The 57323-nt window shown below is 45.1% G+C and carries 55 protein-coding genes (2 of these 55 only partly in view); 31 read left to right on the top strand and 24 right to left on the bottom strand.

Annotated features, from left to right (window positions below):
- Nucleotides 1-155 carry the 5' end (the start) of an LPS-assembly protein LptD gene (lptD, locus tag PATL_RS17515; RefSeq protein WP_232283247.1) on the bottom strand. It extends 2125 nt beyond the left edge of the window, so 155 of the gene's 2280 nt are visible here — the first part of the coding sequence; the start codon lies at nucleotides 153-155; its stop codon lies off the left edge, out of view.
- An 82-nt stretch (nucleotides 156-237) separates the two neighbouring features.
- Between lptD and PATL_RS17510 the strand changes: the two genes are divergently transcribed.
- The 5 genes from PATL_RS17510 (at nucleotide 238) to PATL_RS17490 (ending at nucleotide 6467) form a co-directional block, all read left to right on the top strand.
- A complete protein-coding gene (locus tag PATL_RS17510) occupies nucleotides 238-1275 on the top strand; it encodes an aminoglycoside phosphotransferase family protein (RefSeq protein ID WP_011576152.1) in 1038 nt (345 codons plus the stop codon).
- Between the two features lie 70 nt (nucleotides 1276-1345).
- On the top strand, nucleotides 1346-2098 hold the full coding sequence (gene murU, locus PATL_RS17505; protein ID WP_011576151.1) for an N-acetylmuramate alpha-1-phosphate uridylyltransferase MurU: 753 nt from the start codon (nucleotides 1346-1348) through the stop codon (nucleotides 2096-2098).
- 41 nt (nucleotides 2099-2139) lie between these two features.
- Nucleotides 2140-2994, top strand: a complete 855-nt coding sequence (gene djlA, locus PATL_RS17500; protein ID WP_011576150.1) for a co-chaperone DjlA — start codon at nucleotides 2140-2142, stop codon at nucleotides 2992-2994.
- Between the two features lie 246 nt (nucleotides 2995-3240).
- Entirely contained in the window at nucleotides 3241-5304 is a 2064-nt protein-coding gene (locus tag PATL_RS17495; protein WP_011576149.1) for a TonB-dependent receptor, read from the top strand.
- A gap of 20 nt (nucleotides 5305-5324) precedes the next feature.
- Nucleotides 5325-6467, top strand: a complete 1143-nt coding sequence (locus PATL_RS17490; protein WP_011576148.1) for a PepSY-associated TM helix domain-containing protein — start codon at nucleotides 5325-5327, stop codon at nucleotides 6465-6467.
- A gap of 1 nt (nucleotide 6468) precedes the next feature.
- Here PATL_RS17490 and PATL_RS17485 read toward each other — a convergent pair whose 3' ends face one another.
- Both PATL_RS17485 and PATL_RS17480 read right to left on the bottom strand, forming a co-directional pair.
- Nucleotides 6469-7884 (bottom strand): sensor histidine kinase, encoded by a 1416-nt coding sequence (locus PATL_RS17485; protein WP_011576147.1) that lies wholly within the window; start codon nucleotides 7882-7884, stop codon nucleotides 6469-6471.
- The gene (locus tag PATL_RS17480) at nucleotides 7881-8570 is read right to left on the bottom strand and encodes a response regulator transcription factor (RefSeq protein ID WP_011576146.1); all 690 of its coding nucleotides are present in this window, start codon (nucleotides 8568-8570) and stop codon (nucleotides 7881-7883) included. The genes PATL_RS17485 and PATL_RS17480 overlap by 4 nt, the downstream gene beginning before the upstream one ends.
- A gap of 301 nt (nucleotides 8571-8871) precedes the next feature.
- Here PATL_RS17480 and PATL_RS17475 point away from each other — a divergent pair, with 301 nt between their 5' ends.
- The 3 genes from PATL_RS17475 (at nucleotide 8872) to PATL_RS17465 (ending at nucleotide 13679) form a co-directional block, all read left to right on the top strand.
- The gene (locus tag PATL_RS17475) at nucleotides 8872-11217 is read left to right on the top strand and encodes a TonB-dependent receptor domain-containing protein (RefSeq protein ID WP_011576145.1); all 2346 of its coding nucleotides are present in this window, start codon (nucleotides 8872-8874) and stop codon (nucleotides 11215-11217) included.
- 169 nt (nucleotides 11218-11386) lie between these two features.
- Entirely contained in the window at nucleotides 11387-12586 is a 1200-nt protein-coding gene (locus tag PATL_RS17470) for a hypothetical protein (RefSeq protein ID WP_011576144.1), read from the top strand.
- A 40-nt stretch (nucleotides 12587-12626) separates the two neighbouring features.
- Nucleotides 12627-13679, top strand: coding sequence for an alkaline phosphatase D family protein (locus PATL_RS17465; RefSeq protein WP_232283246.1), 1053 nt, complete (start codon nucleotides 12627-12629; stop codon nucleotides 13677-13679).
- Nucleotides 13680-13787: 108 nt separating this feature from the next.
- On the opposite strand, the gene PATL_RS17460 is transcribed toward PATL_RS17465, so the two are convergent.
- Together PATL_RS17460 and PATL_RS17455 are read right to left on the bottom strand one after the other, a co-directional pair.
- Nucleotides 13788-14174 (bottom strand): DUF2306 domain-containing protein, encoded by a 387-nt coding sequence (locus tag PATL_RS17460; protein WP_011576142.1) that lies wholly within the window; start codon nucleotides 14172-14174, stop codon nucleotides 13788-13790.
- A gap of 155 nt (nucleotides 14175-14329) precedes the next feature.
- Nucleotides 14330-15601, bottom strand: coding sequence for an O-acetylhomoserine aminocarboxypropyltransferase/cysteine synthase family protein (locus PATL_RS17455; RefSeq protein ID WP_011576141.1), 1272 nt, complete (start codon nucleotides 15599-15601; stop codon nucleotides 14330-14332).
- Between the two features lie 258 nt (nucleotides 15602-15859).
- Here PATL_RS17455 and PATL_RS17450 point away from each other — a divergent pair, with 258 nt between their 5' ends.
- The 4 genes from PATL_RS17450 to PATL_RS17435 all read left to right on the top strand — a co-directional run bounded on the left by PATL_RS17450 (nucleotide 15860) and on the right by PATL_RS17435 (nucleotide 18790).
- Nucleotides 15860-16384, top strand: coding sequence for a DUF1439 domain-containing protein (locus PATL_RS17450; RefSeq protein WP_041714019.1), 525 nt, complete (start codon nucleotides 15860-15862; stop codon nucleotides 16382-16384).
- Nucleotides 16385-16580: 196 nt separating this feature from the next.
- Nucleotides 16581-17429 (top strand): MipA/OmpV family protein, encoded by an 849-nt coding sequence (locus tag PATL_RS17445; RefSeq protein WP_011576139.1) that lies wholly within the window; start codon nucleotides 16581-16583, stop codon nucleotides 17427-17429.
- A gap of 451 nt (nucleotides 17430-17880) precedes the next feature.
- Nucleotides 17881-18240 (top strand): hypothetical protein, encoded by a 360-nt coding sequence (locus tag PATL_RS17440; RefSeq protein WP_011576138.1) that lies wholly within the window; start codon nucleotides 17881-17883, stop codon nucleotides 18238-18240.
- A gap of 175 nt (nucleotides 18241-18415) precedes the next feature.
- Nucleotides 18416-18790: a hypothetical protein gene (locus tag PATL_RS17435; RefSeq protein ID WP_011576137.1), complete on the top strand. Its 375-nt coding sequence runs from the start codon at nucleotides 18416-18418 to the stop codon at nucleotides 18788-18790.
- Between the two features lie 12 nt (nucleotides 18791-18802).
- On the opposite strand, the gene PATL_RS17430 is transcribed toward PATL_RS17435, so the two are convergent.
- The gene (locus tag PATL_RS17430) at nucleotides 18803-19300 is read right to left on the bottom strand and encodes a YcxB family protein (RefSeq protein WP_011576136.1); all 498 of its coding nucleotides are present in this window, start codon (nucleotides 19298-19300) and stop codon (nucleotides 18803-18805) included.
- A gap of 125 nt (nucleotides 19301-19425) precedes the next feature.
- On the opposite strand from PATL_RS17430, the gene PATL_RS17425 reads away from it, so the two are divergent.
- Entirely contained in the window at nucleotides 19426-19917 is a 492-nt protein-coding gene (locus PATL_RS17425) for a ribonuclease HI (RefSeq protein WP_011576135.1), read from the top strand.
- A 7-nt stretch (nucleotides 19918-19924) separates the two neighbouring features.
- Here PATL_RS17425 and PATL_RS17420 read toward each other — a convergent pair whose 3' ends face one another.
- Nucleotides 19925-20962 carry a mechanosensitive ion channel family protein gene (locus PATL_RS17420; RefSeq protein ID WP_011576134.1) on the bottom strand — a complete coding sequence of 346 codons (1038 nt, stop codon included), beginning with the start codon at nucleotides 20960-20962 and terminating at the stop codon, nucleotides 19925-19927.
- A gap of 240 nt (nucleotides 20963-21202) precedes the next feature.
- Here PATL_RS17420 and PATL_RS17415 point away from each other — a divergent pair, with 240 nt between their 5' ends.
- The 4 genes from PATL_RS17415 (at nucleotide 21203) to arsB (ending at nucleotide 23964) form a co-directional block, all read left to right on the top strand.
- Entirely contained in the window at nucleotides 21203-21547 is a 345-nt protein-coding gene (locus PATL_RS17415; RefSeq protein WP_011576133.1) for a metalloregulator ArsR/SmtB family transcription factor, read from the top strand.
- 142 nt (nucleotides 21548-21689) lie between these two features.
- Entirely contained in the window at nucleotides 21690-22160 is a 471-nt protein-coding gene (locus tag PATL_RS17410; protein ID WP_041714564.1) for an arsenate reductase ArsC, read from the top strand.
- The gene (arsH, locus tag PATL_RS17405) at nucleotides 22160-22894 is read left to right on the top strand and encodes an arsenical resistance protein ArsH (protein WP_011576131.1); all 735 of its coding nucleotides are present in this window, start codon (nucleotides 22160-22162) and stop codon (nucleotides 22892-22894) included. The genes PATL_RS17410 and arsH overlap by 1 nt, the downstream gene beginning before the upstream one ends.
- A 14-nt stretch (nucleotides 22895-22908) precedes the next feature.
- Nucleotides 22909-23964: an ACR3 family arsenite efflux transporter gene (gene arsB / locus PATL_RS17400; protein WP_011576130.1), complete on the top strand. Its 1056-nt coding sequence runs from the start codon at nucleotides 22909-22911 to the stop codon at nucleotides 23962-23964.
- A gap of 144 nt (nucleotides 23965-24108) precedes the next feature.
- On the opposite strand, the gene PATL_RS17395 is transcribed toward arsB, so the two are convergent.
- On the bottom strand, nucleotides 24109-25005 hold the full coding sequence (locus PATL_RS17395; RefSeq protein ID WP_011576129.1) for a DapH/DapD/GlmU-related protein: 897 nt from the start codon (nucleotides 25003-25005) through the stop codon (nucleotides 24109-24111).
- A gap of 132 nt (nucleotides 25006-25137) precedes the next feature.
- Complete coding sequence (locus PATL_RS17390) at nucleotides 25138-25974, bottom strand: hypothetical protein (RefSeq protein WP_011576128.1); 837 nt, start codon at nucleotides 25972-25974, stop codon at nucleotides 25138-25140.
- Between the two features lie 451 nt (nucleotides 25975-26425).
- Here PATL_RS17390 and PATL_RS17385 point away from each other — a divergent pair, with 451 nt between their 5' ends.
- Entirely contained in the window at nucleotides 26426-27283 is an 858-nt protein-coding gene (locus tag PATL_RS17385) for a PA4780 family RIO1-like protein kinase (protein WP_011576127.1), read from the top strand.
- 105 nt (nucleotides 27284-27388) lie between these two features.
- Here the strand turns inward: PATL_RS17385 and PATL_RS17380 are convergent, their stop codons facing one another.
- The 4 genes from PATL_RS17380 to PATL_RS17365 form a co-directional block, all read right to left on the bottom strand.
- Entirely contained in the window at nucleotides 27389-28666 is a 1278-nt protein-coding gene (locus tag PATL_RS17380) for a retropepsin-like aspartic protease family protein (RefSeq protein ID WP_011576126.1), read from the bottom strand.
- A gap of 13 nt (nucleotides 28667-28679) precedes the next feature.
- Nucleotides 28680-29144 (bottom strand): acyl-CoA thioesterase, encoded by a 465-nt coding sequence (locus PATL_RS17375; protein ID WP_011576125.1) that lies wholly within the window; start codon nucleotides 29142-29144, stop codon nucleotides 28680-28682.
- 6 nt (nucleotides 29145-29150) lie between these two features.
- On the bottom strand, nucleotides 29151-29978 hold the full coding sequence (locus tag PATL_RS17370) for an FFLEELY motif protein (RefSeq protein WP_011576124.1): 828 nt from the start codon (nucleotides 29976-29978) through the stop codon (nucleotides 29151-29153).
- A 69-nt stretch (nucleotides 29979-30047) separates the two neighbouring features.
- The gene (locus tag PATL_RS17365) at nucleotides 30048-30785 is read right to left on the bottom strand and encodes a CBM9 family sugar-binding protein (RefSeq protein WP_011576123.1); all 738 of its coding nucleotides are present in this window, start codon (nucleotides 30783-30785) and stop codon (nucleotides 30048-30050) included.
- A gap of 148 nt (nucleotides 30786-30933) precedes the next feature.
- Here PATL_RS17365 and PATL_RS17360 point away from each other — a divergent pair, with 148 nt between their 5' ends.
- Genes PATL_RS17360 through PATL_RS17350 form a run of 3 tightly spaced genes read left to right on the top strand, consistent with a single transcriptional unit; the run spans nucleotide 30934 to nucleotide 33047 of the window.
- The gene (locus PATL_RS17360) at nucleotides 30934-31566 is read left to right on the top strand and encodes an elongation factor P hydroxylase (protein ID WP_011576122.1); all 633 of its coding nucleotides are present in this window, start codon (nucleotides 30934-30936) and stop codon (nucleotides 31564-31566) included.
- Nucleotides 31566-32702 carry an ATP-NAD kinase family protein gene (locus PATL_RS17355; RefSeq protein ID WP_011576121.1) on the top strand — a complete coding sequence of 379 codons (1137 nt, stop codon included), beginning with the start codon at nucleotides 31566-31568 and terminating at the stop codon, nucleotides 32700-32702. The genes PATL_RS17360 and PATL_RS17355 overlap by 1 nt, the downstream gene beginning before the upstream one ends.
- Nucleotides 32703-32735: 33 nt before the next feature.
- Nucleotides 32736-33047, top strand: coding sequence for a YfcL family protein (locus tag PATL_RS17350; protein WP_011576120.1), 312 nt, complete (start codon nucleotides 32736-32738; stop codon nucleotides 33045-33047).
- Nucleotides 33048-33068: 21 nt separating this feature from the next.
- On the opposite strand, the gene mnmC is transcribed toward PATL_RS17350, so the two are convergent.
- On the bottom strand, nucleotides 33069-35186 hold the full coding sequence (gene mnmC / locus PATL_RS17345; protein ID WP_011576119.1) for a bifunctional tRNA (5-methylaminomethyl-2-thiouridine)(34)-methyltransferase MnmD/FAD-dependent 5-carboxymethylaminomethyl-2-thiouridine(34) oxidoreductase MnmC: 2118 nt from the start codon (nucleotides 35184-35186) through the stop codon (nucleotides 33069-33071).
- A gap of 261 nt (nucleotides 35187-35447) precedes the next feature.
- Between mnmC and fabB the strand changes: the two genes are divergently transcribed.
- The 3 genes from fabB (at nucleotide 35448) to PATL_RS17325 (ending at nucleotide 39139) form a co-directional block, all read left to right on the top strand.
- Entirely contained in the window at nucleotides 35448-36662 is a 1215-nt protein-coding gene (fabB, locus tag PATL_RS17335; RefSeq protein ID WP_011576118.1) for a beta-ketoacyl-ACP synthase I, read from the top strand.
- A 357-nt stretch (nucleotides 36663-37019) separates the two neighbouring features.
- Nucleotides 37020-38216 carry an MFS transporter gene (locus PATL_RS17330; protein WP_011576117.1) on the top strand — a complete coding sequence of 399 codons (1197 nt, stop codon included), beginning with the start codon at nucleotides 37020-37022 and terminating at the stop codon, nucleotides 38214-38216.
- A 74-nt stretch (nucleotides 38217-38290) separates the two neighbouring features.
- On the top strand, nucleotides 38291-39139 hold the full coding sequence (locus tag PATL_RS17325; RefSeq protein WP_011576116.1) for a putative RNA methyltransferase: 849 nt from the start codon (nucleotides 38291-38293) through the stop codon (nucleotides 39137-39139).
- Nucleotides 39140-39191: 52 nt separating this feature from the next.
- On the opposite strand, the gene PATL_RS17320 is transcribed toward PATL_RS17325, so the two are convergent.
- Both PATL_RS17320 and PATL_RS17315 read right to left on the bottom strand, forming a co-directional pair.
- Nucleotides 39192-40721 carry a DUF3413 domain-containing protein gene (locus PATL_RS17320; RefSeq protein WP_011576115.1) on the bottom strand — a complete coding sequence of 510 codons (1530 nt, stop codon included), beginning with the start codon at nucleotides 40719-40721 and terminating at the stop codon, nucleotides 39192-39194.
- Nucleotides 40722-40729: 8 nt separating this feature from the next.
- Entirely contained in the window at nucleotides 40730-40948 is a 219-nt protein-coding gene (locus PATL_RS17315; RefSeq protein WP_006994434.1) for a DUF1414 domain-containing protein, read from the bottom strand.
- Nucleotides 40949-41134: 186 nt separating this feature from the next.
- Between PATL_RS17315 and yejK the strand changes: the two genes are divergently transcribed.
- From yejK to PATL_RS17295, 4 genes are all read left to right on the top strand, one after another.
- Nucleotides 41135-42184 (top strand): nucleoid-associated protein YejK, encoded by a 1050-nt coding sequence (gene yejK / locus PATL_RS17310; RefSeq protein ID WP_011576114.1) that lies wholly within the window; start codon nucleotides 41135-41137, stop codon nucleotides 42182-42184.
- A 148-nt stretch (nucleotides 42185-42332) separates the two neighbouring features.
- Nucleotides 42333-43208 (top strand): 6-carboxytetrahydropterin synthase, encoded by an 876-nt coding sequence (locus PATL_RS17305; RefSeq protein WP_011576113.1) that lies wholly within the window; start codon nucleotides 42333-42335, stop codon nucleotides 43206-43208.
- Complete coding sequence (locus PATL_RS17300) at nucleotides 43201-44010, top strand: M23 family metallopeptidase (RefSeq protein ID WP_011576112.1); 810 nt, start codon at nucleotides 43201-43203, stop codon at nucleotides 44008-44010. The genes PATL_RS17305 and PATL_RS17300 overlap by 8 nt, the downstream gene beginning before the upstream one ends.
- Nucleotides 44011-44186: 176 nt before the next feature.
- Nucleotides 44187-44720: a VC2046/SO_2500 family protein gene (locus tag PATL_RS17295; RefSeq protein ID WP_011576111.1), complete on the top strand. Its 534-nt coding sequence runs from the start codon at nucleotides 44187-44189 to the stop codon at nucleotides 44718-44720.
- 44 nt (nucleotides 44721-44764) lie between these two features.
- On the opposite strand, the gene PATL_RS17290 is transcribed toward PATL_RS17295, so the two are convergent.
- From PATL_RS17290 to PATL_RS17255, 8 genes are all read right to left on the bottom strand, one after another.
- On the bottom strand, nucleotides 44765-45694 hold the full coding sequence (locus PATL_RS17290; protein ID WP_011576110.1) for an exopolyphosphatase: 930 nt from the start codon (nucleotides 45692-45694) through the stop codon (nucleotides 44765-44767).
- 390 nt (nucleotides 45695-46084) lie between these two features.
- Nucleotides 46085-48085: a putative bifunctional diguanylate cyclase/phosphodiesterase gene (locus PATL_RS17285; protein ID WP_011576109.1), complete on the bottom strand. Its 2001-nt coding sequence runs from the start codon at nucleotides 48083-48085 to the stop codon at nucleotides 46085-46087.
- A gap of 8 nt (nucleotides 48086-48093) precedes the next feature.
- Nucleotides 48094-48723 (bottom strand): hypothetical protein, encoded by a 630-nt coding sequence (locus PATL_RS17280; RefSeq protein ID WP_011576108.1) that lies wholly within the window; start codon nucleotides 48721-48723, stop codon nucleotides 48094-48096.
- A complete protein-coding gene (locus PATL_RS17275) occupies nucleotides 48723-49739 on the bottom strand; it encodes a hypothetical protein (protein ID WP_011576107.1) in 1017 nt (338 codons plus the stop codon). The genes PATL_RS17280 and PATL_RS17275 overlap by 1 nt, the downstream gene beginning before the upstream one ends.
- A gap of 373 nt (nucleotides 49740-50112) precedes the next feature.
- Nucleotides 50113-50640 carry a response regulator transcription factor gene (locus tag PATL_RS17270; RefSeq protein WP_011576106.1) on the bottom strand — a complete coding sequence of 176 codons (528 nt, stop codon included), beginning with the start codon at nucleotides 50638-50640 and terminating at the stop codon, nucleotides 50113-50115.
- Nucleotides 50633-51706 carry a sensor histidine kinase gene (locus PATL_RS17265; protein WP_011576105.1) on the bottom strand — a complete coding sequence of 358 codons (1074 nt, stop codon included), beginning with the start codon at nucleotides 51704-51706 and terminating at the stop codon, nucleotides 50633-50635. The genes PATL_RS17270 and PATL_RS17265 overlap by 8 nt, the downstream gene beginning before the upstream one ends.
- A gap of 35 nt (nucleotides 51707-51741) precedes the next feature.
- Complete coding sequence (locus PATL_RS17260) at nucleotides 51742-53895, bottom strand: TonB-dependent receptor (RefSeq protein WP_011576104.1); 2154 nt, start codon at nucleotides 53893-53895, stop codon at nucleotides 51742-51744.
- A gap of 135 nt (nucleotides 53896-54030) precedes the next feature.
- A complete protein-coding gene (locus PATL_RS17255) occupies nucleotides 54031-54723 on the bottom strand; it encodes a Crp/Fnr family transcriptional regulator (RefSeq protein WP_011576103.1) in 693 nt (230 codons plus the stop codon).
- Between the two features lie 96 nt (nucleotides 54724-54819).
- On the opposite strand from PATL_RS17255, the gene PATL_RS17250 reads away from it, so the two are divergent.
- The 3 genes from PATL_RS17250 to PATL_RS17240 all read left to right on the top strand — a co-directional run.
- On the top strand, nucleotides 54820-55572 hold the full coding sequence (locus PATL_RS17250) for a class II aldolase/adducin family protein (protein ID WP_011576102.1): 753 nt from the start codon (nucleotides 54820-54822) through the stop codon (nucleotides 55570-55572).
- Nucleotides 55572-56465, top strand: coding sequence for an alpha/beta fold hydrolase (locus tag PATL_RS17245; protein WP_011576101.1), 894 nt, complete (start codon nucleotides 55572-55574; stop codon nucleotides 56463-56465). The genes PATL_RS17250 and PATL_RS17245 overlap by 1 nt, the downstream gene beginning before the upstream one ends.
- 230 nt (nucleotides 56466-56695) lie before the next feature.
- Nucleotides 56696-57323 carry the 5' portion of a 4-phosphoerythronate dehydrogenase gene (locus PATL_RS17240; protein ID WP_011576100.1) on the top strand. 497 nt of this gene lie beyond the right edge of the window, so the window shows 628 of its 1125 coding nt (coding positions 1-628); it begins with the start codon at nucleotides 56696-56698; its stop codon lies off the right edge, out of view.

Below are 57323 nucleotides of genomic sequence, written 5' to 3'. Positions count from 1 at the left end.
GGTGCTGGGCATGTTTCTTGGGCTACAGCGCTAAGCGAGCACACAGAGAAACAGAGCACGTGAAGAGGTTGCTTAATTTTCATACGGTAGGGTAAAAAGGCAGCCTGATAATGGTTAAAGTCACGGGGGTTAAGCTCCAATTTTAAGGGTTTCACGCAGATTTGCTAGTAAACTTGCAAAAAAAGCGATATTTCGCCATTCTTCGCTGTCAATTTTTACCCCAACAAGAGGTCCTAAGTGAGCCCATTGGCACAAAGACAAGCACAACTGATGGATTGGATTAATCATTCCACACCTTATTTGTGTCAACAATTACACATGGTTTACGGTGATGCCAGCTTTAGGCGTTACTTTCGCTTCACCTTTGATGGTCGCAGCATTATTGCTGTTGATGCCCCACCTAAATTTGAAGATAGTCGTAAATTTGCATTAGTCGCTGAGCTCTTTGCTGCTAACGGATTATGCGTGCCCGATATATTGGCCGCTGATCATGACTTAGGTTTTTATTGTCTCAATGATTTCGGTGATGAGCAATTGGCGCATCAATTAAACGAGCAAAGTTGCCATCAACTATATCCCAAGGCGTTAGCGCTGCTGCCAAAGGTACAGCAATGTACAACGACTACTCAAGCATCTTTGCCAGCCTATGATCACAAACTTTTTTCTCGTGAGTTTGAAATATTCACCCAGTGGTTATTAGATGTGCATTTGAGTTACCAAACCACGACCGAGCAACAGACTATGTTGAACGACACATTCAACGTGTTAGCGGATAGCTTTTTTGAGCAACCCAAGGTCGGCGTACATCGAGATTTCCATTCGCGCAACCTGATGATGCTTGAAAGCGGTGATATCGGCGTGATTGATTTTCAAGATGCAGTGATTGGCCCCATTACTTATGACGCGGTGTCATTATTGCGCGACTGTTATCGGCGCTGGCCGGATGAATGGGTCAGCAATTGGCTAGAGGCATTTCAACAGCAGTTTTACCCGCAATACTCCCTTGCTAAATTTACCCGTTGGTTTGATTTAACCGGTATGCAACGACATGTGAAAGCCAGCGGCATATTCGCACGCCTTCATCACAGAGATGGTAAAAGTGACTATTTAGGCGATATTCCCCGCACCTTGGGTTACTTAGTTGATATTGGCAAAGGTTATCCTGAGCTTTATGGATTTGCTAAGTTTGTTGAAGATGAAGTTTTACCCAGTGTGTTGGCAATAGAAGATGCTGGAAAAGGTAAAGTGGTCTCACTCGCTCGCAGCAAAGGCTAGTAAAGTCGAACGTTAAAAAGCTTGGATATGATAACGCGAGGTTATGACGAACAGTGGTTGTCACTAATAAATGAATAAAAGAATAAATACTGCGATGATTTTGGCGGCTGGGCGGGGTGAGCGCATGCGTCCATTAACAGATACCCTCCCAAAACCCTTGTTAGAAGTGCGCGGTAAGCCTTTGATTGAATACCACCTTGAACACCTAGCCACAGCGGGTATCAAGCGCGTTGTGATCAATCACGCTTGGTTGGGCGATAAAATAGTACAACGGCTCGGTGATGGTTCGCGCTTTAATCTAGAAATAATGTATTCGAAGGAAGAAACGGCACTTGAAACAGCAGGTGGCATAAAGCAAGCATTGCCACTGCTTAGTCAAGATAACCCGTCAGGTGCATTTTTAGTGGTCAATGGTGACGTTTTCACTGACTTTTCTTTTGTGAACATGCTTGATGAATTGTCGGCAAAATCTGCTCTGCTTGCTAATGAGTTCCCCTTGGCCCACTTGATATTAGTGCCAAACCCCCCACACAATCCTGATGGCGATTTTTACCTACGGGGTGGTCGTGTGAGCAAAGTGCTACAGCAAGTCCCCCAGAATGAAACACCAACCTGCGACGGCCAGTGGGGTAAATACACTTTTAGCGGTATCGGAGTATACCGCAAGGCGTTGTTCGACAGCCTCACTCCAACGAGTTTGCGGTTAGCGCCGGTATTGGTCGATGCGATGGCCAATGAGTTAGTCAGTGGGTCCCTATTTGAAGGCCTGTGGATTGATATAGGCACGCCTGAGCGTTTGGCTCAATTAAATACACAAGATTGAACGACTGAGTTCAAGAACTTAATTTTATGACAGGGTAAATGATGATTGGCAAGATTTTAGGTACCATTTTTGGTTTTATGTTTGGGCGGATCCCCGGTGCCATATTGGGTTTTATTGTTGGGCATATGTTCGACAAAGGCTATAGCCAAGACTTCAATCAAATGGGCGGCTTCAGTGGTTTTTTTACCAGCCAAGATGACTTTAAAAAGCAGGCAATCTTTTTTCATGCCCTGTTTTCAGTCATGGGACACATTGCCAAAGCAGACGGTAAAGTCAGCGATGTAGAGATCAAAATGGCCAGCGCCTTGATGGATCAAATGGGGCTGGAGGGAGATACCCGTAAAGAAGCTCAGCAGGCCTTTCGCGAAGGTAAAGAAGCAGACTTCGCCCTAAAAGACATCATTGTTGAATTGAAAGAGTCTTGCCATGGGCGCAGAGACATACTGCAAGTCTTTTTAGAGATTTTGATCCAAGCAGCCTACGTTGACGGTAAGCTCGATAAAGCAGAACAAAAAGTCCTTGAAACTGCAGCTTTGCATCTTGGGTTCAAACAAAACGAGCTATTGTATTTACTCTCTGTTTACGAAGCGGAAATACGTTTTCGTCAGCGTGGTGGTCAGCGAGATGGGCGATCGTCACACAGAGCACATCAGGGCAGCCAGTCGACTTATTCTACTCAGCAATCGTTGAATGATGCTTATCAAATATTGGGCGTGAGTGAGTCGGATGATGATAAAGCAGTTAAAAAAGCCTATCGCAAGCTTATGAGCGAAAACCACCCTGACAAACTGGTTTCCAAAGGCTTGCCGAAGCAGGCCTTAGAACTAGCAAAGAACAAGGCGCAAGATATACAAGCGGCGTATGAAATGATCAAAGAAAAGCGCGGCATGCGCTGATCGCTATAACCTTAAATCTCAACCTTTTGCTCTGAGCCACGATTCTTTTCGATGTTACGGTAGTTGCATTTATTGCAGCTACCGCTGACAAACCTGCCGTTTTCTGTGCACTATCATTGATAGCACTGGTAGGTGTGTATCAAATCACCGTATAAATGTAACAAATGTAAAAGTGCTAGGCTTTTACATGAAACTTAATGAGAATGCTTCTTATTTGAAATTACAATAATCAATAGGGAGCTTTTCTTGAAAAAACGAGTATTCATAGGTGCAATATGCTCATTAGCCAGCGTGGGTGCACTAACCAGCACATTGGCATATGCAGATACTGATACAACAGAAACCGAAAGTACATCGGCCGTAGAGAAAATATCAGTTGTAGGGGCCGCCACCAATCTCAGCATTACCGCCGAAGATATAGAGCAATATCAAGCGAGTGATCTGGCGGATATCTTCCGTTATTCACCTTCTGTCAGTGTGGGTGGCTCAGTGGGCGTAGCGCAAAAGATTTATATTCGCGGCTTAGAAGATGCGTTTTTGAATGTTACGGTCGATGGGGCGCAGCAAACCTCTACCTTGTTTCACCATATTGGTCGGGTGACGATTGACCCAGACCTTTTACAACAAATTGATGTGCAGGCGGGGGCAGGGGAGGCCACCAGTGGTCCTGGTGCTATTGGAGGCTCAATTCGCTTTAAAACCAAAGATGCGCAAGACATGTTAAAGCCAGAAGAGCAATTTGGAGGCCGCGTTAAGGCAAACTACTTTTCAAATGACGGTACTCGCTACAGTGGCAGTCTTTACGGCAAATTAAGCGATTCTTGGGGGGTATTGGGTTATTACAGCACCATTGACCGAGACAACATGGAAGATGGTAACGGCAATGAGATATACGGTACCGCCGCAGATCAAGACATGGCGTTTTTGAAAGTTAGTGGTGATATCGCAGAAAATCAATTCTTGTCGTTAAGCGTTGAACAACGTGATGAAGAAGGCGAGTTTTCAGCGCGGCCTAATTGGGCTGTGCAAGAAGGTGATGCCCTTTATTCAAGTGAAGCTCAGCGTGACACCTACGTGGCTAACTACCGTTTTGCACACAGTGCGTTGGTTCACATCGAAGCAACCGCATACCAAACAGACTCTTCTTTTCGCGGTGGCCGCTTTGATTGGTTAGCAGAAATTGACACCTATGGTTTCGATCTGCGCAATACCAGTGAAACTGGGCAGCATAAATTTGTTTACGGTCTTGATTATCGTCACGATGAAGTGACCAGTGGATCTGCCCAAGGCGCGACTGAAAACGCCGAAGAAGGGAGTGTGCTTGGGATCTACGCTCAAGGTTACACTGATCTCACCCCAGAGTTATTGCTAAGTTACGGTGTTCGTTACGACGACTATGATTTTGAGCAAAACATCTTGATTGATGAATACTATGGTGAACCCGTCACCGACGTTGCATCGACATTGGATGACTCTGAAGTCAGTTTTAATGTGGGGCTCGCCTATGACTTAACCCAAGAGTGGACTGTCGGGTTAGGCTACGCTCAAGCCGCTAGAGGCAAGCAGATAGGTGATGGCTTTACCATCGACGGCTATCTCTATGATGGCTCAGATATACCGGTTGTTGCCAATGACCTAGTACCTGAAACCGTAGAAAATATCGAAGCGTCTGTTGAATACAATACTCATAATCTGAACGCTAAGCTTAGTGTTTATCGCTCTTCTTTGGATGACGTTATTTTTGAAGGATATGAAGGTAATGCTGTGTTTAACAATATCGGCACACTCGATACAAGTGGTGTTGAGTTTGATGTGGCATATCGTGTAAACGGAATCGATTTATTCCTTGGATTCTCCAGTGCAGATACTGAATTAAAGCCAAGAGACGACTTATACAGCGTCAGCTACTCATCAATTGATATTAACGGCTATGAATTTGTCGGCTTAGGAAACAGCCGAGGAAATACTTGGGTGGCGGGAGCGGACTACGACATCAACCCAGATATTAGCATTGGTGTGAGTGTAGCTAAAGTGGACTCTATTGATATTGACACCCTGCATCAAGCTGTAGATTTAGGTTGGACAGATGCCTTATATCGCTTAAATAAACCCAGTTACACTACAGTGGATATTTACGGAAAATGGCATATCACCAATAACTTGATGGTTAATTTAGCGGTCAGCAACTTATTCGATAAGTTATATATCGACCACTCAAGTGTGGGGGACTATAGCGAGGTATTTGCTACGGTTATTGGCCCATATGAAGCAGGTCGTGACGTTCGCTTGTCTGTCTCTTACGATTTTTAATCACCTAGTATTATCAATTTATGAGCAGTAATGTAATCAAGAGGTGGGTCTTTTGGGCCCATCTAGTGACGGGGCTGGTGGCAGGTCTGTTTGTCTTTTGTATGTCGTTTACTGGTGTGTTATTGACCTACGAGCGGCAAATTATTGAATTCAGCGAAATGCAATATGCCGTCGAGCCTGACACATTAGCTAGGCGTATCAGCACCGATGAGGTTGTTGATATCTTGCACCAACTCCATCCCAATGAGCATCATATATTTATCCGCTGGGTGAACAAAGAGGGTGCCGCTATACCTGCCTGGTCCGGTAAGAGCAGTTATTTACTGCACCCTTATACGGGAGAGGTGTTGCGAGACGGTGAGGGCGTGACGGCTGAGTTTTTCCACCAAGTGACCAACTTGCATCGCTATTTACTGCTTGCGGGAGATTCTCGCGCTATCGGCAAAAGCATTACGGCTTACGCGAACCTAGTCTTTTTATTTTTACTGCTCAGCGGTCTGTATTTATGGCTACCGAAACGTTTTAATCGCACCGCTTTAAAACATGCATTTAGGTTACCAAAGCGTTATTCAAATACTCAGCATCGCTATCGACAATGGCACTTGGTTTTTGGAATTTGGTGCTTGCCCGCACTGTTTGTTATTGCGCTAACAGCCACCCTTTTTCATTTCACGTGGGCAAATGAAGCGCTATATGGTGTGTTTGGGGAAAGTGTACCGCAACGAGAAACTCACCAAGCACCCACAAGTTTAGCGGCGGATGTTGTGCCTTACGAGACTTTGTTTCAATTTGCTATTGGCCACGCAAATGACAATGACTACGCTGATTGGCATTCCATGTGGTTGGAAATAGGAGAGGAGGAAAATGAGGCCCGCTTCTATATCGACAAAAGCATTGGTCACAGACAAGAGCTGGCGTATTCATTGTATTTTGATACTTCCAGCGGCGATATCAGTAAGGTATTGCGAAAATCAGATTGGTCCCGCGGAGGTCAAGCGTGGGGCACAGCTCGATTTTTACACACAGGGGAATACTTCGGCGTAATAGGCCAGACTATTGCTGGCTTGGTGTCTTTAATGGCTTGCATTTTGGTGTACACAGGTATTTTACTGGCGTGGCGACGATTGATAACAGCGCCTCGACAAAGAAATACACCTACATAGATCAAGGTGACTCGTCAAAAGAGCTTGAGCAAGGAAGCTCAACGCTGATTTCTAAGCCCAGTGGCGAGCCCTGTTCGTTACCGTCGTTTTTATTGTAATAGTTTGAGGCTTTTATGCTACCGCCTACTGCTGCAATCTGTCTGTGGGCTAACGCCAGTCCTAGGCCGAATCCACTAGGGTTGACAGTTCTATCTGGTGGAGTATCTACCGATCTTGCTTTATCGACCCGGAAAAATGGCTTAAATATATCTGACAACATGCTTTGGGGGACACCTGGGCCTTGATCTCTAACGATCAAGAGGTAGCCGTCGTCACGCTGGCTCAAGGAGACCTTTACCTCGCTGTCTTTTGGCGTGTAACGCAAAGCATTGCGTATGATGTTTTCGATAGCTTGGCCTAAGGCTGTTTGGCTACTGTGGGACATTTTGCTTTGCGCGGGTAAGTCTGTTGTTAACAGGCGATCCGGATACTCAAAGCGAGCATCTTCACAAATCACTTCTAATAACTCGACTAAGTCAAAATCATCCGTGTCGAGTCGTGGCGATTCATTATTCAGCCAAGCTAATGTGAGCGTGTCCTCTACCAAATTGCGCATGGTAGCTGCTTCGTATCTTAAGCGTTCTAAGGCTTGTTTGGGGTTTATATTTTGCTCTACAAAATCCACCGCCATGTCGATTCGGGTCAAAGGAGTGCGTAATTCATGGGATAAGTCAGCGAGCAACTGCCTTTGATTGTAAATAAGCTTACTTATGCGCTGTGCCATATGATCGAATGTGGCAGCAAGGCGTGTTAACTCGTCGTCTCGATGGGATAAATAAGGTGAGACTCTTACATCGAGCTCTCCGCTACTGAACGCCTTAGTGGCATTTTCTAATTTTCGTAGCGGTGACATTACATGTTGATAAAGTACAAAGCTTAAAAGGCTGAGTAATAGTAAGGGTAGAGCAATTTGTAAAATGACTTTTGCGTAAATCAGAAATGCCCCAGGGCGCATGCGTTGTGGGAGTCGAATCAAAAAGTGGCTTGAGGCATCTGAAAAGGGGATCTCCATGGTGGGGTTGTCTTCAAAGTACAGGTGAATTTTCCACTCAACGCTTCGCCCCATTTGGAACCGATCAAGGTACTGGCTTTCTATGGTTGAACCAGCAAAAGGGGTGATATTTGTTCGCACCACAGCAGCCCAGGTATGCTCTTTTTGCTGCAACGCGCGTAGCCAACTTGCTAAGGCCGCTTCACCGTCGCGGCGTAAAATTTCTTCTGCCTCTTTACCATATTCAAGTAGCTGTTGTTGATGCTCAGGCGCGATGAAACTCATGCTGGTTTCAGTGTGGTTTGTTAACCAACTCAATGCCCAAAAAAGTAACACTGTGCCCAACGCAATAAATGCGCAAAGACGCCAGAAAAGGGTGTTTTTCATGTAAATCGATAACCCTTACCGTGCATCGTCAGCAAGCGTTCCGGCGACATGCCCACCTCGACCAACTTTTTACGCACTCGGCTCAAGTGCATATCTAAACTTCTGTCATAACGACTAAAGGGCCTATCTAGCACACTGTGATAGAGAAATGCCTTGCTCATGATTTCATTTCTGTTTTCGATTAACACCCACAGTAATCGGAATTGGATTGGCGTCAGTTCAACGTCACAATCTGCAAAAAAAACCTGCTGTTTTATCCGATTAAGACGAAGTTTATCAATTTTCAATTCTGTCGTTTTCGTGATTGGCTCTACGCTGTGTTGACTGCGGCGCAGCAATGCTTCAATGCGCAGCATCATTTCGGTGAAATTAAACGGCTTGGGTAGGTAATCATCTGCGCCTTTTCGATAGCCTTCGATTCTCTCTTGTTCGGCACCACAGGCCGTGATCATCATAACCGGCGTCTGCTTGCTGCGACGTATTTGATTCAACACATTAAAGCCATTGAGAGAGGGGAGCAAAACGTCGAGCAAAATGAGATCGAAGCTTTCCTGTAATGCACAGAGTAATCCCTTCTGCCCGTCTAAGCATTGGTGGGTATTGAAGCCTTTTTCTTCGAGTAATCTTGCGACTTGACCACTTAAGGTGGCGTCGTCTTCGATAATCAAAATACGCTGAGAGGACATGGCAGTACAGGGTAATGGTTCAGTGCTTAGATGTTATTGATAATGATTCCTGTTTTCAAGTGTAATTCGTTGGCTATTTTTTAGCTTAGAGGGAAGTTTAGCTCTCAGTTGCTGTAAAACAGTCACATCTCGAAGACCGATGAAGCATAGTGTGGCGTTGTTTTTGAAGTTTCTTTTAAGCATTAAGTTAAGTAATTCAGTGGTTTGACCCGTCACAATATCGTCATATTTTTGCACTCAAATTGTAACGAGAAACGGTCACATTGTTGCGGTCTTTATAATCCTAAGAGAATACACACACATGAAAACAACCGCTAAAACACACTTAGCACTTTGCATTGCTATGGCCATAGGTAGCCAATCTTTTATTAGCTCAGCAATTGCTCAAGAAACACCAGACGATGCTGCGATTGAAGAAATCACGGTTGTGGGTAAAAGCGTTTCTTACGCAAACAACCAAACGTCTGATGAGATGGCAAAGCAGCAAAGCTCGTTGACCAGTGCCCTTGCGGTGATTGATAACCTACCGGGCGTGTTGATCAACGAAGGGGATACCTTTGGCTCAGATGATTGGTCTACCACTGTGTCTATTCGCGGTTTTCAATTAAGCCTAGATGAGCAGCAAATCGGTATCACCATTGATGGTATTGCTAACGGTAACTCAAACTATGGCGGCGGTGCTAAGGCTAACCGTTACATCGACACCGAAAACTTGGGCCGAGTTGAGGTATCTCAAGGGACCGGTGATATTGCATCGCGTTCTAACGAGGCCTTAGGCGGTACGCTTAACTTCACCACCATTGACCCTGGCATGGAAGAGTCCATGGTGGTGAGTATTTCTGCTGGTAGTTTTGATGCGCAGAAGTACTTCGTGCGCTACGAAACAGGCGAAATAGCACCTGATACCTACGCATGGTTCAGTGCGTCTAGCAGCGAAAACACTGATTGGGTAACCCAAACCGCTGAGAATAAACGTGACCATTTAGCGGCTAAGTTTATGACGGTAGTGAGCGACGTTGATATCAAAGGGTATTTCTCGTGGGATGATGTGCACGAAGATAACTACCAGCGCGTCAGTCTAGCCCAGTTTGAACAAAACCCTGAGTCAGATGGCTTGTCGGGTGAGTGGGTGGGCATTCCTTATGTGGATCAGGTTTTTCGTCAGGCTTGGTCAAGCTTACGTGAAAACATGTTTGCCTATTTAAGTGCTGATTATAAAGCGGATAACGTTGAGATATCGGGCAATGTTTATTACCACGACAACGAAGGCCGTGGTGATTGGGCTCCTCAGTACATTGTTGATGTAAAAGAGGACGGTGATGGCGTGGCGCATTCAGAGCTTTCATCGGGGAATACCGTTTACGGTGGTAGTGCGATCCGCGAGCTTTTGTTTGTTAACGCCAGCGGATTAGCCGTTAGCCCCATTGCCGGTTGTGAAAGCACGATCACCGCGCCGTATGGCGGTGCAGGCCCAGAATATGACCCAGGTTGTTATGCACAAGGTGCAATCCCCGTTGGTTCATACCGCCACACTCATTACGAGAAAGAGCGTTTCGGTTTTGACGCAGATTTTGCGTGGTACACACAAATAAATGATATGGATAACACCTTACGTGGTGGTATTTGGTACGAAGATTACAACCGTAAAGAATCACGTGATTGGCACAAAATTCTAGATTCTCGCTCAAGCTTTGAATTCGACCACACGCCTTATTGGGTGCAGTACGAACGTGAGTTCCCAGTAGAAACTTTAATGGTTTACGCAGAAGACGAGCTAGACATGGGCTGGGCCAGTATTCGCTTAGGCATGAAACGTTTCTTCGTTGATTTAGAGCGCCAAGATAACTTTGACGCTGCTAACAAAGCAGAGCTCAATTCTGACTCAGACACGCTATTCTCTGGTGGTATTGTGGCGCAAACGCCAATTGATGGCTTAGAAGTCTTCGCCGGTTACGCTGAGAATTTTGCCGCGATTAAAGACACAGTGCTTGAGCGCGACGCTTCAACGTTGACCCAAGTTGAACCTGAAACCGCTGAAAATGTGGATGTGGGTTTACGTTACGTATCACAAAATATCAATGCGAGCTTAACCTACTACAGCATCAAGTTTGATAACCGCTTAACCTTTATCGCCCCTGATTCGCCAGATGGTATTGATTACCTAATCGGTACTAACGGTAGCTACGTTAACGTGGGCGGCATCGAGTCTTCAGGTTTTGAAGCGTCATTATCATTCAATGTGACCGATGAATTGTCAGTGTATAGCTCATATACCTTCAACGATTCAGAGTACACAGATGGTTCAATCGACTTCCCTGAAGGTAACACCGTATTTGGTTCACCTGAGAATATGGCAGTTGTGTCACTTGATTGGACACGGGGAAACTACTTCATAGGTTCGTCAACCAAATGGGTAGATGACCGTTTCATCGATGCTGCTAATACCCAAGTGGCAGAGGCGTATTTAGTCACTGATTTTTATGCCGGAGTCAGCCTTGATGCACCTATTCAAGGTATTGATTCAATCGACTTACGCTTCACCGTAAATAATATGTTTGACGAAAGTTACTTGGGGGGTATTGCAGGTCAATCAGCTTGGATTGGCGCACCGCGCACCGCTGCATTTAACGCACAAGCACGTTTCTAAGTGTACAGCTAGGTTGTACTCGTGCAATCAATAGAAATGGCGAGCTTCGGCTCGCCTTTTTCGTATATTAAGACGAGTCGCGAAACGAGTGTCGAAACAAATATCGAAACGAGCAAGCAATAAAAAATAACGAGCAAACAGAGTCTCAGCATCGCTTTAAGGAACGTTTATGTCATTCAATCAACCTGTTAAATCCATCATGAAAATAGTCATTTTATGTCAGGTCTTGTTTATCTTAACGCTCAGCGCACCTGTTCGGGCTGCGGATAATCTCCTTATCATCAGTATCGACGGTTTACGCTGGCAAGAGGTCTTTCGCGGCTATGACGCTAATCTGTTAGCCCAGCCTGAATTTGAAAAGCACAAAAAATCTATCCGCCACGATCTAGGTGCAAAAACAGCAAACGAGAGGCGTCACAAATTAATGCCGTTTTTGTGGAATATTATGGCAAAGCAAGGAGTAGTGATAGGTAATAGAGATAAGCAATCGGCTATGAAGGTCGGCAACACTTGGTGGTTTTCGTATCCTGGTTACAACGAAATACTGACCGGCAAGGCAGACGAGCGGATTGATTCAAACAACCCCTTAGCAAACCCAAATATGACTATTTTAGAGTGGCTTAATCAGCAAGAAAGCCATCAAAACAATGTGGCTGCATTTGGCAGTTGGGATGTGTTTCCTGCCATTATCAATCAAGAGCGCAGCAAACTGCCGATAAATGCCGGGTTTATGTCAGCCGACTGGAGCGGGCTAAGCGCCAAAGCGAAATGGTTGAATGAGCTGCAAAAAGACATTCCCAGCCCATGGCATAACGTGCGCCTTGATGCATTCACCGTGGGTTTTGCCCAAGAGTATATTCAAGCCAAACAGCCAAGCGTGATTTATGTGGCACTCGGTGAGACAGATGACTTCGCCCACGACGGAGATTACCCAGCATACTTGCGCTCGGCACACCAAAGCGATGTGTTTATTGAACGCTTATGGGGTATGTTGCAAACCATACCTAAATACCAAGGTAACACTAATTTACTGGTAACCGTTGATCACGGTCGTGGGGATAGCATCGAAACGTGGCAACACCACGCAAGTCCAAAAGCAACTCAGGGGTATTTGAGCGGTCTAGCCAAGCATAAAGAAGGCATAGCAGGTTCGAACCAAGTGTGGATGGCTGCTTTAGGGCCTGATATCCAGCCAACGGGAGAGGTGATCAACAGTGAAACCTACGGGCTAAATCAAATCGCTGCGACGGCGTTAATATTGTTAGACCAAAACCCTGATGAATATGCAAAAATCAATGGCGAGCCAATAGGTGAAGCCTTGCCTATTTTGAAACCCAAACAAGCTCACAATGAAACTATTAAAAATTGATTATAAATATATGAAAAGCCGAATTCAGATGATACCTCTCATGTCACTTATTGCGACGCTTGCCCTAGTTAGCCTAAGTGCGTTAGCTGAGCAAAAAACGTCACCACAAATGAACCCCAGTCGCCAGAGCTTTAAAGTGGTCGTTGGCTCGTGCTTGCATCAAGACAAAGTCCAGCCAATTTGGCAGCCTATGCTACAAGAGCATGCCGACCTATTTATGCTCCTCGGTGACAATATTTACGGTGATACTGAAGACATGGCTGAACTAGAAGCAAAGTATAAAAAACAATGGTCAACGCCTGGCATGCAAAAAATGCTAGCGAGCACGCCAACCATTGGTATATGGGATGATCATGATTTTGGTGAAAATGATGCAGGCAAAGCATATCCACAAAAAGAGGCTTCTCGGCAGATTATGCTCGACTATTTTAATGAGCCAAAAGATAGTATTAGGCGCCGCCGAGATGACGGTATTTATACCAGTTACTTTTATGGTGACACTCCCCATCGGGTGCAAGTCATCATGCCAGATTTACGCTGGAATCGAGACGATTTAAAACACGTGACTCGCGTAGAATATATGCTGAAGAAGAAACCGAACAACCAGGGGCCTTATGTGCCGCATACTGATCCTAGCCACAAAATGCTGGGTGATAAGCAGTGGGCATGGTTAGAGGAGGAATTACAAAAACCAGCTGATGTGCGCATTTTAGCTTCAAGTTTGCAGCTTTTACCCGAATTTAGTGGCTGGGAGTCTTGGGCTAACTTTCCCCAAGAGCGCCAGCGCTTACTCAGCATGTTAGATTCTTTGGAGATTAACAATTTAGTGATTGTCAGTGGCGATACGCATTGGAGCGAACTGAGCCAAGTTAGGCGAAAAAGTGGCACATCGTTATGGGAGATGACCTCGTCAGGCTTAACAGAAGAGTGGAAACAAGTTAGCCCGAATAAACACCGTGTGGGTAGCAGTTTTTCAAAAGCAAACTACGGCGTATTGGACATCCAATTTGACGAAAAGGCAGTGCGCGTCACCATGAGTGTAAAAGACGATACTGGCGAAGTGAAAATGCAGCAGGCGCTGTCACTGCATTAACCAAAGTCCATACTCCATATTGTTGGCTCGACGGCTCATTGGAATAGATGAGTCAGTGGTAATTGCAGTGTTGGTCGAGTTCGTCAGCCTAATATGTTGGCTAAATGACTAAGCTATAAACCAGTCATACATCATTCTGCCCGGGGTAAAGGTAAAGCCCCCGGCAATCAAAATTGCCCCCACATAAAGCAGGATCATACTGCGTTTATGCTTCGCAATATTCCCTTTTCGTACAGCGAAATAGGCACTCGGTACGGCGTATAGTACTAGCAGACTAAACAGGTGTACGTATCCAAAGTGGCCAATCAGTACGGGGCCCACCACAGCGGCCATAAAAAGCGTGATAATGGCAGTAATGAGCATCAAGCTCATATATATTTTACCCAACAGGCGATGGGTTGGTGTGCCCTTGCGATTGGCCAATAAATAGGTGCCAATCAAAAAAGCCGGTACTACAGTGGCGAGGTGAAAGTAGGCAAGTTGTACATATGTCATGTTGTTCCTGTTCCTTGGACAATGGGTATGCTTTCTAGGGGACTCAAATTCGAAGCAGAATCATAATGACATCTACTTGAAAACAAAAGCCTAAATACAAAAAAGCCCACTGTTTTGTGATTGAAAACAATGGGCTAGTGCACAAAAAACTGACGTTAAACTGCGTCGAACGCCTGCTTTAAGTCAGCTTGTATATCATCAATGTGCTCAATACCTATGCACAATCGCAGCATTTCTGGGCTCACGCCAGCGCTTTTTAGCTCATCTTCATTTAGCTGGCGATGGGTGGTTGAGGCAGGGTGACAAGCCAGTGTTTTCGTGTCGCCGATGTTCACCAAACGCTTAATCAATTTAAGGGCATCGTAAAACTTAACGCCTGCTTCAAAACCGCCTTTAATACCAAATGTCATTAACGATGAAGGACGACCGTTAAAATACTTTTTGGCCATCGGATAATACTTATCGCCCTCAAGGCCTGCATAACTCACCCATTCTACTTTCGGGTGGGCTTTTAAGTACTCGGCTACGGCTATGGCGTTGTCGCAGTGACGCTCCATCCGCAGGGGCAGTGTTTCCATGCCTTGCATTAACATAAAAGCGTTCATCGGAGAGAGAGCGGCGCCTGTATTGCGAAGGGGCACAGTACGTGCTCGCGCTACAAACGCCGCGGCACCAAACTCCCGGGTATATACTACGCCGTGATAAGCAGGCTCAGGCTCGTTGAGCATAGGGAAGCGCTCTTTGTGCTCAGCCCATGGAAATTTACCTGAATCAACAATGATACCGCCCAACGAATTGCCGTGGCCACCCATGTATTTCGTCAACGAATGCAACACAATATCTGCACCGTATTCAATCGGGTTTAAAAGTGCCGGTGTGGCCACAGTGTTATCCACCATCAAGGGAACGCCGTGCTCATGTGCCATATTGGCAATAGGTTCGATATCGACGATATTGCCCGCTGGGTTACCTATGGTTTCGCAAAATACCGCTTTGGTTTTTTCGTCCATTAATTTCGCTAAATCTTCGGCTTTATCAGTTTCAGCAAAGCGTACTTCAATGCCTTGTTTGGGCAGTAAATGAGCGAAGAGGGTATATGTACCGCCATAAAGCTGCGGGGTGGCTACTATGTTATCGCCCGCTTCCGCTATGGTTAAAATAGCGTAGTTAATGGCTGCACTGCCTGCTGAAACGACCAAGGCTGCAACGCCTCCTTCGAGCGCAGCAACACGTTTTTCAAGCACGTCCCATGTGGGGTTCATAATGCGCGTATAGATATTGCCAGGCACGGCCAAATCGAATAAGTCTGCGCCGTGTTGGGCATCATCAAACTCATAGGCAACGGTTTGATAAATGGGTACCGCACAGGCTTTTGTTGTGGGATCGGTTTCGTACCCTTCGTGGATACAGATAGTTTCCTTTTTCATGCTCAATCTCCTCTTCTAAAGTCGCTTGCTAAATTACGTTATCAATTCATTCACATTACCAAATGTTTCTCCAAAAATGACACCTTTATCAGAATTTTCTGCGCTAAATTAGAACCGCGATAGTGATTGTTGTTCCTAACGTCATCGAATGATGTAAAACTGGGTTATTGTTAGGGATAAGAAGTACCCCACGCGTCTATCCCTGAAGTCCTAACTCAAGAGCAACGCTGAATAACAAGCGTCAACACGAGGTGAAATTTGAAGTTTATTATTAGTTTAATCCTGTTTCTTAGTGTGAGCTGCACTCAAGCGCAGGCTTATACGCATGAGTTTACCGAGGCTGAGCTGCAAGAGATGGTGAGTTCTATCATGCCGATGACCAGAACGAAGTTTTTCGTCACTATGACCTTATCAGAGCCGCGCCTGAACTTGCTAGATGAGACCAATGAAATTGGCCTTGGGGCGAATATTAAAGCCAGTGCCTTAGGCACGTATAGTGGCTCAGGCAGCTCATATATTACCGGTAGCCTAGCGTATAATCAGGAGCAAGGCGCACTGTATTTTACTAACGCCAAATTGGTGGAGCTAAACCTGAACAAAGTGTCAGACAAGCAGCAAAACGACATCAGAAAATTACTGCAATCTGTGGTCGGTACCATATTAGCGTCGCGACCTATTTACGTGTTGGATGATGGCGACTTGAAGCAAAAATTAGCCAAAGCGACGTTAGAGTCACTCGAGGTGAAAGACAAAAAGCTGATCATCACCCTAAGTGCGTTTTAATGCACGGTGAGTGCTTTCTACCGCACGGTGAGCGCTTTCTACCGCACGGTGAGCGCTTTCTACCGCACGGTGAGGCCTCTTACTGCAAAGCGGCAGCGCTGTCATCATTCGAACACATGCATAGTCGGTTAGCTTGTGCGCATAACTTTGGCTGTAAAGCGTACATCGAATGTTAAAATCTACTGGAGAATCACGAATGTCATTCGCATTTTTACCTTTTTATAGCTTATCTAAGCAAAGCTTGTGCTCCGTTAGTGTGCTCGCTTTTGCCTTGGGATTGTGTGCTCCTGTTTCTGCACAAACTCCCCCAAGCGAGCGCACAGGTCTACAACCAGAATCGACTAAGTCCCAATGGGGAATAGGGGGCGGCGCCTTTAGCCAACAGTTAGGCATAAAAGACATCGACAGAAACACCAATGTTATCCCATTTATCAGCTATGAAAATCGCTATATCCGTTGGTTTGGACCGAACCTCGACGTTAAGCTACCTAGCCTGCAAGTAAATAATGATGCGCAACGCATCGCTTTTACCTTATCAGCTGGGTATGACTTTAGCGGATATGATGATGACGATATTGAAGATACGCCAGTCCTGCAGGGCATGGATGAACGTGATGGTGGTTTTGTGATTGGCGCCAGAGCCCAGTGGCAAACCCCAGTTGTTAATGTTAGCGCTAAATGGACGAGTGACGTTTCAGGCGACCGAGATGGTAGTACCTTTAGCTTGGGGCTCGATAAAAGATGGATGCTCGGCCAGCAAGTCATGTTATCACCGAGAATTGTTGCCACCTGGCTAGATGAAAGCTACGTGGATTACCAATACGGCGTGCGTGCCAATGAAGCGACCTCAGAGCGACAAGCGTATAGTGGCGATTCAACGATAAACATTGAACTAGGCCTACGCACAGCATACTTGTTTAGCAGACAGAGTTCGATTTTCATTGATGCCAGTATTATCAGTCTAGGTGATGAAATTAAAGACAGCCCGTTAGTGGACAGTTCCACTGAAAACAGGCTGATGTTCGCTTATTTATATAAGTTCTGAGTAATCAGGTTTGAGCATTTGAATACCGCGAACGCTTAGCTTATTTGATTGTGTAATCGTTCATGATGCAGTAAAGGCTAGCGTTATTTTGAGCGAACCACTTTAGCTTGCTAAGTATTGCTCAGTATTGCCATTGGGCTTTACTGAGCGAGTTGTCAGCCTTAAAAAGTAACTGGGCGCGTGTTTTCGCCAGTGAGGCAAAGCCGGGCATCCGAGAACCTAGCATCTGGGGATTAATAGCCTTTGGCTAAGCGTCGAGATGAAATTTCGACGATGTTTCTCACCTAGTTTTTAGAAAGCATCTATTTGTTGCCCGTAGCAATACACTCATAATTATCACGAAAGTATGTGACTTATCACTATTGGTTAACATTGGCCGTCACGCCCTTTTGTTTGAAAAACAACCTGTCTAGACTGACTTGGTTCATTACTAAACAGGCGACTAACTTCAATGAAAGCAATACTCATAATCCCTATTTCCGCGTTAGTACTGTCTGGTTGTGCTTCAGCAGTTAAGCGCCATGAATTGGCTGCAGAGCATTTAAATAAAGCAGTAGATTGCGAGGAAGCGCACGGGCATATCGCCTCACTTGAATCCCATAAAACAACCGCTAGTGAAAAACTAGTTAATGGGGTGGCGTCTGTGCTGCCAACCTCCATTTTATTAAACGTGATTCTGGGGGAGTTCACTAGCCGAGCGGCCATTGCGACCGGTGCGTTTGATTCAAAAGTCGATACTAAAATTAGTGACATAGAGCGTGACTGTATGCTCAGTGATAAAGGAACAAAAGTGATGTTGGTAAAACAATAATAGGGATTAGCCTGAAAATAATAGGTGCTCAGAGGCATTGATGCTCTTGAACCGATACTTATGAGTTTAAGTCACTCAAGTGTTATGTCTTATCCACAATTGTCTTTATATACTGGTTTTGTTGTTTGGTTTTACAGTAGGATAAAGCGAACAATAAAAATAAAAGGCAGACAGCATGAAAAAATCACTTAGTTGGGCAAATTCTTTAGATTGGTTTTTGGCGCTGTTGGCTTTATTGGCGGGCTTAGCGGTACTGCAAACATTCGTGATTGGTAAGCATTACATCATCCCTAGTGTATTATTGGTGGTCACTTTACTTCTAGGTAACTTGGCTTGGTATGGGTTAACGCAAACAAATTGGGCAAAAAGGGTGAATTTTTGGTGTGGCTTTTTGCTTACTTCACATGGCTTATTCGCTTTGTTTTGGTCTAAGAAATATCGTGAAGTATTGGGCGATCAGTTTGAGTTAGTGTGCGCCACGGTCACTTTAGTATTTCTCCTATTGACTTGGATGTATGCCAAGCGCAACAGCTTGTTTATTAAGGACTAAGCAGCGTTTATTTTACTTTGCGCTGGGGTTAATCATTTCAGCTTTTGCTATCAAAAATGCGTTAGCTTCTTCTGATAAGGCTCTGGCGGAAAGATAGTTTTTGCCACCTTTGTGGTGCAGCAACCAGCCGTTGTCGGTGGCTTCAATTTTTGTGATATCAGCCCACAATAGCGTGCTTTTAATATGTATTGATTCGCTACTGACACCTTCTTCGTTTACCGTTAATGTAAGTTGTGTATTGGCTGCCTTACTGATTAATTGCCTGCCCAGCCACCAGGCTTTTTTATAGCGCACGCTGAAAGCTTCAAGCCCTCCTAAGGCAACAATAAACCAAGCGACGAATGGATCTACCGGCGTTAGCATAAGCAGCATTAGCCCTGCTAGGCCTAATAAAACCGCTATGGTGTACGCTTTTTTTGGGGAGACCGATGGGGCTGATGCATCGTAAGTTTCTATGAAATGGCTTTTATCTAATACGTAGCTTGTTGAGTAACTAAAGGGCGCAGTCATTGGCTTTTATAAATCAATCTAAAAAAGTAGTGTATCGGGATGTGGCTTACCTTGATACTTGTTTTCATTGGCTTTCACACTGAAAGGCGAACGAATATACGTATGTGCTCTATACACGATCCAATATGCAACCCTTGAGTCTATTTACCGACGGCAGTGTGAATACCCAAATTGGGGTGGGTTATGGTGCGTATCTTCTTATCTCGCTTGCTCATTCCCCCCTAAAAGAATTACAAAAGCAGATAAAGGTTCAGCGTTTCGAGCAGACCAGTTCGACTCAGCTAGAGTTACAAACCTTATTATGGGCGCTCGGTGAAATTACTGAACTTGGTTGCACCAACGACATAGAGTTAACTGTGTATACGGATTCACAGAACATCATTTGTTTACCGCAGCGCCGGGCCAGCCTTGAAAGGAACGATTATTATTCGAGTAAAAATAAACGTTTATCTCACTACCTACTTTACCAAGCGCTTTATCGGCTCACGGACAACATTAAATGTGATTTTGTAAAAGTGGCTGGGCATCAGCCTTCTCGTGATAAAGACGAAATCGCTCAGCGCTTTGCCTTAGTCGATAAGGCCGCTAGGCGTTCACTGCGAGAAGCGTTTCGTTAGTAGTAGGTTATTCATCCTCAGGTACGTCTACGACATCTTTGATTTCGGCCAATTTCTGTTTTAGTTGGTCAATGCTCTTTTCTATCGCTTGACGTTGGTCTTTCTCGGCATGGGTAAGTTGCTCTTCTAAACTTTTTATTTTTGCTAATGTCTCAATTTTATCATTGGCTTGTTGCTGAGCTTGCTCGGCTTTATCAAATGCGATGTCTTCTGCGGTGGACTCTGTTTGTACTTGATTAAATGCGGGGGAGTGGGCAATTTTTCGCTCCACATCTGGGCCCGCATGTTGGCTAACAAAATTCGGCGACATAATTTCAATGTCATTATCGTGAAGGCAATCAAGTACGTGGCGGTGTAAGTTTGAGCGAGCCGTCAGTAGGTTTTTCACTTCTACTAACAAGCCACTAACGCGATAACTGACCGAAAAATCGCCCAATTGGGTGATATGCACGAATGGGTCTTCTAGTCCGGCTTGTTTTGCGGCTTGCAATAGTAGCTCATCAATTTTGCTGTGATGCAGATCGTAACCCAATGACAACTCAACACTTATGATGGTGCCTGAGCGGCGGATTACGCTAACCGGTTTATTGATCAGTAAGCTGTTTGGAATCGATACTAACTCTCGGTTTTGCGTTTGAATTTCACAATCAAACAAGCCCAGTTCAGTCACCCGGCCAAAATTACTGTCAAAACGAATAAAGTCTCCAGTGCGAAACGGCTGAGTGAAGCGCAATAACGCTCCTGCCATTAAATTGCTGAACAAGGTGGTAGAGGAGAAGGCGAGTAAACCAGACAGTAATAAACCGATTAAGCTTAAAATCTGTAGCTCTAAACTTTCAGATATGGGCAGCATGATCACCACGGTGACTAGGCCAACCAACATTAGCATTAACATGCCAAGCTGACGGGCAAAAATATTTTCGTCTCCAGTGTGTTTAAGTTTATTGAACAGAAAAATTTGCGCTAGCCAGGTCAGCAAACCAAAGAAAACCAAGGTCAATACAACTGGTAGCCAATCGCTGATGAAGGTGTCACTTAAAGGCATGGGGGGGTCCGAAATAATCTGAGTTATCGAAAGTTCATATCTTGTTATACCTTGATTTTACGACTGATTTCCAGTGGATTCATTTTTACAGTCCTATCAAGTTATCACCAAAGTACGCCGGCGCCCCTAATCACATTCAATAATGTCGTGGCTTTTCTTGGGTTAAATCGAAAAATAGCTAATTGACATTCGAAAAAACACATATATGATTTATCGAATATTAAAAAGCGGAGCGTTTTTATGTCTACCCCTATTTTGTCACCCTTGTCGTTTTACAAATGTTTGTCAGATGACACGCGCCTTAAAGCACTGATGTTGATCTATCTTGAAAAAGAATTGTGCGTGTGCGATCTCATTACGGCGCTAGAGTTGAGCCAGCCTAAAGTGTCACGCCATCTCGCTGATTTGCGTAAATGTCATATTCTGCTTGATGAGCGTCGAGGAAAATGGGTGTACTACTCGGTTAACCCTAAATTGCCAGAATGGGCGATGAAAGTCCTTGAATTGACCGCACACAACACAGAAGCCTATTTGAATGACAACATCACCAATTTGAACATGGCCAAGCAAAGCGAGTGTTGTTAGCTGCGAATAACGAGCGTAGTTCATAAAAAGAATCGAATCTTATTCATAACAAAGAGTTGCGGTGCTTTAAGAAATAGCTCTACTGACAATGGCATTTTGTTTGAATGATGTGTTTTACCCTAAAAGCAAAGCGAGGATCACCTTGAAAGTCTTATTTATATGTACCCACAACCGTTGCCGTAGCATTTTATCAGAAGCGATCACTAACCATGCTAGCCAAGGCAAGATTGAGGCGCAAAGCGCTGGCAGCCAACCGGTAGGTGAGGTACACCCATTATCAATTAAATACTTACAAGAAGCGGGTATCAGTACCGAAGGATTGATTAGTCAATCATGGGACGAGTTTGAAGATTTTGCTCCTGATGTGGTGATCACCGTTTGTGACAACGCAGCGGGCGAGACCTGCCCGCTTTGGTTTGGCAAAAGTGTCAAAGTACACTGGGGCTTAGCTGATCCGTCTAAATTATCCGGTAGCGAAGATGAAATAGCGCAAGCATTTCGCGCCACCATTGATGAAATTACTCAGCGCGTAAATGCCATGCTCAATGTCGATGTTGATACCCAAGACCAAGAAGCGTTACGCGAAGCATTTCAAGCGTTGGGAGCTCAGTAATGACTGATATCAACATAGTAAACTCAGATACCTTACCTGAAAACGTGCAAGCCGAGGCATTCAGTGCTCCAAATTTTGCACAATTTAACACTGAGTCGTCTGCCCACAAGCCACGTATCTTGTTGTTGTATGGCTCATTGCGTGAGCGCTCATTTAGCAGACTCGTAGTAGAAGAAAGCGCCAGAATTTTACAAGCCATGGGGGCTGAAACACGCATATTTAATCCCACCGGCTTGCCATTGCCAGATGGTGATGATGCGACCAATCCTAAGGTGGTTGAGCTGCGCGACTTAATGATGTGGTCAGAAGGGCAAGTGTGGTGCTCACCTGAGCGTCACGGCTCAATGACTGGCATTCTAAAAAGCCAAATTGATTGGGTGCCACTATCGGTAGGAGCCGTTCGCCCAACACAAGGTAAAACCTTGGCCGTTATGCAGGTCAGCGGTGGGTCTCAATCGTTTAATGCAGTGAATCAAATGCGCGTGCTAGGTCGCTGGATGCGCATGTTGACTATCCCGAACCAGTCTTCTGTGGCAAAAGCCTTTATGGAGTTTGACGATGACAACCGCATGAAGCCGTCATCCTATTACAATCGGATTGTGGACGTATTAGAAGAGCTGATGAAGTTCACCTTGTTGACGCGGGATAATAAAGATCACTTGGTTGATCGTTATTCAGAGCGAGTCGAAAATGCAGAGCAATTAAGTCAGCGCGTTAACCAACGTTCTATTTAAGGGAGGCAAAAAAAATGGGTTTATTCGAACGTTATTTATCTGTTTGGGTTGCACTAAGCATTGCCGCCGGGGTTGTTCTGGGAAGTGTATTTCCTGATCTTTTCGCCGTGGTGGCAGGGCTTGAATACGCCCACGTCAATCTAGTCGTGGCGGTGCTGATCTGGTTGATGATTTACCCTATGATGATTCAAATCGACTTCTCGTCGATCAAAGACGTGGGGCGCAAACCGAAAGGGATCGTACTGACATTGGTGATCAACTGGCTCATTAAGCCATTTACTATGGCGGCCCTAGGCTGGTTGTTTTTCAAGGGTGTTTTTGCGGATTGGGTTGACCCGCAAACCGCAAATGAATATATCGCAGGCATGATTTTACTTGGCGTGGCACCGTGTACGGCTATGGTGTTTGTGTGGAGCCAACTGACGAAAGGAGATGCTAACTACACCTTGGTTCAGGTGTCGGTAAACGACATTATCATGATTTTTGCGTTTGCTCCCATCAGCGCATTACTGCTGGGTATGAGCGATATTCAAGTTCCTTGGGAAACCTTGATTATCTCAGTGGTCTTATACGTGTTACTGCCATTGGTGGCCGGTGCGATGACCCGCTCTTGGCTGAATAAAAGTCACAATGATACCGCTGATATTACACAAGGCGCAGCACAAGACGGTGACGTACGCATCGCGAAATTTGTTGGCGCGTTAAAGCCTTGGTCAATTATTGGGTTGTTAGCGACTGTGGTGCTGCTGTTTGGTTTTCAAGCGCAAACCATATTAGACAAACCACAAATGATTGTGCTGATTGCGATTCCGTTATTGCTGCAAACCTACGGTATTTTTGCCATTACTTACTACGCAGCCAAGCGCATGCGCTTGCCCCACAATGTGGCAGCGCCAGCGAGTATGATTGGCTCATCTAACTTCTTTGAATTGGCCGTTGCGGTAGCAATATCTTTATTCGGCCTGCATTCCGGGGCTGCGCTGGCGACCGTGGTGGGGGTGTTGGTAGAAGTTCCTGTGATGCTATCGTTGGTGTATTTTGCGAATCGCACCCGTGAGTGGTTTGCTTGATAGCGTGTTTTGTAAGTGAAATAAACGGTTACGTACAAAAAAGCCAGCTGATATCAGCTGGCTTTTTTTTCTGCCGCCCAGTTAAAGAGCTACCGTTGAAGAGCCATGCAATGAAGTGTGCTCATTACATTAGGCTACAAACGTTTAGTCGTTGCTATGCAAGCTGGCGTTTAGTCCGCCCCACTTAGCGGGATCAGCGACAATGGCTTCCACTGAACCATTTTGGCTATTGCGGCGGAACAATAAGCCGTTCATACCGGATAACTCACGAGCAGCCACTACTTTGCCATCTGGTGTGGTGACTTTCGTGCCAGCTGTGACATACAAGCCCGCTTCGACGATGCAGTCGTCACCTAATGAAATACCGATACCAGCGTTCGCCCCAACCATGCTGTTTTTACCAATTGCATTGATGGTTTTGCCGCCGCCAGATAACGTGCCCATCGTCGATGCTCCGCCGCCGATGTCAGAGCCATCGCCGACCACTACGCCTTGTGAAATACGCCCTTCAACCATAGAGCTGCCCAAGGTACCTGCATTGAAGTTAACGAATCCTTCATGCATGACCGTTGAACCAGAAGCTAAATGTGCACCTAAACGAACGCGATCAGCATCACCAATACGCACACCTTCAGGAATAACGTAGTCGGTCATACGTGGGAATTTATCAATTGAGCTGACAGTTAAATGATGATGTTCACTGGCAATCGCGGCACGTAACTCATCAACTTTAGTGGGTAATACAGGGCCTGCAGACGTCCAAGCGACATTAGTCAGTAAACCAAAAATACCTGTTAAGTTGATGTTATTAGGTGTTACTGCGCCTTCTGACAATAAATGTAAACGCAGGTAAGCGTCTTCGATGTTTTGTGGTGCGCCGTCGATTTCAAGTTCAACTTCAACGAAATCGCTGTTGATCACGCCAACCTTTTGCGCAAGACAGCTACGTGCAATTTGGGTGTTCGCGCGGGGAAACCACACATCTAACGTTTTACCACTGGCGGCATCAATGTAGCGATGACCAATACGTTTTACAGTCATTTATCTTTCCTAGTGTCGATAGTTTAAAAATTGAGGGCGAATTATGGCGTGAAACGACGTAATTGACAGCCCCCTTTTGCTTATAAATTATAATTTACAGAGGATTCTTGCCCTGTTTAGACCCGTCATCGTTTATAAACTGAGTGATAGTGTGTTTTTGATTTTTTCTGTCGCAGCAATTTTTTTCTGCACGGCAAAATCGACTAATTGTAACTCAACGCCTCGGTTGGCCGAGTTGGCTGCATTGGGTGGGAAGAAACACAAGGTGAGTATTTCGTTGTAGCTGTCTGTTTGCCAAAGATAACAACGGTTAAAACCAGTTTGTAACAATGCGCGACCAGCGTCGTCAGCCACAAATTTGGCACTGCGTGATACCCGTAAGTCTTCAAAGAATGCGATGACGTCGTTCTTTACATCTTCTCTTGGGGCAAGGGTCTTAATAAAGTTGCTAAGCGGCACCTCATCTTGCGTCAGGTTGGTTTGCGTGCGCGCATCGGCAAGGCTAATGGGCTCACCATACTTAGTAACCGCTGAGGCCAACACGTCTTTGAGTACGTCTTTAATGCCCACATAAGCACTTTCAACGGTATACACGCTATTGATTTGAGTAATAAAGCCATTGAATTTATTAAAATGTAGCGCTAGGCGCTGTTCTAAGCGGGAGTTTTGATAGGGCTGATAAAAACTCAAACGTACTTTGTCACTGCGGCTGCTGCCGGCGATGTGATGTAATTTAGCGCCTTGGTCATAAAGCGATATTGCACTGGCAAGGGCGTTGTCACCAACATGCATCTGTTTTATGTCAACTGTGCTGCGGCTATCCGCTCCGGATAGACGGTGCGACGCGTCGAAGCGCTTAAGGCCTGTGGTTTGTTCCAATACATGAGGGGAGGAGACTTGTGCCAAACTAAAACAAGTAAATGACACACTACTAATAAATATTAAACGACGTAACCAGGGTAATTTCATTGGGTTCCTAATGGCGTAAACAACTGAGCCGAGTATGCAGCATAGCACTTAGTGCACGCGGGCAACACTCAAAGGGCTCTTGGGCGTAAATGACGCTAAAATGAAAAATGACAACCTTTACACTGATATACGATTGTGCGCGAAAAGCGCTCGCTAAATCAGTTTGTTAGATACAGGTATAACGTTTTTAGGGGGAGAAGATTTAAGCACTTGAATTTGCAACATTAGCAGATTAATCTATCCGTCGTAAGGTGTGTTTTATGTTGTTTTCAGGCTTAAATTACGTTGAAACAATACGGTGAAAAAATGCGATAAAACACAGTGTTGAGCGTCGTCGAACATCCGTTCGCAATCCATATCAAATTTCTTGTCTAAGGTGTTTCATTGAGTAAATGTATGTCAAATTTTTGCTGCTATTCCAAGCAAGCCTTAACTGCTGTATAACGGCGCCATGAAAATACCTAAAAGAATACAACCCCTGGTTGATGACGGCCTCGTTGATGAGGTGCTTTATCAGCTAATGAGCGGCAAAGAAGCTACAGTTTATGCTGTGCGCTGTGGTAACGAAATCCGCTGCGCCAAAGTGTATAAAGAAGCGATGAAGCGCAGTTTTAAAAAAGCGGCGCAATATCAAGAAGGGCGTAAAGTGCGCAACACCCGCCGCGCCCGAGCCATGGAAAAGGGGTCAAAATTCGGTCGTAAGCAGCAAGAAGACGCTTGGCAGAACACTGAGGTAGATGCCTTATTTACGTTAGCTAAAGCCGGGGTTCGTGTGCCTGAGCCTTACGGCTGTTATGACGGTGTATTGCTAATGGAGTTGATCACCGATGACGAAGGCGATGTGGCGCCTCGTTTAAATGATGTGACTATGCCTGCTGAACAAGCCATAGAAGATCACGCCATTGTGATGGTGTATGTGATGCGTATGTTATTAGCCGGTTTGGTGCATGGTGACTTGTCAGAATTTAATGTTTTGGTCGATGCTTACGGCCCCGTGATCATCGATTTGCCCCAAGTGGTTGATGCGGCAGCCAATAACAATGCGTTTAGCATGTTACAGCGCGACGTGCGCAATATGACTGAGTACTACGCACAATATGCCCCAGAGCTTAAAAACAGCCATTACGCCGAAGAAATGTGGGCTTTGTTTGAAGCAGGTGAGCTTGAAGCAGATACCCAGTTAACTGGGCATTTTGATTTCCCAGATGATGAAGCGGATGTCGATACTGTTTTAGAAGAAATTAAAGCCGCGTTTGAAGAAGAACAAGAGCGTAAAGCACGCATCGCAGGCCCTAGTGACGAAGATTAGGGAACCTTACCTATTTCCCGTCAGATAACTGACAACAGCTTTTAACCTCATTAATATAAATAGCACAGCTTACTATCTTCAGCAGCGGCGCTTAAGGAAAGGCGCCTATTGCAGATGCAGCAGGGCATTTTTTTGATCTATTCTAAAATCAAACTCTCGTAAAAAATTCATTCCTAATAAGCCATCGCTGTGACCTAGCTCATCGAGTGGCAATACCATCACGTTGATGTTTTTTACTTTCGCCTTTGCAATTTCCAGGCTAGCGAATTGGTACATAGGGGAGCGTACGGTGCCATTGGCAGTTTGCACGTTAAATTGGCCAACAAATTTAGTGGCGACTGATTTAAATAGTGTTTTGAATTTTTGTCTTGAAATGGTGGTAGTGGATGCGCCCGTATCAATTAAAAAGTGGACTTGATTGCCGCTTAAGCGGCTTTCAACTACGTACTGATCGCCATATTTTTGTAATCCTATTGACGTAACACCTGCGGGGACATTCTTGCGTGGATTGTCGTTAGTTGTTTTGGTGGCTCTATCGCTTTGTGCGTTCACCTCGTCATCGTATTGTTGAATAATTCCGCGTATCTGCATGGCTTGAGGGTCTTCATAGCGAATAGAGGCTAAGGTGTTTTCCATTAACCCCGCTTGCTGCTGGTGTGCGTACGCTGTGGCTAACGCTAATATTAATTCACGGCTGGTGGGGCTTACTTGTAGTAAGGGCTCAGCAAATTGCGCCAATATATCCCATGAGTAGGTCTGTTTTAACTGGTTGATGGTTTCATTGGTTAAGCGCGAAATGGTGTTTTGCACCTGAGTTTGCTGTGCATGGCTCAAGGGTAAACTGAGCATGCCGTGGTAATGAATGATGGCATCACTGAGCAAATGCGTATGTGCAATATATTCGGCTTCTAGCAACAAAAACTCAACATCTTGTGGGTATTGGCGTAGATATAGTGGGAAAAAGGCATCTAATTTGGCGTACTCCTGCGCCGCAAGCCAGCGCCGAGTTTGGGCCAAATAGGCTACACGCCTATCTGGTTTGAAGCGTGTCGTGTTTGGTACTCCGCGTTGCATTTCAGCGCTTGCTGGTGTGGTTGGTTTCTTTGTTACTCTTGAATCGGTTTCAATGCTTGGTTCATGTACGTTGGGCGTTTGAGAAAAGTGAGGTTGAGTGTCTTGATTTAGCTGCTCACTTAGCTGTTCATTTAGCTGCTGGGTGTCTTTACTTTGCTGGTGCGCTAGGGCATCAGATCGGCGTGATTCAATTTGACTCTGTTCTGACTGGGGCACGGGTACTTGTTCGTGGCCGTTTAGGTACTGATAAACGTTAGCAAAAATTGAAGCCAATAAAGCCAAGAGCAGTGCGCTATTGAGTTTAGTCATGACATTGATGCCTTCACTCTGTTTGAGACGCCAGCATGGCATTAAAGTAGGTATCGCAGAATACCTTGGGCATGCGCTTTGGCTTACCGGAACTTAATGCTATGCACACAAATTCGGTGCGTGCATTGAGCATGGTTAAACCGTCACTTAGGCGAATAAACTGGAACTGCCTAGCGAGTTTTAACTTGTTATCACAGGCGACAATCCATGTGGCACAAGCTAGCGTATCGCCCAATACGGCCGCTGCCAGATAATCAATCTCATGGCGGCAAATGGCCATACCTCTGTCTAGCTCTTGGTATTGTTCGATACTCAGACCTAGTGCATTTGAATGGGCCCAGGCGGTGCGCTCTAATTGACTGACATAGGCCACATTATTGACATGGTTGTAATGGTCAATTTGTTCAGGGCTTATCTGCCATTGGCACACAAAAGGCTTTGGGTAATGCCACGGAAGGAGATCTAGGGAGTCTGACATGATCGATTAGCTCTCAAGTAAAATTTCAATACTGGGAATACAAGGTAATGGGTTAGTACCTTGTTGGAAAAGCTGCTGTTTAGTAAGCACTTCCTTGGGAAACACCTCCTTAGTAAACAACAACGCAACAAGATGTGCTTCTTTGCTGATAATTTCGCGCATAAAGGTCTGACTGTTAGGGATTTTTTTAAATGCTTTGTAGCCGTCTTGCAAAAATAAATGCAATGTTTGCAAGCCTTTCATACGAGCGGGGTGCTTTGACAGGGCCAACATCATAGCAACGCCTTTGATCGCTACCGCGTCACTTAAGTTGTTACCAAGCTCCTCAAGCAAACTGATTTGCTCTTGGCGTAAATGCCCATTGTGCCCACTGACAAAAGCCGCCGCGTACGTTTGCTGATTAATTATGATGCGCTTATTGGCGTCAGTTTGATTAGGTGTGACGAATTGGCGGTTAGCGGCTGTTACATGCTTTTTGAGTTCCAGCGCCAAGACGTAATCCAACTCATAAGATAATGCGTGTAAACGCAAAGCGCTTTCCAAGGAGAACAACGCTTTGCTGGGCATGTATTTGTGCATTTTTGGTACAACGCGTTTTATATCCGCATCTCGCTGGCTGAAATCCTTTGGGCCATAAATTTGTTCAACAAAAAAAGCCAGTGCAGGCGCAGTATCAGGATTGCTCATGTGCGCTTGATGGGTGCTTTGCATACGCAGAGTTTGCCATGCCTGTACCCCTTGGATGAGGGGTAACAGTTTCGCGTCTAACGCCATTTCTTGCAGCGTTTGCACGGTGTGTAAATGACGCGAAACCTGAGCCACTAAATCAGGCATTAGATAACACAGTCAATGAGGCAATCTTGACGCGCGTCTTTTTAACAAGCGCTGAATTAAGAGAAGACATTACTTTTTCAATGTGATTTTACCGAAGACGTCAGCGGTGATAAAACCCAAGTTTTTGCTACCGTTTTGCTCAGCAAAATCATGAGACCCCATAAAATGCTCACGAACTTCGCTGCCATCGTTATCACAGTAAGCCAACATAAAGCCCATCACATCGCCGCTCTTCAGGGGAATTGCCGCTTTAGGGTTGGCATCAGTGTAGTTGTTGGGATAGCGCTTGATGGCCACTTCCCACAATATTGTGTTGGGCGCATCTAATTGGCGCTTCCAGGTGCTGTTTACATGTTCGTTATACAAATGCGCCTTTTCATCGTCGCCAATATCTGCTGCTTGGTTATCAAGGCCGATGTGGTAGGCCAATGCGCTGTGATTAAAGCGGTGATTACCGCCTGATGCGTCACCATCAATAAATATTTCTAGGGCGTCATCATCCCAGTATTGCACCAAGGGATCAGCATGGGTGTCGATCAGCAGGTCGTCGGTAATCTCGGCTTGTAGGTACAAGTAGTTTTCATCCCATAGCAGACGGTAGCGGCCGGAAAAATCTGCTTTTTCTGGAAAGGTGCCGTCCATTAAATATGGCATGTCGTGCCATTGTGCTTGTTGCCAAACATTTTCTGAATGTCCGTCAATAATAGGGGCTTGAGCGGTATACGTTACGTCAAATGCATGGGCAGAAAGCGATAGTCCGCCAAATGTTGAGGCCATCAGCAGTGATTTTACTAGGCGTGAAAACATGGTAAGTCCTTGTTCGTGGTATGAAAAAACAGAAAATAGAAAACAATAAACATATGCTTAGGTTAGCTTGACGTAAAGTACGAGTTAACACAATAGGGCGTTTCGCCGCTTGAGTTTATGGTCTTGGGTTAGGTAGAATGCGCCCCCTATGAATACCGCTAACGCCTGCATACACTCCAACGATGTCAATGAACCGAGTTGTCGTCTTATCAGCGCAGAAATACATCGATACCAAGATGTCATTGCGTTATTTGATGCTGCCTTCAATCAAAGCGAAAATACCCGCTTGATCAAAGGCGCTGGCGAGCCTGAATATATCCCTGCCAATAAGGAGTGTGATTTCCATCAAGTGATTTTTGCTCATGGGTATTTCGCCAGTGCGCTGCACGAAATTGCCCACTGGTGTATTGCCGGAAAAAAGCGTCGTATGTTAAACGATTATGGTTACTGGTATTGCCCAGATGGAAGAACAGAAGCCGAGCAGAAAAAATTCGAGCAAGTAGAAATTAAACCTCAAGCAATCGAATGGGCGTTTTCTGTGGCAGCTAATAAAGCGTTTCGTGTTAGCACTGATAACTTAAATGGCGCCGAGCCCGATACCAAAGCATTTACCTTAAATGTGCATCAACAAGTATTAGAATATTTACGAGATGGATTCCCCCCGCGGGCGGCCTTGTTTATTGAGGCGCTTGCAGCATTCTATGCGACAGAGGCATTAACGCCAGCTAAGTTTAGTTTGCCCGAAGAATGGCGTGTCACTATGTCTGAGGCTGCGGTGTAATGACAATGACGCAATTTAAACTTGGTTTAGTGATTAATCCCTTTGCTGGCATTGGTGGCAGCGTCGCATTAAAAGGTAGCGACGGGGCACACACTCGAGACAAAGCACTCGCCCTAGGTGCGACCAAATTGGCGAACAGCCGTACTCGATTGGCACTACAAGAACTGCTGGGGGTTAAAGATTGTGTGCATATCTATACCGCCGGGGGTGAAATGGGCGAAGCGCTTGTGGCTGAAATGGGGTTTGAACACACAGTGGTGTATCAACAAGAAGCCGTTCAAAGCGAGCCTGAAGATACCGAGCGCTGCGTACACGTATTACAGCAACAAGGCGTAGATTTGCTCCTGTTTGCGGGAGGCGATGGCACAGCGCGCAATGTGTGCCATATTGTCGGTGAGTCAATACCCGTGCTGGGTGTGCCTGCAGGCTGCAAAATTCACTCAGGGGTATACGCTGTCACGCCGCAGGCGGCAGGTCGTGTGGTAGCTATGATGGTCAACGGCGAAATTGTCACCTTGCAAGACGCTGATGTCATGGACATAGACGAAACACTCTTTCGCCAAGGCAGAGTCAATGCCCGTCAGTATGGTGAAATGCGTGTGCCCAGTGAACTTCGCTATATCCAAGCGGTGAAAATGGGCGGCAAGGAATCTGACGAGTTAGTGTTGGCTGATATCGCCGCGCATGTGATTGAATTCATGGACGAGCACCCAGAGCGTCTATTTGTGATGGGCTCAGGTTCAACTGTTGATTTCATTATGCAGGAGTTAGGTTTAAAGAACACCTTACTTGGCGTAGATATTGTGCAAAATCAGCAGGTTGTTGCCCATGATGTGACTGCCAGTACTTTGCTCGAATACGCTTCACATGTACCCGTCACCTTAGTTATCACCTTAATTGGTGGCCAAGGACATATCTTCGGCCGAGGTAATCAGCAGCTTAGCCCTGAGGTGCTCAAAAAAATTGGTCGTGACAACCTGTTGCTCGTGGCGACCAAAAGCAAATTACAAGGCCTAAAGGGTAAGCCTTTAATCGCAGACACTGGGGATATCACGCTTGATGCTCAGTTGGCGGGCGTGATCAGCGTGACTACAGGTTACAAAGATCAGGTGTTATACCCCATCGCTAAATTTTAATGACTAGCTAACGACAGGACTTGAACAGATTATATGAGTGGATCAGTAAACAGTGATGCAGCAAAACAAAGATTCGATGAATTTGTCGATTCAACGCAAAGCTACCTTGATGGTGTGGTCGTTGATGGCAGCGACCAAGAGTTGTTTATTGCCAGCTACTTGACGGGACACTTCTCCCTAGTAACGAGTAATGCATTGGCATTAGATGACTATTCGCTAAAAGCGATTGATACCTATATGCAAACCAGTTTAGAAAAAGCCTACGCCAACAATGAAGTCGAAGGCCAAGACCAAGTTCAAGTCTCGGCGTTATGGCAAAGCCTATTTGCAAAAGCGAGTCGCTGAATAATCACTAAGGGCGCTCGCTTAAACTTCTCGGCGGATCAGCTGGCGGATTAAAAAACGATTCGGGTTTAGGGTGTTTAATAAATCATTTGCCATTGGCAGTGGCTGTCCGCTGATTTGGCTGGCGAGTACTTCAGCCATTAACGGCGCCGTAGTTAACCCACGAGAGCCAAGCCCTGTGAGAACAAATACGTTATTCATATTGCTGCCTTTTGGGTAATAGCTTAAGGGCAGGGCTTTGTACAAATCGCTTAATTCTTTCTTTTGCTTCTCAATATCTGCTAATGCCCCCACCAAAGGTAAGTGATCCGGCGAACTGCAACGCACTGCTGCTCGGCCTTGTGCGTTCCCCACCACTTCTTGCGCCCATTGGCAGTCTGACAGTGATTGATAATGGGTGGCTAAATTTTTGTCTTGCTCGCTTAGGCGGTAATCAGTGCTTAAATCATTTTTCACATAGGTTGAGCCTAGCGCATGCTGGCCGTTATATTCCGGGGTTAAATAGCCTTTATGACATAGCACGGTATTTAATTTACTAAGCGCCGTTTGAGTCGGCACCGCTTCAACTTGGCCTCGCACCATGCGCAGAGGAAAATCCGCGAGCGCTGCTATGTCATGACTTTGTGCACCGGTGGCATAAATCACAATGTCAGCCTGGGCTAAGCTAGTATTTTTATTCATTCCAGAAGTGGCCTCTGACGCTTCAAAATGTAATTGCCAGCGTGTGTTCTCTTGCGCGGTAATTGAGACATTTTTTTGCTCTATGCCGTTGAGTGCATGATGGCTATATAACCTCACCTGACTCAATTTCGCTGCAGCATCGAATAGGGCATCGACCAGTTGTGCTGGATCTATCCAACCGCCGAGTGGCATAAACAAACCACTGTATGGCATCTCGCAGTTGGCTAATTGTGCGGCTTCGCTAGGCTTAACATACCTTACTAGCTCACCGGGCCATAATTGGCTTTCGGTCAGTTTTGCATAACGCTCTGCTAGCGCAGGCTTAAAACCCAATTGCAACACACCGCACCATTGGTGCGCGAAGTGAAAACCTTGAGACTGAAGCTGTCGATACTGGTTGGCGGCATACACAAAACTGTGAGCATTAATCTGACTGGCATGGCTCGCATCCACATTGAGTTGTGGATAAAACCCGGCTTGGGGATTTCCCGATGCGCCTTGTGCAGGGGTCGCATCGTTAAAATAAATATCACAGTCATAGCCTTTTTTTGCCATGGCATAGGCCATGCTGGCCCCTGCAATACCGGCTCCGATAATCGCGACTTTGGGCTTACTCGCTAAAGCTGTTTGCGCGTGATTTTCTGCACAGCGAGTATTTACAGACGTAGAATTCATATAAGCGCCGCGTTGATAATAACGGGCTTGCTGACGATTGACTTTCGTTTCAAGCTCTCTGGCGATAATGCCTGCAAGCATTTCTCGCTTGCGGCCGTGTCCTTTGCGTTTCTCTACTTCAAAGCCTGCATCACGTAAGCCACGCTTAACAAAACCAGCAGCGGTAAAGGTAGCGAAGGTGCAGCCGTTACTGGCTAAGCGGGCCATTTGTTCAAACAGCTGGGGGGACCACATTTGTGGGTTTTTGCTGGGGGCAAATCCATCTAAATACCAGGCGTCCACTAAACCGTTTTCATTGGTGTGCCATTGGGGTAATGAGTCATGTATATCACCTAGCCATAGATCGACAATGACGCGGTTGTTTAGAAAAGACATACGATGGCAACCATCGAGTGGCATAGGATATTGAGCAATTAATGCCTTAGCGTCATCTTCAAATTGAACAAAAGCATTAAGCGCTTGGACTAAGTCTGTATGGGTGAGGGGGAATTTTTCCGTACTGATATAGTGCAGGGTAAATGTACTAGCAGGGTGTTGAGCCAAATGCTGTTTAAATACAGCCAGTGTCACTAATAAGTTAAGCCCAGTACCGAAGCCTGTTTCAGCAATAACAAAGGTAGGCTTTGACCATTGCTGCCAACGCTGAGGCAACAGATTATTGTGTAAAAAAACATATTCGGTTTCTGCGGCGCCGTCAAAAGATGAAAAATACACGTCATCAAAATTCGTGGCGATTGGCGTGCCATCAGCGTTAAACTGAATATCTGCTGTTTTAATGGTCAATCGTTTGGGTCTCCACGTATGCTTGGGCTAGTCTTCAAAAGCACGATAGTTTAAGGTAACTGCTTGGACAATCCAAACGGTCTATACAAACCAAACAGTGTTAAGTAAATAGGGATGCTATTTATAACCGGTAATGATTTGTAGTACGCAGGCTGAGATGCGCGATTTTTATACGCTAAAGAGCAGACCAGTTGCATCGCGAAAATCGTTACCATATGCGGCAATTTTAAAAGCAGCAATTTTTTGCTTGAAGGGTTTATCATGAGAAGAGCGGTTATCACCGGGCTAGGCATTGTTTCTAGTATTGGTAACAACAAAACTGAAGTCACGAAATCTCTTAGAGAAGGGCGTTCTGGCATCACTTATTCTGAACAATTTGCCGAAAATGGCATGCGCAGTCATGTTTGGGGCAAAGTTGATATCAACTTAGCTGACCACATTGACCGTAAAACATTGCGTTTTATGGGGGATGCCGCAGGTTACGCCTATATTGCGATGCAGCAAGCTGTTGAAGATTCAGGTTTGACCCCAGAGATGGTATCAAACGTACGAACGGGCATTATTGCGGGATCTGGCGGTGCGTCTTCTCAACATCAAGTGGAAGCGGTAGACATATTGCGCGAAAAAGGCTTACGCCGCGTAGGGCCATACATGGTAACGCGATGCATGGGCAGCACCGTCTCCGCCTGCTTAGCTACTCCCTTTAAAATTAAAGGCGTTAACTATTCGATTAGTTCAGCATGCTCCACCAGTGCCCACTGTATTGGTAACGCCCTAGAGCAAATTCAGTTAGGCAAGCAAGATATTATTTTTGCTGGTGGCGGTGAAGAGCTGCACTGGACGCTATCAATGGAATTTGACGCCATGGGCGCACTTTCTACTAAATACAACGATGAGCCAAGCAAGGCGTCACGTACCTATGATGCCAACCGTGATGGTTTCGTTGGTGCTGGTGGCGGCGGTATGGTTGTAGTTGAAGAGCTAGAGCATGCACTGGCACGCGGGGCTAAAATATACGGCGAAATCGTGGGTTACGGCGCGACATCAGACGGCGCCGATATGGTAGCACCATCAGGCGAGGGTGCTATTCGTTGCATGCAGCAAGCGATGAACGGTATTGATGAGCCAATTGATTATATTAATACTCATGGTACCTCTACCCCAGTGGGCGATGTCAAAGAGCTATGGGCTATCGGTGAAGTGTTCGGCGATAAAGTACCACCACTGAGCGCTACAAAAGCGATGACCGGCCATGCACTGGGTGCCGCTGGCGTTAACGAAGCGATTTACAGCTTGTTGATGATGGAAAACGATTTTATTGCGCCTTCTATCAACATCGAAACATTAGATGAAGCGGCGAACGGGATGGATGTAGTGACTCAAACCCGTGACGCTAAACTAAATACGGTGATGTCAAACAGCTTCGGCTTTGGCGGTACAAACTGTACTTTGGTGATGCAGCGCTACAAAGGCTAGTAGTTCAGCGCATCAATCATGAAAAGGCCCGCTATTTAGCGGGCTTTTTTATAAGTGAATTTTTTTGCTCAACGTGTCCTAAGTGTGTGCATATTTTTACTGCCACGGTGAATGGAATTGCTATAACGGTTTTTTTGGCAGGCTGAGCATATTGATGTTATGTAAGGTTTGTAATGTTGGTGTTAGCAGCATTTTAGCTGTGCATTAATAGTCGGAAAATTAGCCTCGTTAGTGAAAAAGGTGATTGCAGTTTCTCGCGGTAACTGTTTTGCTATTAGGCACTTTACCCTGAGTCTATTATTCTAAGATTCCAGTCACCACATTTTATCTGCATCAAATTATTTCTTTGGAGTATATATGGATCGCCGCGCAGCTACGTCTGTCATCTTTGCTGGGTTTTTCTTTCTTGGCATGGTGTTTATTTTATGGGGAGTATTGTTGCCAGACTTGGCTGAGAGTCTGGCGATGAGTGAGGTGATAAGTGGTGCCTTTTTTACCTTAATCTCTATCGGTATGATCCTCGGTGCTATCTTGGGTGGTAAATACGCGCAGAAGTTTGATTTTATGTCACTCTTTGCCGTATTGCTTGTGTGCGTTTTGGTACTACTGCTTGCTATCTCATTTGTGCAGCATTGGTTCTGGTTGTTAGTAGGAGCGCTAGTGCTGGGCATGTTTGCTTCGAGTCTATTTACCATAGGTCATACAGTTATTGCTCGCTTACATGCTCATAAGCGCTCAGCGATGATGGGCTTTATGGACTTCATGTTTAGCCTAGGCACATTGGCCGCACCATTTTATGTCTCTGGCTTGTACTTAATAGAACACGATTGGCGCTGGCCGCTACGTATTCTAGCTGCCGGTTTACTTTTGTTAGCCGGATATACCTGGCGCGTAGCACATCAAGGCAAAAAACTGGTGGCGCCTGAAGAGGCTAAAAAGAATCGCAAAAGCCTGTCTTATGGCGACATTATTCGTCGCCCCGTCTTTATATTTCTAGCCCTTGCTGCATTTGGCTATGGCATGGTGGAGTTTGGTAACGCTAATTGGTTTGTAAGTTACGCACAGAATGGCCATGGCTTTAGCGGTGAGCAATCACGTTTAGTGTTCGCTTTTTTTACCGCGGGTATGGTGGTGAGCCGCCTTGTATTTGCGCTGTTACTAAAGTGGTTAACCTCACACAGATTGATGCTGATTTTGGCGACTATCATGGTCGCTGGCTGCTTTATGATCAAGCTCGCGGTTGACCCTGTAGTGATGTCGTGGGGGAATTTCATGTTGGGATTAGGTTTAGGCGGCTTATTCCCGCTTATGCTGTCGGCTGCAATGGATGTGGACAGCGATAAAGGGCCAATTATTTCAGGTTTATGCGTTATTGGCTCCTCTATTGGCGTACAGGTAGCATCTTTCAGTACAGGCTTGTGGGCACATTTCGCCCCTTTAACCACCGCCTTTTGGGTTATCCCTATCGGTGGTGCTTGGCTATGGTGTATGGCGTGGGCTTATAGCCGTTTCATAAAAAGACATATCGCATCAAGCAAGGTTGATGTTAATTAATCGCGGGGCTTAATGAGCCTCAAGCGCAGCGTAAATTCTGCTACACTGCGCTTTTTTATTATCTGGAATACGCCATGTGGATTTGCCCTGCCTGTCAGTCGCCTTTACTTTTATCTGAACGCACCTATAAATGCGCCGCGGGGCATACTTATGATGTGGCTAAAGAAGGTTACGTTAATTTACTGCTCGCTCATCATAAAAACAGTAAAGAGCCCGGTGACAACAAACAGATGGTCAATGCTAGGCGCTCCTTTTTGGAGCAAGGGTATTACCAACCACTGGCCACTAGAATGGCTGAATTGTTGAGTGAGTATGTTCGCTCACAGCAGCAAAATGACGAAGCCGATGCAAGCTCAAATGTATTCGATGCAGGTTGTGGTGAAGGTTACTATTTACATCGTATTTTAACGATAATGAATGAACAGTCCCAAAGTACTAAAGTCATTGGCGCGGGTTTAGACATTTCAAAAATTGCGGTGCAAAAGGCTGCTAAAAAATACCCTGAGAGCGAATTCTGCGTTGCCAGCAGCTTTGCTATTCCTGTACCCGATGCGAGTCAACAAGGCGTGATCCAAGTATTTGCCCCGAGTAGCGAGCAAGAAATTTTGCGTATTTTGGATGAAGCCGGGATCTGGTTACAAGTGAACCCGGCTCCTGAACACTTAGCTGAGCTAAAAGCTTGTGTATACGCAGCCCCCGCAGAGCACAAAGCGTCGCCGCCCGTGCCACCGGGATTCGAATTGGCGCATGAAGAAACGCTGGTTTTTGATTTTGAGCTAACCCAGCCTGAGATGCGCATGAACTTGCTAATGATGACGCCCTACTATTGGTCTACGTCGGTAGAAAACACGCAGCGGATCAAAGAATTATTAACTCACGTCAGTGCGCATTTCTCATTACGATTGCTGCGTAAAGTTGACTAGCGGGCACAAAAAAGCCTGCAGAAGCAGGCTTTATGATCTTTCGATATTCAATTTAACGTGGCGCGGCGAAACTGCTGAGACGTTTAATTGCTTGGCTGAGCAAGCGTGTATCAGCGTCATCCGGTAACTCTTTAGCAGTTAATAAGTTATACACTTTACTGTTACCGTTACTGGAGACCTCAATGCGCTTGTTATCTTGCATCACAATAACCATACGCTCTTGGGTGGTTACTAACCAGTCACGCCCTGGCTTGCTCAAGTCCCGCCCGGTACTGTAATTTTGCGTAGGGGCGTTACAACCCAACAAATTCAGTATGGTAGGCGCTAAGTCTTCACTGCTGGCAAAGTCAGCGAAAAGCGTGTTAGTGCTATACAGAGCATACTCGCCAGCTTCAGTTGTGTTCACAACTAATACTTGGTAATCCTGCATCACTTGCGAGGTAGCGAGTATGTCACTGAGTTGCTCATTGCTGACAAAGCCTATGGCAAGGTTCGTCTTGGCGGAGGTAACGCCTTGCTCGAAATCAGACCATTGTTGGCTGAATTTCTGTGTTTGTTTACCAGCCTCAAGTTCATTCGCAAAAATACCCACCTGTAATCCTAAAGCGGCAGGTAACTCCAGCAAAATAGGCGTTTTCTTGCTAAGCGCTGAATGATATAGCTCAGGTAGACCAAACAGGTAACTGCGCTGGCTATCGCTTGCTGATGATTGATCAGCGTATAGCGGAATGTGATGGCTTAAGGTTGTTTCAAGCGTGCTCGCCTGCGTGTCCGTATTGACCAATAATAACACTTTCTTCTGTACAGACACCGAGCAATACAAAGGCGACAAAGGATAGTTAATTTGGCTGATCCGATCATCAAATTGCAGCTCAAGACGTTGCTCATAGTTGTCTCTGTCAAGCAGGTCATAACGAGACATCAAGGTTTTCGCTGTGGCTGGGTAAGATAACGGAAATAAATCATCTTGCTGCACAATAGGGTGATACAAGTTCGCGTCAGCCCATATATGCAGAGCATGGCTAGACACAAAACAAACCACAAAAAAACTGCTGATTGGCAAGGCCAATTTACGTTTTTGCAAGCGCGCAACACGCTTCCAAAGCGCATTAGCGATGACTAATTGAGCAGACAACCAGAATATAAAGATGAGAAAGAAAAAAGCCCACCTTTGCCAACCAAACAACGACATACTGGTGTTGGCTTCACTTCTTAGCATTTCAGCGGTAGAAAAGCTCAGATGCACACCGTATTTGTTATACAGCAATGCATCAAACCCGAGCATGGCGAGTGCCACCGCAGCTAAAACAGCGCTTACCACTTTGACCGTTCGCGCGTTAGGTACTAGATAGCACAAGGGTAATATCAGAATGATAAACCCGAAGAAAGTCAGAAACCCTATATGACTGATCCAGTTAGTCAGTAAATAAGTGATCCCCAATGGCGTTTCAGGGGCGGGTGAGCTAAAAATATAGACACTGGCAATCGCGATGGCCAGAATCATATTTGAAAGCGCAAACCAATGGCCCCAAGTAACTAACTGCGTGACTAATTTGCGTCTAGGCGTTTCTGTTAAAATCATGAATTTATCTATTTAGCATTGATACTTTTTAAAAGTACTTGTGTAAACTTATCAGCCATTTCACTTCGCTGACTTTCATTGACCTGTTGCATAAAAATATTAGTGATGACATTACCCAACGCCATCAATGATAAATCTCGACTGGCTTGATGCTTTTCCAGTGCGATGATGATGTCGTGCATAACGTTTTCGAATTGGGTGTCCGAATATTTAGAATTTTGAGGCATGTTTTTTCTCTCAATAGTGATGGCGAGATAGTAACAATGGTCTGCTCAAAATGCGAGTAATGCGCACTGTAGGCAGATAAATAGTCGGCGAAAAGGGCGGTAGTTGTCTAGTTATTCGTCCAACAAAATCCATTTTAGGTTTGTGCTGTAACAGCGTAAACCATTAACAATACTAAAGGAGCCAACGTGAGCGCACTCATTCGTCACTTTGTGGTACATCAATTAGCGATAAATGATCAGCAACAACTGACACTTGTTCCACGCGATAGCTGTTTTTCAGTTACCCCTGAGATTGAAGATCTCGCCCAGCAGATTAATCATGCGTTTAATACAAAGCCAGGTAAAGGGGTGGGTGGGTTCCTTGAGCAAGGCTCAGCGCCTCCCCAAGATGAAGATGGTGAAGAGGTACCGGTGAGTCAGTTCCAAGACAAACTGAATGCGATGCTTGGCGACCCTGAACAGTTCGTCGATTTCAGTATTCAGAGCAGCGAGATGTTGAAAAAGACCATGGCGGACATGGCGAGTATTGAAACGGGGTTTGTGGTGTTCAGCCATTATGAATTTCTGGCTACTGAATATTTAATGATCGCGATATTAAACACCAAGCAGCACGTGGAAATTAATCGTGAATTAGAACTAAGCAGCAGCGATCACTTAGATTTAGCCAAAATGCAACTTGCGGTACGCATTGATATTACTCAGCTTTCAACTACACCGGAGCAGAATCGCTATATCAGCTTTATTAAAGGCAGAATGGGCCGCAAGGTCTCTGACTTCTTCATGCACTTTTTGGGCTGTGAAGAATTGGTCGATATCAAGCAGCAAAATAAGCAATTACTCAGCTCAGTTGATGATTATTTAGCGTCAGAACAAATGGATGCCAGTGAGAAGCAAGCGACCCGTAAAACTGTTTCCGAGTATTACAAAGAAAAACTCGATGCAGGTGAGGATATTCAGTTAAAAGAATTGGCGGATAAACTACCTAAAGAGCCTGAAGGCGAAGACTTCTATCAGTTCGTAGCTAAGAGTGAAACGCCTATTGAAGAAAACTTTCAAGCAGACCGTAGCGCTTTGAAAACCTTGGCAAAATTTAGCGGTCAAGGCGGCGGTATAAGCTTAAGTTTTGAGCGTAATTTGTACGGTGAACGCGTGCATTATGATGCGGGTTCTGACACGCTGATGATCAAGGGCATTCCGCCGAATTTGAAAGATCAGTTGCTCAAGGCTCAAAAGTGACGGTGATATAGCGATTAAAGCGCACCAGTCTGATGATTCAGGCTGGTGTAAACACATGATAAAGTTGCACACCCGCGATATACTGCGCTCGTAATATACAACCATTGCCCCAAAATTATGCTCTCAACAAAGGTATTCAGTCTGTTTTATGCAATTATTCGTTAACGATTTAACCGTTATGGACTTCTCGTATTTGTGCCCCAAGCGCGGCATGGTTGGAGAAAGTTGGATAGTCGATGTCGTATTAGACGGCGATTTGAATGAAGAGAGCATGGTGCTCGATTTCTCTAAGGTTAAAAAGCAGCTCAAGCATTTGATCGATGAATATGTCGACCATAAATTGCTGATCCCCGTTGAACATGAATACAGCCATATATGGCGGGATGAAAAGAACGACAGAGTAAGTGTGGACTTTATGCGCCCAGAAGGTCGCTCTATCCATCTTAATTGCCCCTCTGAGGCGTATGCTTTCGTGTACTCTAAGCATGTAACTATGTCATCGGTTAGCCAATATTTAAAGCAGGTGATCGCAACGCATTTACCTGACAATGTGGCAGGACTAGAGCTAACCCTGCGCGCTGAAGTGATCAATACCCCGTATTACCACTATACCCATGGTCTGAAAAAGCACGACGGTAACTGTCAGCGCATCGCACATGGGCATCGCTCAAAAATTACCATTGTTGAAAACCAACATGAAAGCCTAGAGTGGCAGCAGTATTGGGCCGAGCGCTGGTGCGATATTTATGTAGGCTCTAACGAAGATTTAGTGAGCGCTGATAAGGTGAACTTCGTGAAAAACCAAACGGATTTCACTGAACATTATTTGTTTGGCTACGAATCGTCTCAGGGTTGGTTTGAATTGGCCATTCCCAAGGCTGAAACAGAAATGGTTGATACAGATACCACAGTAGAGTGCCTAGCGCAGTACATTGCTGATGAGCAAAAGCGCTTAGTACCTGAGAGCGAATTTAAAATATTTGCTTTTGAAGGTGTCGGCAAAGGCGCTATCGCTTATGCATAAACTTATTTTTGGGGCGTTTATCAATTTACTGTTTATGGTGGGGGCCCACGCCGAGATACTTGAGCTGCGAGGAGAGCTAACTCAAGGCAGTTTGCTGCGGGGCAGCGTGCCAGTGGGCAGTGAAATTTGGCTTGATGATAAGTCTATTTTAGTGGGCAATGATGGCAAATTTGCTTTTGGTTTTAGCAGAGACGATACGTTGGAGCATCAACTGACATGGCGCGACCCTGAAGGTAAAACACATGAAAAGCGTATCACGTTAACCTCGCGAGAATACGACATTCAGCGTATTGAAGGCCTGCCCAGTAAAATGGTCTCTCCTCCACAGGAGGTGCTAGATAAAATCCGTCAGGATAACGTGCAAGTGGCTGCAGCTCGCGCACGTCGTGATGAGCGCACTGACTTCGCTCAAGATTTTCTATGGCCGGCAGAAGGCCCGATAAGCGGTGTTTACGGTAGCCAGCGGGTACTTAATGGTCAGCCTAAACGCCCTCACTATGGTGTGGATGTCGCAGCGCCTACAGGCACTCCTGTTTATGCGCCAGCTGATGGTGTAGTCACGCTATTTGTCCCTGATATGTATTACTCGGGGGGCACTATGATTATCGATCACGGGCTTGGTGTGTCATCTACGTTCTTGCACTTAAGTAAGGGATTAGCGAAAGCGGGTGATGAAGTGAAGCAAGGTCAATTGGTTGCTGAAATTGGTGCCACAGGGCGGGTGACTGGTGCGCATCTTGACTGGCGAATGAATTGGATGAACGTGCGCATTGATCCCGCGTTACTTGTACCCAAACGATAACTCTTAAGTCTGCCCTTGGGCGCCTATTTTGAATGCCGGCGTTCATGGCCAAGCTAACTCTGCTGCTAATTTTACCAAGCAAACTCTCAAGCTTCAGTCTATTCGAGCGATAACCTAGTTAATCAATCATTTTACTATCTACCGTTTTTCGAACGATATTTATTGGTGAGCTAGGTTTGCAGGAAACTCAATCAGCACAACATAATCAAACGGTCAATAAGGCTGCGCAGGATCTTGAATTCGGCGGGTCGCTTAATCGCGCGTCAAGCCAAGGTGCGAAATTTGCCCTGTTGTTATCGATGCTGCAACAAGACGTATTGGCTCGCCCCCGCATTGGCGCCCCAAACGAAGCTGTCACGCAGCAAGCTTATGGCGTTCAATCTGATTACCCCGAAGCTCCATTGCAAGCAATTGCCCAAGACTGGCCGTTAGCGGATACAACCTCGCAATTACTTCACAGCGATGGTATTCGCAGTGCTCAGCTATGGTTGGCAATGCACCCACAACCTTTATCATTGCACAATGATGCTTTTCATATTGATGAAGACATTTTCGAGAATTGCGATATACATACCCAAAGCCGTTATGCACAACATGTTGCTGGCAGCCAAGACGCCATGGCAGACAATGGTTCGGTTAATGAAATTAAAGTGGATGAGACCGGTATCTTTGATTTACTGGAAGAAATAGGCCTGCAAATGCAGGCCTGAAAAACGCTGAATCAACATAAACGTGCTTATTAAGCTAATGTAGTTTAGCCGTCTTGATTAATCTTCTGGGTGATTTCTTGCAATACTGCTTCGGCTTGCTCGGTGGCAATTTGGCAGGTACCTGCATTTTCATGGCCGCCGCCCCCATGTTTCAAGCACACTTCACCAATATTAGTATTAGACGACTTATTCAGAATGGATTTACCAATAGCGAGCACCACATTCTGTTTCTGAAAGCCCCACATTTTATGAATAGAGATATTGCATTGGGGAAACAAGGCATAAATCATAAAACGATTGGTGGCATAGATGGGATCTTCATCCTTTAAATCTAAAATCACTAAGTTGTCTTTGATTGTCGCGCAGCGTTTAATTTGTTCAATCGCTAGCGGGCGGTGCTCTTGATAGATTTTGATCCTTTCTTGTACGTCGGGAAGCTGAATAATTTCATCCACGCTGAGATCTAAACAGCAATCGATAAGCTTCATCATTAAATTGTAGTTTGAGATAGTAAACTCACGGAACCGGCCTAATCCAGTGCGTGCGTCCATCAAGAAATTCATTAAATCCCATCCCTGTGGGTCGAGGACTTCTTGTTGATTAAAATTGGCTGAATCACCTTTATCTACGGCATCCATTAGCTCGTCAGAGATTTTAGGGAATTTGCTTTTGCCACCATAATAATCGTAAACCACTCGCGCGGCAGAAGGGGCAGATGGGTCGATAACGTGATTATCGTGCGCTTTGTTACGCATGGTTTCACTGTGATGGTGGTCGAAGCACATATGACAGCCTTCGACATAAGGTAAGTTAGTTAGAATATCTTGCGGCCCCACCTCAATTTTTCCATCTTGCATGTCTTTAGGATGAACAAACTTAATGTCGTCAATCATGTTCATGTTTTTAAGCAAAGCTGCACAGACTAAGCCGTCGAAGTCGCTGCGGGTGATAAGTCGAAAAGTACTGTTTGACATAATGCTCTCTTGGTTGTGGATTGGAACTCAAACGTTTTTAGTGCTCTGAATAGGAAAAATCAAGCTAACCTTTATCGCCGAGTGTTAATTGAGTCTAAAACGTAACAAAGTATTATTCAAAAAGTAAATCTCTGATAAGTATTGATATTTAGTCTAAGCACAATATGCTCAGTTATATTTTTGAGTAAAAATAATACCGTATACTACCTAAGGTATAAGACACACAGGAAAAAAATAAATTTTTATTTTTTTCTTCATTAAACTTTTTACCTGTATTTGGCGACTAACTTAATGACAGCGTAGTGAACTGTCGTAGTATCCCTGGGCCGCTTCATGTTTCATGTTGCGGCTTTTTAATGGCCGTCACACCGGCGCGGCGAGGTTAACCCCCTAGACAAGAGCATAAGGATGGCAAAAATAATAACCTTGCCCGTAATCCACACCGAGCTTCTTCAGTGCTTCCATCGTTTTTTTATCTTCAACACATTCAGCGATAACGTCCTGTTTTGCCGCTTTAGCAATATCACAAATAGATTTAACCGCTGTGTAATCAAGAGGGTTTTCCATCATGCATGAAACGAAAGAGCCGTCGATTTTAATTTTTTCGGTGGGAAGTTCCCTTACGTAGGTATAAGAAGTGTGTCCGCTGCCGAAATCATCCAGAGCAAAACTGCACCCAAGTGCCTTGATGTTATCCATAAACAATCTTGCTCGCTTAACATTAGTGATTGCGACCGTTTCCGTTATTTCAAAACATATTTTTGTCGCTGGGATAAGCCCGCTTTTTACTTTAGTCATAATAAACTGCTCTAACTCTCTGTCATTCATTGAGTGACCTGACAGATTAATTGAAATCGTATGGATACTGTCGAGCTGCTTTTTGTTATCGGCGTAATGGGTAAATAAAGCGTTAATCACCCAGCGATCTATCTTGCTGGTAAGGCGGTAACGCTCAGCAATGGGGAAAAAACGTGCAGGGCTGATAATGGTGTCATCTGGGCCCTTCATGCGCAGCAAGACCTCAAAATGCTGATCCTGCTGAGTATGTTGTAGCGGTATAATGTCTTGCCTATATAGGACAAAAAGATCGTTTTTGAGGGCGTTGTTGATTTGATGAACGGATAATATGTCTTGGCGCTTGTTGACGCCCGTTTCATTGCTCACATCATATAAATGCACTGTATTACGCCCAGCATTTTTTGCTATCCCGCAAGCAACGTCAGCTGAATTGAGCAGCTCAGTGGTCGTACTACCATGCACTTTAGGTGCTACGCCGATACTGGCGCTGAGGTGAAAGGTTTCACCTTCCCAGTGATATGTTAAGCCCCGAATATTCTCCTTTATATTATTGGCAATTTGCAATGCATTATCAAACGGACAGTCTTTAATTAAAATTGAAAATTCATCGCCTCCTAAGCGCGCCACTATGTCGTTGCTTCTCACATTGGCTTTTAAAATACGGGCGACCTTAACCAGAATTTCGTCCCCAGCAGCATGACCGCATGTATCATTGATCGTCTTAAAGTAATCTAGGTCTATAAAACACAAAAAGTAGCTAAGCCTTCTGTCGTCCATTATCTCATGGAGATTACGCTCAAACGCCCTTCGGTTTTGTAGCTCGGTGAGAGGGTCGTGAGACGCTTGATGAAACAGCGTCTCGGTTAAATGCTTAAAGTCGTTGCTCAGCTCTAAAATTTCTGTAGGTGCCTTTTTAGAAGCTTCAAAATCATGACCTGAAAGGGCGCGGTGCGATGAATAAATTAGGCCGTTCAGGGGTTTACAGATGCGATTGTTAGCCCACCACCATAGACCGATTATTAGCAGAAAAAAGCCAATGCGCGTCACCCAGCTTACTTCTACCATACGCTGTTTTTCGTTTTCTAACTGTACTGCCTCCAGTTTAATCAGTTCGGCGGTTTTTTGGGTTAAAAACTGAATGTTGCGGGATAGCGTCAAACTCACGGGGTCATATTGATTGAGCAATTTACTCAAGCTCAGTTGTAAATTACTCGGCGGAAGATCTGAAACTATATCCAGTGTACCGATAATATTTTTAACAAAAGATTGAGATTCATATATTTTGGAAGTGAGCTCAGGGAATCGCACATCGGATTGCATTACCTCTAGCTCATCTACGAGGTACTGCCCCATGTTTTTGGCGCCGAATATAAGGTAGGTATTGCCGGAGCCAATCACTAAATCAGATGACACTAAAAACTGGGAGGCGGTGCTTTCAATTCGCTGTAAATCTTTCTCCCAAAGTAGGCTTTTACTATGCTCTTCGGCTAGGGTCTGTACATTGTTAAAACGATAAGCGAGCACCTGCTCTAAAACATATGCACCCAGCAAGCAGGCACAAACAAGTAAAGCCAGGTAACTGCGTATTCTCATTAACTTCCTTAGTCTCGCTGAGTGATATTGTGGATTTCGTGCTGCCAACTAATATCGGTAATCGCCAGCGTTTTTAACGCTGAATGCAAGGTCAGAAGGGCTAAATTAGGGGCAATAGGGAAGGCCGCTTCACCAGCAGCAGACAAGGCGTTTCCATCGTTACTGAGTAGGCTTTTTAAATCAGAAAAGTGCTTTCCTTTCAACGCCTCAGATATACTTGCTACAACGGTGTCGTTGCATTGGGGGCTTCGGCAACGCTGAAAATAAAACCCTTTTATACTTCTATCTAGATTCATTGCCCAAGCAATTTCCACCAGTCCCCATTTCGCCCATTCAGAGCGAGCCTGTAAGAACCCCAGAGGTATTTCGCCGTCGTACACGACGTACAAGGTGTGCTTGGCCACTTCACTTTGATGTATTGTAAATGGCAGTAATTGTTTAAGTTGCTCTCTGTCTTTGTGTGTCACATCGGTGACCACGGAGCGAAATTGATTATCTTCATCGAACAAGGTTTGAATAGCTGAAATTGGGTCTCGTAACGAACAAAAAGCCGCGTAGGCGGTTGGTGCTACTAAGGCTAAAACGAGCAAACCTAAGCGTATGGTGGGGGCGATGAAACGTGGGTATTTGTTCTTCATTATAATCTATACCTTACTTGCAGGCTTAAATTTGGCGCTGTCTCAATTGTAGACGCTGAATGGAGATCGTGTTTAAACTGGGCACTTAAATCGAAGCCATCGTTATTTTGCCATCTTAGACCGAATATCCAATAGCTTGCAAAGTCGTTCCTTCGTTCAACGTCAATATCTTGATAAACCAATTGAAGGTAACTTTTCCAGTGCTCTTGAGGGCTCATCCAGGCAACCTCGGCAAAGCTATGACGTGTGTCATTGTCTTGTGTTTCACCCCAAGATGATTCAAGCATAAACTGCCACTGGTAATAGAAGTACGACACGTCAATACCATATCTTTCTCGCTCTACCAAGCCATCTCTGGTCAGAACGTCACCTTTGAACCACGAAATACCAGTGATCAGGTTACGCTGGCTCGGTGAACCAATTCGACCTGAAATTACATGAGGGTTGCCAGTGCTTTTTATCTCGTTCCCTGAGCCCCGCGTAAAGGCCACTTCATATTCTAGGTAGGGTAAAATGCCATTAAAAGAAATACCCCAATCTGCTTTTATGCCACGATCACTGGCCGTCATTTGTCTCAATGTACCATTGGTGTCTTCGGCATACTCTAAGCCATAGGGTATTTCAAAGTGTCCTAGCCGAACATTGAATTTACCTTGCGCTAACGCGGTGTAGTTAAAATTTGCAATTCGCCAGGTCAGTTCCGTGTCATCTCCATCATCAAACGTAAATGGGGGGCGACCTACATTATTGATTTTTACTAAGTAAGGTTGAAAGGTAAGGGTGCCGATATCGTGAGTGTCATCGCTAAATACTTTGTGAAAATCCACTCCTAGCGCATAGCTTTGTGCATTTTTTTGGGTGTCGGTATTACGATTTACCTGCGCGGAAGCGTCGATTGTCCAGCGGCTGTTTTCTGTTAGCCATTGGCTGTTTAGGGGGACTGCATTTACAGAAAAAGTTGATGAACATGCGCTTAGGGCGATTAACGTTCGTTTCTGCAAGTAAACATTTTTCATGCTATTTAGCTGTCCCTGTTAGATCTTACTTCATCAGTATCGTTGCTTCATACGTGTTTGCTTGCGTAACTTAAAGGTGGCTACATGGGTGTCTTTAGGCATTTTATATCTTTGGGTATCAATCCAAGCCAGTTTAACGGGCGGCAACATGAATGATATTAGACATAAATGTATATTTTTGTGGCATTCGAATATTAAAAAAAGCGTGTTTGATTAAAGCCATGCTGTTTAGTATTGGATTTCATTTGGGATTTCAGCGGGCGCATGGCTAATCATATTCAATGAAGTTGGTTTCATCCGTATTAGCATATGCACATTAGCATCGCATTATTTTTATATTTGTCGTTTATTGTTTTAGCGCGCCATATTGGTATTAACTTTTGCTTGGTGAAAATTTCTGCAACTTTCGTTGTAAGGTTCTTCTGTGCATACCCAGAGCATGGGCAGTCACACTAATATTGCCATTGTGGCTGAGTAAAATGCGCTGTATGTGTTCCCATTCAACTTGAGCAGGCGTCATAGGTTTTGCTTGAGGAGGCTCCTTTGAACCGGGGATTTCTTGGAAGCGCAGGACAAGCTCTTGAAAGCTAATCGGTTTGGTAATGTAGTCAGTTGCACCACGGCGCATGGCCTCCACAGAAGTCGCTATGCTGGCATAGCCAGTAAGCATAATGAGATGGGTAGGATGAAAATGCCGTTTTAATGCCTCGATGCCGTCTAATCCTGAATCGGAGCCGAGCATCATATCGAGTAATATTCCGTGAGTTGGTGAAACAGGTTGCAGTAAGGCTTCGCTAACACTGGTGTGAGTGGTGACGGTAAATAAGCCTGTTTGCAGAAATCGTCGCTTAATGACGGTTAAGAATGCCTCATCATCGTCAATCAGTATTAGGCTACGCATGCGTATAGTCCAAAGGCAAATAAATCGTGGTTATCATGGTGTCGTTTTTGAACTGCCAATTTACTTTCCCTGCAAATTTTTCGAGGGTCGCGTTAGTCAAAACTGCACCAATGCCGTGGCCTTCGTGACTAGGGAAAAACCGCCTGCCCAATGATGCGATAGCCTCCTCTGGCATGGCTCTCCCTTCGTTCTCTATTTGCAAATGCCAACCGCTTTTGCTTATGTTAGTGCTCACCAATACACGCTGGTTATGGCTTTTGAGTGCCGCTTCACATGCATTGATGATGACACTTGTAAGCGCTGGCAGTAGCGTTCGATCTGCCAATATAAACTGCTGCTTATCATTGCGTTGTGACTGCCACTGGATTTCTGCTTCTGGCCTAGATATTTGCATTAGCTGACGTAATGAATCGGTTAATTCATCCAACTTGTATCTATGCATCCGCTGTTCTCTTACATCATCGGCAACCACTCGCCAATTGCGCAACTGTTGTTCGATACGCTGGAATTGTTGCTCTAACGCATGTAACCATCCTGTTGAACGTTGCTGCTCGGCGCCTTCTTCTAATAATAAACGTATAGATTGAGCTGGCGTCGCTACATCGTGTGTTAATTGCGCTGCAGCGGTTCCAATCGCCAGTAGTTGCTCGTCTCGCAGTTGGCGCTCTCGTAGTTTCTGTAAGATACGTTCACGATCCGCAATTTGATAACGGAAGTAACACACTACGATGGCAATAAGTAAACTGGTTAAAACAAAACTTCCAACCATGGCATATGAGTGCTCTTGCATCATGCCTTGATGATGGACGTGTTCGGGTAGCAATAGCACTTGAACAAATTGCGCAATGATACTCAATATTAACAAGCTCCCTGCATGCGCTAAGGGGAGTAACATAAAGGCCAATACTAATGGAACCAGCAGTATCGCGTTGAATGGATTACTTGCGGCACCATTAAGCGCTATTAAGGTATTAATGCTAATGACTTCCAACATCAACAAACACAGCATTAACCAGGGGATTAGGCGTATTTGACGTTTACACGCCATTGCCATCAGTAACAACATTTGCTATTTGCTCTTAACTAAAGCGCACAAGAATACTAGAACGCGTAACTCAGGCCAATATTAACAGACCGCCCCGCGCCCGCTAATTGGCTGAAGCCTTGGCTGTTATCCATTTTATACTCGGCGATGCTCACACCTCCCATAGGTAACGCATAGTAAGTGTCAAATAAGTTATTAACTGCGAATGATAGGGTAACGTCTTGCCAAGTTAATTTGCTGCTCACATTAATGAGATGATAGCTTTTGGTGCTATTTTCTAAACGTCGTTCATCTGTATCTTTCTTACTTGCTACCCATTGCCATGCAATTGCATTTTGCCAGTTCCCCATTTTTTGCTCGACTTTCAATTCAGATTTAAGTGGCACTATTTGATACAAGTCACCTTCGTTGTCATCCCTCTTGCCGCGAGTGGTGGATAGATTAGCGTTCAGTTGCCATAGCCCCCATTTTTCAGAATCTAAGAACTGAATTGACCCATTCAACTTAACCCCATACAGGGTTGCATCTAAATTTGTGAATTGCAGAATATTCCTGTTGCCAGCACCGGACGAGGCATGGTTAAAGGAACTCACTATTTCAGCATCAATGTAATCTTTTACCGACGTATACCAAGCATTGGCACTAAATTTCCATTCATTATCCACTGTCGAATCGCTATAGTTAACGCTCAAGGTGCGAGCTGTTTCTGGTGCTAGGTTGGGGTTGCCTATATAACCGTTACCGTCACCGAACCAACCTATCATTGTGGTCGCCATGGTACTGACGCCCCAGCTGTAACGTTCGTATAAATTGGGTGCTCGACTTTTACGGGCAATAGCCAATTCTAGTTGCTGGCTGGCATCAAATAAGTAGCGCGTGCTGAGCGTCGCATCTATTAACGTATTGCTACGTTTTCTGTTCATTGCGTTATAAATATCTGCAGCATCGTTATTGTTTAACGCACTGATAGACATGCTGGGCTCCATTGACATATGCATTGAGCTCATGTCCATCAATGTGTCATTGGTATAAGGCTGAACCTCACCGGTATTGGTCGTTACCTGCTCAAGGCGTATACCAGCAGATAGCCACCAATTGGTATTGAGTGACTGAGATGTTTCAGCAAAAACAGCTATTCGCTGACGCTTACCGTCATTAATATTGATGTAATTGTTTGGCCCCATCATCATAGAGTCTTCAACTGCAGGCCACCAATCATCTAGATGATACTCAAAATACTCATGTCCAAAATTGACGGTATTGTTTGTGCTGGTGATAAATTGCCAGTTCAATCGATAACTGTAATCATCTGCCGACGTTTTCATGGGCATCATGCCCGTTTTTTCATCACTGAAAAATCCCATCTCATGTTTAACACCGTGCCAATTTACTTGAACTTCAAAATCTCCCTCATCAAGCTGACGCCGATACAAGCTAGTCATGCCATAACTCTTGTTGTCAGTCATATCCATAAATTGATTAGGGAATCCCTGAAATGGGATATTCTGGTGGTTAAGTTTAACAGCGAGCTGTTGTTTATCGTCTTTTACAGCGACAGTTAATGCGTGGTTTTGTGCCCTGTATAACGTGTCCAATACTGTGTTGCCATGACCGTCTTCGTAACTTTTTGCATCCTCAAAAGCCCCTTGGTAATCAAGACTAAAATTTTGGCTTGCCATACGGGCCCCTAGCCCTATTGATTTTGCTTGATTATTACTGTTGTATTGCACTGAGCCGTAACCTGAATGCCAACGCACATCGTTACCTTCCAAGTACAGTGGAGCGATCTCATTGACGCTAATAACGCCGGCAATGTTATCACCACCTGCGCTGACAGGGCTTATCCCAGCAACAACATTCAGTACCTGAACTTGGTTGGCCGATACATATGATAAAGGCGGATTCATGTGATTAGCGCAAGAGGCGGTAATATCAGCCCCATCAATTAACACTTTTACCCTGTCGCCCATCATGCCATTTAAAACCGGTAAGCTCGACATGCCGCCTGCAGCAGAAAAATCGACACCTTGACGCTTTAACAATTCGTCCACTGACCCTAGTTGACTCGCATTATTTTGTTGATGACCATTGATTTCGACTATTTCAATGGTCTCTTCAGCATGTATTGCAAAAGAGAAAGTACTGCTGATGGCCAAAGCGACGGGGGATAAACACCATATATAGGATGAGCGAGGAGATGACGGTTTCATTATCTATCTTATATGACTTGATTAGAGCACCATTATATAAAGGGCGATAGGCGCTGAAAACGCGACAAATTGTCGCACCAAGCATGTCTGCACAACCGTATGGGTGTTAAGTATTTAGTGCGGGTGTAGCAAGCGCTAAATCTGGCAAAGGGTTTTAAGCATGGTGTGCTGCACAATGGTTATTTTCCCATAGTGGACTTTAATAACGCCTTGCTGCTGTAATTCTTGCAGTAGCTTATTCACCGTTTGCCTTGAGCTGTGCAGCATCAAGGCCAGAGACTCTTGAGAAATGCACAAGCTCGAGCCGTTTTCGATAGGAGCTTGATGCTCTAAACCTTCAGCGAATAGTAAAATGCGGCCGCATAATTTCCCTTTTAGAGACAAGCTTCCGGTTTCATCGATGAACGAAAATGTGGTGCGAATGCGCTGACACAGCAAACGCATGAAATGTGGGTAAAGCGTGGGGCGCTCAATCAGCAAGGCTTTAAAATCCTGACTCGATATTTTCAGTAACTCACAGGGCTCATCTGCATAAGCATCGTGAGCCCGAGGCAATCCGTCAAACAGTGAAATCTCCCCAAACCAATTACCGGGTTGCATCCAGGTTAAAATGAGTTCCTTTCCTTCGAGTGTGACATTGCTTAAACGCACCTTACCTGACATAACGCAATACAAGCCGTCGCCTAAATCATGCTTTTGATAGACCAATTGACCTGTGTCTAGGCGCTTTAATTTTGCCGCAGTGACAAGTTGTTCAATCGCGTCTTGAGGAAGTGATTTGAACCAAGAACTTTGACTAAGAATGGGCCTGATCGAGTCTAATAACATGGGATTTATCTTTGATTGTCGTATAGGCGACAGTTTGAATGGTATCGGTAGATTAAGTTGTGAACACAAATTTAACAATCGAAAAGAAGTAAATAAATGTCATCAGTAAAGCAACATGTCAGTGAACAAGAATGGAAAGCCAGAGTCGACTTGGCGGCTGCATACCGTATGGTCGCTCATTATGGTTGGGATGATTTGGTCTTTACCCATATATCAGCGCGAGTGCCTGGGCCTGAGCATCACTTTTTGATCAATCCATACGGCATGATGTTTGACGAAGTAACCGCATCGAGTTTAGTGAAAGTTAACTTACAGGGCGAAAAGGTGATGGCGTCTGATTACAACATCAACCCAGCCGGTTTTGTTATTCACAGTGCTGTGCATGAAGCTCGCGAGGATGCCCAGTGTGTGATGCATTTGCACACGACTGCCGGCATTGCAGTCTCTACTCAAAAGGAAGGGCTACTGCCTCTGAGCCAACAGTCTTTATTTGCATTATCCTCTATGTCTTATCACGAGTATGAAGGGGTTGCGTTAAACCCAGAGGAGAAAAAACGATTGGTGGCCGACCTTGGCAACACCAACTTTATGATTTTGCGTAACCATGGCTTGTTAACCTGCGCAGACTCTATCGCGGATGCATTTTTGGGGATGTTCTTGTTGCAACGCTCTTGTGAAATCCAGCTGCAAGCGCAAGCATCAGGACAAGAACTTATTTCCATTCCAGAGCAAATTTTGGCGGGTATCAGAGCGCAAGCAAAACAAGTGACACGCTCAGCAGGTGGTGCTCTAGCTTGGCCGGGCATTTTACGTAAACTTGATCGCACCAATCCAGGCTACGACGAATAATGCGTGATTTTCCTAGTCTTGCGCAATACCAATCAAGTGCGAGTTACGCACAAATTGGTGAGCACCAAATTGCCTACTGGACAGCACAAGACAAGGAAGCTGTAGCAAATGACGCACCGTGGATCTTACTGATCCATGGCTTTCCCAGCGCAGCATGGGATTGGCACTATCAATGGCAGGTTTTGCGTCAAAAATACCGGTTAGTGTGTTTGGACTTATTGGGTCTTGGGTTATCAGATAAGCCGCACAAATACGATTATAGTTTGCTCGAGCAAGCGGATATTGTTGAAAAACTGATGTCCTATTTGCAAATTGGCCAATGCCATATTCTTGCTCATGATTATGGAGACTCGGTCGCCCAAGAGTTATTGGCTCGCCAACATGAAAAAAGAATGGGCTTGAACATCAAAAGCCTTTGTTATTTAAATGGAGGGTTGTTTGCGGATCACCATCGCCCGTTGCTCACACAAACGTTACTTAAAAGCCCTTTAGGATCGTTGGTGGCAAGATTGATGAGCTTAGGAAGTTTGCACAACAGCTTTGCGAAAATCTTTGGCCCGCGAAGCCAGCCTGAAGTACAGCACGTTGCAATTTTGTATGAGTTACTTGAATGGAAGCAAGGAAAACGAGTACTGCCAAGCTTATTAGGCTATATAGATGAGCGCAAAGTGCATGGGGCTCGATGGCTCACTGCCATGCAGCATACACCCGTTGCCCAGTGCTTTGTGAACGGCATACACGATCCCATATCGGGTCAGCACATGTTACATCAATTTGAAAAATTACTGCCTGGCGCTCAAACCTATAAACTGGATGTGGGTCACTATCCTCAACTTGAAGCGCCCCAGCAAGTCACCGAATTATATCAAGCATTTGTGGCTCTACATTGCTAATGACACCGCTGATAGATCAATAACCTGGGTTGCTTTGATAAACCTATAGGGTGTGCATCTATTGAATCGCGGGTTTTGTCTACTTTCAGAGACGCAAGTGATTAGACCATTGCCTAAACACCTTAGAAAATCCCTTGTGGGCATTTAGCTTATTGATTCAGCGTGGCATACTTGCGCTCTTTTTTTCAGGCGTAGCGGAAATTCGCTGGCGAGCTATGAGGCCTCATTAGTTGAAAATTTATTATGAAGACAGTCTGCCTTATGCTGCTGAATTTTTTGCAGGGTTAGGTGACAGCCAGGTTTTTTCCCACAAAGACGTTAATGGTGAGCTTGTCGCAGATGCCGACGTGTTATTGGTGCGATCGACGACTAAGGTCAATGCTGAGCTTCTTAAAGCTAATCAAAACATCAAATATGTGGGTACTGCTACCGCAGGCACTAATCATCTCGATAAAGAGTACTTGCGCAGCCGCGGATTAGATATTCACTCTGCAGCGGGCTGCAATGCCGTAGCCGTTGCCGAATATGTCCTTAGTGCATTATTCGTTATGGCTGAAAAACTTGATTGGCAGTTAACGACTAAAACGGTTGGTATTGTCGGGGCGGGCCATGTAGGCACTCGATTAACTGAGAAACTGACAGCGCTGGGTATTCGCTACCATTTGTGCGATCCCCCGTTGGCCGATGCTGGCGACACCAGAGATTTTGTCGATATGGATACCATCATGCAGTGCGATATCATTAGCTTGCATGTGCCTTTAATTGAAGGCGGTCAATACAATACAGGGCATATGTTTGATGCTAAACGTATTGGGCAATTGCGTAAAGACCAGCTTTTGATTAACGCCTGTCGCGGTG

The organism is Paraglaciecola sp. T6c (assembly GCF_000014225.1).
In the GTDB taxonomy this organism is placed as follows: Bacteria; Pseudomonadota; Gammaproteobacteria; order Enterobacterales; family Alteromonadaceae; genus Paraglaciecola; species Paraglaciecola atlantica_A.
The sequence above is the reverse complement of the archived record's forward strand: the minus strand, read 5'-3'. Positions and strand labels throughout refer to the sequence as shown.

What these genes read in the sequence shown, in the direction of transcription:
- murU (WP_011576151.1), top strand. Translation starts at nt 1,346, where the DNA reads ATGAATAAAAGAATAAATACTGCGATGATTTTGGCGGCTGGGCGGGGT.
- djlA (WP_011576150.1), top strand. Translation starts at nt 2,140, where the DNA reads ATGATTGGCAAGATTTTAGGTACCATTTTTGGTTTTATGTTTGGGCGG.
- PATL_RS17490 (WP_011576148.1), top strand. Translation starts at nt 5,325, where the DNA reads ATGAGCAGTAATGTAATCAAGAGGTGGGTCTTTTGGGCCCATCTAGTG.
- PATL_RS17485 (WP_011576147.1), bottom strand. Translation starts at nt 7,884, where the DNA reads ATGAAAAACACCCTTTTCTGGCGTCTTTGCGCATTTATTGCGTTGGGC.
- PATL_RS17480 (WP_011576146.1), bottom strand. Translation starts at nt 8,570, where the DNA reads ATGTCCTCTCAGCGTATTTTGATTATCGAAGACGACGCCACCTTAAGT.
- PATL_RS17475 (WP_011576145.1), top strand. Translation starts at nt 8,872, where the DNA reads ATGAAAACAACCGCTAAAACACACTTAGCACTTTGCATTGCTATGGCC.
- PATL_RS17470 (WP_011576144.1), top strand. Translation starts at nt 11,387, where the DNA reads ATGTCATTCAATCAACCTGTTAAATCCATCATGAAAATAGTCATTTTA.
- PATL_RS17465 (WP_232283246.1), top strand. Translation starts at nt 12,627, where the DNA reads ATGTCACTTATTGCGACGCTTGCCCTAGTTAGCCTAAGTGCGTTAGCT.
- PATL_RS17460 (WP_011576142.1), bottom strand. Translation starts at nt 14,174, where the DNA reads ATGACATATGTACAACTTGCCTACTTTCACCTCGCCACTGTAGTACCG.
- PATL_RS17455 (WP_011576141.1), bottom strand. Translation starts at nt 15,601, where the DNA reads ATGAAAAAGGAAACTATCTGTATCCACGAAGGGTACGAAACCGATCCC.
- PATL_RS17445 (WP_011576139.1), top strand. Translation starts at nt 16,581, where the DNA reads ATGTCATTCGCATTTTTACCTTTTTATAGCTTATCTAAGCAAAGCTTG.
- PATL_RS17440 (WP_011576138.1), top strand. Translation starts at nt 17,881, where the DNA reads ATGAAAGCAATACTCATAATCCCTATTTCCGCGTTAGTACTGTCTGGT.
- PATL_RS17435 (WP_011576137.1), top strand. Translation starts at nt 18,416, where the DNA reads ATGAAAAAATCACTTAGTTGGGCAAATTCTTTAGATTGGTTTTTGGCG.
- PATL_RS17430 (WP_011576136.1), bottom strand. Translation starts at nt 19,300, where the DNA reads ATGACTGCGCCCTTTAGTTACTCAACAAGCTACGTATTAGATAAAAGC.
- PATL_RS17425 (WP_011576135.1), top strand. Translation starts at nt 19,426, where the DNA reads ATGCAACCCTTGAGTCTATTTACCGACGGCAGTGTGAATACCCAAATT.
- PATL_RS17420 (WP_011576134.1), bottom strand. Translation starts at nt 20,962, where the DNA reads ATGCCTTTAAGTGACACCTTCATCAGCGATTGGCTACCAGTTGTATTG.
- PATL_RS17415 (WP_011576133.1), top strand. Translation starts at nt 21,203, where the DNA reads ATGTCTACCCCTATTTTGTCACCCTTGTCGTTTTACAAATGTTTGTCA.
- arsH (WP_011576131.1), top strand. Translation starts at nt 22,160, where the DNA reads ATGACTGATATCAACATAGTAAACTCAGATACCTTACCTGAAAACGTG.
- arsB (WP_011576130.1), top strand. Translation starts at nt 22,909, where the DNA reads ATGGGTTTATTCGAACGTTATTTATCTGTTTGGGTTGCACTAAGCATT.
- PATL_RS17395 (WP_011576129.1), bottom strand. Translation starts at nt 25,005, where the DNA reads ATGACTGTAAAACGTATTGGTCATCGCTACATTGATGCCGCCAGTGGT.
- PATL_RS17390 (WP_011576128.1), bottom strand. Translation starts at nt 25,974, where the DNA reads ATGAAATTACCCTGGTTACGTCGTTTAATATTTATTAGTAGTGTGTCA.
- PATL_RS17385 (WP_011576127.1), top strand. Translation starts at nt 26,426, where the DNA reads ATGAAAATACCTAAAAGAATACAACCCCTGGTTGATGACGGCCTCGTT.
- PATL_RS17380 (WP_011576126.1), bottom strand. Translation starts at nt 28,666, where the DNA reads ATGACTAAACTCAATAGCGCACTGCTCTTGGCTTTATTGGCTTCAATT.
- PATL_RS17375 (WP_011576125.1), bottom strand. Translation starts at nt 29,144, where the DNA reads ATGTCAGACTCCCTAGATCTCCTTCCGTGGCATTACCCAAAGCCTTTT.
- PATL_RS17370 (WP_011576124.1), bottom strand. Translation starts at nt 29,978, where the DNA reads ATGCCTGATTTAGTGGCTCAGGTTTCGCGTCATTTACACACCGTGCAA.
- PATL_RS17365 (WP_011576123.1), bottom strand. Translation starts at nt 30,785, where the DNA reads ATGTTTTCACGCCTAGTAAAATCACTGCTGATGGCCTCAACATTTGGC.
- PATL_RS17360 (WP_011576122.1), top strand. Translation starts at nt 30,934, where the DNA reads ATGAATACCGCTAACGCCTGCATACACTCCAACGATGTCAATGAACCG.
- PATL_RS17355 (WP_011576121.1), top strand. Translation starts at nt 31,566, where the DNA reads ATGACAATGACGCAATTTAAACTTGGTTTAGTGATTAATCCCTTTGCT.
- PATL_RS17350 (WP_011576120.1), top strand. Translation starts at nt 32,736, where the DNA reads ATGAGTGGATCAGTAAACAGTGATGCAGCAAAACAAAGATTCGATGAA.
- fabB (WP_011576118.1), top strand. Translation starts at nt 35,448, where the DNA reads ATGAGAAGAGCGGTTATCACCGGGCTAGGCATTGTTTCTAGTATTGGT.
- PATL_RS17330 (WP_011576117.1), top strand. Translation starts at nt 37,020, where the DNA reads ATGGATCGCCGCGCAGCTACGTCTGTCATCTTTGCTGGGTTTTTCTTT.
- PATL_RS17325 (WP_011576116.1), top strand. Translation starts at nt 38,291, where the DNA reads ATGTGGATTTGCCCTGCCTGTCAGTCGCCTTTACTTTTATCTGAACGC.
- PATL_RS17320 (WP_011576115.1), bottom strand. Translation starts at nt 40,721, where the DNA reads ATGATTTTAACAGAAACGCCTAGACGCAAATTAGTCACGCAGTTAGTT.
- PATL_RS17315 (WP_006994434.1), bottom strand. Translation starts at nt 40,948, where the DNA reads ATGCCTCAAAATTCTAAATATTCGGACACCCAATTCGAAAACGTTATG.
- PATL_RS17305 (WP_011576113.1), top strand. Translation starts at nt 42,333, where the DNA reads ATGCAATTATTCGTTAACGATTTAACCGTTATGGACTTCTCGTATTTG.
- PATL_RS17300 (WP_011576112.1), top strand. Translation starts at nt 43,201, where the DNA reads ATGCATAAACTTATTTTTGGGGCGTTTATCAATTTACTGTTTATGGTG.
- PATL_RS17290 (WP_011576110.1), bottom strand. Translation starts at nt 45,694, where the DNA reads ATGTCAAACAGTACTTTTCGACTTATCACCCGCAGCGACTTCGACGGC.
- PATL_RS17285 (WP_011576109.1), bottom strand. Translation starts at nt 48,085, where the DNA reads ATGAGAATACGCAGTTACCTGGCTTTACTTGTTTGTGCCTGCTTGCTG.
- PATL_RS17280 (WP_011576108.1), bottom strand. Translation starts at nt 48,723, where the DNA reads ATGAAGAACAAATACCCACGTTTCATCGCCCCCACCATACGCTTAGGT.
- PATL_RS17275 (WP_011576107.1), bottom strand. Translation starts at nt 49,739, where the DNA reads ATGAAAAATGTTTACTTGCAGAAACGAACGTTAATCGCCCTAAGCGCA.
- PATL_RS17270 (WP_011576106.1), bottom strand. Translation starts at nt 50,640, where the DNA reads ATGCGTAGCCTAATACTGATTGACGATGATGAGGCATTCTTAACCGTC.
- PATL_RS17265 (WP_011576105.1), bottom strand. Translation starts at nt 51,706, where the DNA reads ATGTTGTTACTGATGGCAATGGCGTGTAAACGTCAAATACGCCTAATC.
- PATL_RS17260 (WP_011576104.1), bottom strand. Translation starts at nt 53,895, where the DNA reads ATGAAACCGTCATCTCCTCGCTCATCCTATATATGGTGTTTATCCCCC.
- PATL_RS17255 (WP_011576103.1), bottom strand. Translation starts at nt 54,723, where the DNA reads ATGTTATTAGACTCGATCAGGCCCATTCTTAGTCAAAGTTCTTGGTTC.
- PATL_RS17250 (WP_011576102.1), top strand. Translation starts at nt 54,820, where the DNA reads ATGTCATCAGTAAAGCAACATGTCAGTGAACAAGAATGGAAAGCCAGA.
- PATL_RS17245 (WP_011576101.1), top strand. Translation starts at nt 55,572, where the DNA reads ATGCGTGATTTTCCTAGTCTTGCGCAATACCAATCAAGTGCGAGTTAC.